We start from the raw sequence: 55376 nt of genomic DNA on the forward strand, positions 1-55376 counted from the left end.
GATGTTGCGCATCGGTTTCTGTTCGGGGTCCACCCATGGCGGTGGGATGAAGTCCGGCCTTCCATCCTCGGCGAAGACGATCTTCCAGTGTTCTTGGTGGATGACGTGATGGTGGTGCGAGCACAGCAAGGTCATGTTGTTGAGGTCGGTTGGCCCTCGGTGCTGTGTCCAGTGCAAGACGTGGTGAGCTTCCGTCCATGCCGGGGGCCGATCACATCCGGGGAACGCGCAACCTTTGTCCCGCACGGCGAGTGCCCTCCGTAGCGGTGGTGGCGCGGTCCGAACTGATCGCCCGTAGTCGAGCGGGATGCTCTCCCCGTTCAACACGACGGGAATGACCTCGGCGTCGCAGGCGACCTGTCGCAGCAGTGAGGCCGTGGCTTCGCCATCCCAGTCGGTGTAGCCGGAGCGGACCTTCTCTTCCAGCCAGTCCAACCGCATCGTGACGACCATCTGCGGGCGCACGCCTCCGCTGATCGGCAGATCGTGGGTGGACATGGCGATCGTGATCAGTTCGCAGAGTCCGTCGGCGTAGCGCTGTTCAGGCGTGCGCGGGTCTTCTTCGCCGCCGACCGGTCGGGGTTTGGAGACGGCGTGCAGGGCTTCTTCGACCATCGCACCTTCGATCGGCGGCAGGCATCCGTTGAAGACCAGCCACCCGTGCTGGTTCATGGTCATCCTGAACGAGCGCGCCTCCACAGCTGCTTGCTCGTCCCTGAACGCACCCGCCTGATCGACATGCGAACGCACCCGCTTGCCCACCTGCATCAACTCACGCGGAGTCAACTCCGGCGCGCACGCCAACAACGCCTCCTCAGCCTCATCGGCGACCTCAGCCGGGACGTTCTTGATGACATCCGCGATGATCGCGGCGTGGTCGCTGCTGATCACGCCTGCGTAGAGGGCGTCTCGCGTGTCAGGCACACCAGGCAGGTCTTCCACGAGTTGCGAGCGTCGCTTCGCTTCCGCCGGAGAAATCCTCAGATGCGACCGCAACAGCGTCGCGATGTTCCGACACCCCAGCGAGGTGTGCAGGCCACGATCCTCAGCACACGCGGCGGCGTCGATCTTCACTGCCGTCAACAAATTCGTGATTGTCTCCAGCTTCGCCAGGAACGCGAGATGCTCATCCTCAGACAACTGACAGACATCGCTTAGTGCGAGATGATCTAGCAAAAGTGACTCGATGGCGTTGGTATCCAACATGATCACACCTCCTTTCTTGTTGGATACCTCAATTTTAGCAAGTCCTCGGGATGCGTCAAATCTGTTGCAGGCTAAGGAGAAACGCGACTTTCAGCTGACAGCGAAACTGGGTCGGCTTTACCTGGGGTGCGCGTGCCATACGCTTGCTCGCGTGGGCCGGGATTCATCCCGTGCCCGCCCGGCTAATGAGGGCACGCGCAAGGGGCCCCAGGTCAAGCCGACCCCCCGCGCTGGAACCAGCCGTTCCCCCGCTGGAAGCCCAGCTCGGCAGACCTGGAAACCCAGCTGGAACGAGCTAAAAACAGCCGTTCCCCCACTGGAAGTCCAGCCGTGCCCGACCTGGAATTCCAGCCGCTCAAGCTGGAAGTCCAGCCGTCCCCCGGCAGGAAGCCCAGCCGTACCCGACCAGGAACTCCAGCCGTCCCCGACCGAAAACCCCACACAACACAAACCCGGTCGTCCCGGTTAACAGCAGATCGACAGCGGGTGACAACTCCGGCCAAGACGCAAGCCCTGTCACTAGCTCGGTGGACATCCCGCCGCGTCGAAGCTGCTTGAAACGGTTTCACGACCCATCATGGTGGGCACGCACCTAGCAGAGCGCCCGAGCGAGGAGGTTCGCATGGCAGGCAAGCACGCCAAGCCGGACCCGACGCTGCTCGACGGCCGCTACCAGCTCGAAGCGCCGATCGGGCACGGCGGTGGCGCTGACGTGTTCCGCGCGACCGACACGATGCTGGACCGCCCGGTCGCGGTGAAGATCTTCCACCAGGACGCGAAGCAACGGTTCCGCGCCGAGTGCGCGGTGTCCGCGCAGTTGAGCCATCCCAACGTGGCCACGGTGTTCGACGCGGGCACGGACCACGGGCGGGACTACCTGGTCCTGCGCCTGGTCGAGGGGCGCACGCTCGCGGAGAAGCTGAGCAGGGGGCCGCTCACGCCGGGATGGGTCTGCCGGATGGGCGGGCTGGTCGCGGAGACGCTGGCGCACGTGCACGCGAACGGCTTCGCGCACGGGGAGATCGAGCCGACGAACATTCTGCTGGGCCCCAAGGAGCAGCCGTACCTCGCGGGGTTCGGCAGTGCGCGCTCAGCCGAGGACACCAGCGCTGACGTTCGCGCGCTCGGGCTCGTGCTGAGGAACGCGGTGGGGCCGAGGGTTCCCGATGCGATCAGGGCGATGATCTCCGATGAGCCGCCGACTGCCGCCGAGTGCGCGCGCCGGCTGAACTCGACCGCGCGCAGGCTCGGGGCCGCCCCGGTGCTGCCGGTGTGCTCGGTCCGGCCGCCCACCAGCGCGCCCCAGGAAATGCCTGATCCGCCGCGCCGGCGCGGACTCGCGATGGTTCTGGCGAGCGCGTTCGCGGTGACTTCATTGCTCGTTTTTCCGGCCGGAGTACTCGACGCGACCACTCCGGCACCAGTGCACCGTGCCCCGACTGTCGTAGCGGATACCGTCGCGGCGCCGTAAAACCCCAGCTCAGAACGTCATATATCAGCGCGGTGAGCAATTCGTACCGAGTGTTTTATCATTGTTCTGATAATGCTTTGCCGGTAATTTGCCGGTAACCTACCGGTGAGTAGATTCCCTGTTCTTCTCGCCGTTGGGAGTTTTCCCGTGAACAGACGAGTGATGGCGTTCGGCGTCGTCGCCGGGTTCGGTGCCGCCCTGTTCGGCATCGGTGGCGGCGTCGCGGTCGCCGGTCCGGTCAGCACGACGCTCACCTACAGCTGCGACTTCCCGCTGATCGGTCCCTACGACGTCAGCACCAAGATCGATGTCACCCTGCCGGACTCCGGAACGGTCGGCCAGCCGGTCCAGGCCACCGACCTCAAGGTCACCGTCACCGTCCCCGAGGACGTGGTGGCCGCGCTGGCGATCTTCGAGGCCGCGACCGTCGCGGGCAGCGCCACGGCGGGAGCGGTGGTCACCGACTCCGCCGGGCAGGCCCAGGACCTCGCGCTCTCGCTGAACGTGCCGAGCGTGGTGATCCCGCCGACCGGCCCGCTTCCCGTGCTCGCGCTCGGCGCCGTGCCACCGGCGACGGTGGCCACCGCGGGCACCGCGAAGGTCTCGGTCGCCCCCACCTACAACGCCACCCTGACCCCGAGGAAGGCCGACGGCTCCGAGACCGACCTCGGCACCTTCGACCTGCCCTGCACCGCCAGCCCCGCCACCCAGGACCGCACGCTGGGCACGATCCCGATCGCCAGCGCCGTGCGATGAGGATCGCGGTCCTCGCGATCGCGCTGGTCGCCGTCCTGGTGACCGCGTCGGCCTCGGCAGGCGGCGCCACCCGCCCAGTGGCGCCCGCCTGCCCTACCGAAGAACCCTGCGAGCCGGGGGTGGACGCGCTCACCCCGATCGATTTCAAGATCGTCGGCAAGTCCACGGTGGCGAAGCTCGGATCGGACCTGGCGATGGGGCCGGGGGAGATGCGCACCCTGCTCGACGCCAAGACCGGTGACGTGACCGGGGACCTGCTCTTGCCGCCGTCCGCCGGCTACTTCGTCATGTTCGGTTTCACCCCTACAACGTCCACTGTGGATTTCACGCAGGACGGCAAGACCGTCGGCAAGATCGTCCGCGGCGTGCTGACCACCACCTCCAAGATCAGCATCCGGCTGCGCGAGGTCAAGGTCGCGGGCGTGCCGCTGGACGTCGGCCCGAACTGCCGCACGGTGACACCCGCGGTGATCGAGCTGACCAGCGGCCCGTCACCACCGCCGTTCGTGCCGCCGCGCCTGCTCAAACCGCTCTACGGCACCTTCACCATGCCCGCTTTCTCCGGGTGCGGCGCGAAGGAACCCCTGGACTCGCTGCTCACCGGCCTGATCTCCGGGCCGGGCAACGCGGTCCGCGTCGAGCTGACCCACATCCCCCGGTGAGGACCCATGCTCCAGCGCGCCCTCGGACTGGTGCTGCTGGTCGTGCTGGCCGCCGTGCCCGCGCTGACCGTGGCGATCTACCGCGACGCCTTCACCACCTCCACCACCGTGACCCTGCGCACTGACCACACCGGCAACCAGCTGTCCGTGGCCTCCGACGTGAAGGTCAACGGGTTGCTGGTCGGTGAGGTTCGCAGGGTGTCCAGCCGGGGCGACGGGGCGGAGCTGGAGCTGGCTCTGCACCGGGACAAGAGCGTTCCCCGCGACTCCACCGCGCGCCTGCTGCCGAAGACGTTGTTCGGCGAGCGCTACGTGGCGCTGCGGCCGGGAACCGGTGCGCCCCTGGTGGACGGGGACGTCATCGGGCAGGACCGCAGCAGCTCCGCGGTTGAGCTGGAGCGCGTGCTGGCGGGGGTGATGCCCACGCTCCAAGCGCTCCAGCCGCAGAAGCTCGCCGTCACGCTGAGCGCGGTTTCCCAGGCGCTGCAAGGACGAGGAGCGCAGCTCGGGCGAACGCTCGTTCAGCTGGAGGACTACCTCCGCCAGCTCAATCCGCACGTCCCGCGGCTCACCGACGGGCTGGGCAAGCTCGCCGCAGTGTCCACTGTGTACTCCGACGCGGCGCCCGATCTGCTCGAAGCTCTGCGGGAGTTGACGGTCACGAGCACCACGCTCGTCGAGCAGCGCGCCAACAACGATGCTTTGTTCCGCAGTGTCACTACGACGTCCAACGACTTCGCGACCTTCCTCGACCGCAACGAGCGCAACCTGATCCGCCTCGCCGCTGCGAGCCGCCCGCCGCTGGAGCTGTTCGGTGAGTACTCGCCGTCGTTCCCGTGCACCTTGGAAACGCTGGTCAGCCTGAAACCGATGCTGGACAAGGCGTTCGGCAAGGGAACGGACAAGCCCGGCCTGCGTGTCTCGGTGCGCCCGGGAGCGTCGAAGGGCGCGTACGTGCCGGGCAAGGACACGCCGCGCTACGACGCCAAGGGCGGGCCGAAGTGCTATCCGTTCGGCCAATCGCCGAGCCGGGGCGGGTTCGTGCCGATCTCCGCGGACGGTGAACTCGGCGTGCCGAATTCACCGCAGGAGCGCGATGTCGTCGCCGCGCTGGTCGCCCCGTCCCTCGGTGTCGCGCCCGCCGACGTGCCGAACTGGGGCAGCGTGCTGCTCGGGCCGATGCTGCGCGGTACGGAGGTGGGCGTCGGATGAGCGAGCTGATCAAGTTCGTCGCCTTCGCCGTCGTGACGATCACCATGACCGTGGTGCTCGCGGTGACGATCAACGGCGCAGGGGTCGGTGACGGTGTCGGCTACCGCGCGAGGTTCGTCGACGTCACCTCGCTGAACGCGGGCGATGACGTGCGGATGTCCGGCGTTCGAGTCGGCCAGGTCGAGTCGATGTCGCTTGTGGACGATCGCGTCGTGGAAGTCAGGTTCTCCGTCAGTGCCCGCCGCAAGCTGCCTGCCGCGAGCCGCGCGGTGATCAAGTACCGGAACCTCGTCGGCCAGCGCTACCTCGCGCTCGAACCAGGTGAAGGTGATCCCGGTGTGCTGTCGCCGGACGCGACGATCCCGGTGGAGCGCACGACTCCGGCACTCGACCTGACCCTGCTGTTCAACGGATTCAAGCCGCTGTTCCAAGCGCTCTCGCCGGAGGACGTGAACACGCTCTCCATGCGGATCATTCAGGTCCTGCAAGGAGAAGGCGGAACGGTGAAGAACCTGCTGGCGCACACCGCCTCCCTGACCTCGACGATCGCGGCCAAGGACAAGGTGATCGGCGAGGTCGTCGACAACCTCAACTCCGTGCTGAAGACCGTGAACGAGCGCGGTGACCGATTGTCCACTTTGGTCACAACTACGCAGCAGCTGGTCAGCGGGCTCGCCAAGGACCGCAAGCCCATTGGTGACGCCGTCAGCGCGCTCGCCGAGCTGACCGACGCGACGTCCGGCCTGCTGGGCCAGGTGCGCGAGCCGTTGCGCAAGGACATCGACGGACTGCGCAAGCTCTCGACGAACCTGACCGAGAACTCCGACGTGCTGGACGGATTCCTCAAGCGCCTACCGGTGAAGTACGAGAACCTGGGCCGGATCGCCTCCTACGGCTCGTGGTTCAACTTCTTCCTGTGCTCGGCGGACGCGCCCGGAGTGCAGCCCGCGCCCGGAGGTCCTCCGGTCGGGATTCCCGTGACCGCGGCGAGGTGTGGCGGATGAAGCGCCGCGATCCCGTCGTCATCGGAGCGGTCGGCATGGTCGCGATCGTCGTGGCCATGCTCGGCACGTTCTTCGCCGAGGACGTCTTCGGCGGGCCTCGGCACACCGCCGAGTTCGCGGAGTCCGCGGGGCTCAGCGAGGACGACGAGGTGCGCGTTTCCGGCCTCAGCGTGGGAAAAGTGCTCGCCGTGGACCTGGTGCGGGATCGCGTGCGCGTGACCTTTCGCGCGGGCGCTGTTCGCCTCGGGGACCGGACCTCGGCGTCGATCCGGATCAAGAACCTGCTCGGGCAGAAGTACCTCGCGATCGAGCCGCGCGGCGAGGCCGACCTGACCGGGCCGATTCCGCGCGACCGGACGTACTCGCCCTACGACGTGACCGAGGCGTTCTCCGGGCTGGCGAAAACTGTCGATCAACTCGACACGAAGCAGCTCGCGAACGGCTTCCGAGCACTGTCCGAGGCGTTCAAGGACACCCCGGAGGAAGTCCGAAAGGCTCTCGCCGGATTGTCCGCGCTGGCCACGACGATCTCTTCACGCGACGCGCAGCTCGCGGCGCTGTTGGGCAACACCGAAAAGATCACGCGCACGCTCGCCGACCGTGACGGCGAGATCGAACGATTGCTCAAGGACGGCAACCTGTTGCTCGGCGAGATCGCCAAGCGCAGAGAAGCGATTCGCGGCCTGCTGACCGGAGTGCGCGCGATGTCGAAGGAGCTGTCCGGGCTCGTCGACGACAACACGAAGCAGGTCGGCCCGGCGTTGCAGGAGCTGGAGAAGCTGGCGGACGTGTTGCAGCGAAACCAGAACAACCTCGACAAGGGGCTGTCTTTGTCGGGGCCGTTCTACCGATTGATCGCCAACGCGACCGGTAACGGGCGATGGATTGACAGCTACGTGTGCGGGCTCGTCCGCGCGCCGAACGGCTGCATCCCACCGAAGCCCTCGGGAGGCACGCGATGAGGCGGGTTCTGGTGCTCTCCATCGTCGTTCTCCTCGTCGCGGCAACGGGCGCGTTGTGGGTGCTCAGGCCGCCGAGCACGCGGATCACCGCGTTCTTCAGCGCGGCGGTGGGCGTGCACGAGGGAACGGACGTGCGCGTGCTCGGGGTCAAGGTCGGCGAAGTGCTGTCCGTGCACCCAGAACCGCAGCAGGTCAAGGTGATCCTCGCGGTGGACCACGACGTCGAGCTGCCCGCCGACGCGAGCGGGGTCGTCGTGACGCCGACCGTGGTCAGCGATCGTTACGTTCAGCTGACACCTGCCTACACCGGCGGAGCGCGCATGGGCGACGGCGCGGTGATCCCCGTGGAGCGCACCGCGACGCCGGTCGAGCTGGACCAGCTCTACGCGAGCCTGGACCGGATGACCGTCGACCTCGGGCCTGGCGGTGCCAACAAGGACGGCGCGCTGTCGGAGCTGCTGAACACCGGAGCGGCCAACCTCAAGGGCAACGGCGTCGCGATGAACGAGATGATCACCAAGCTCGGGCAGGCCGCGAAGACGCTGAACGGCTCGCAGAAGGACCTGTTCGGCACCGTGAGCCACCTCCAGAAGTTCACCTCGATGCTCGCCCGCAACGACGGTCAGGTGCGCGCGGCGGAGCGTCAACTCGCTGAGGTGACCGGGTTCCTGGCAGCGGACAGGGATGACCTGGGCGCCGCGCTCGCGGAGCTGCCCGGCGCGCTGGCGAAGGTCCAGGGCTTCATCAAGGACAACCGCGCCCGAATCAAGTCCTCTGTGGACAAACTCGCCGAGATCACCAAGGTCCTGGTCGCGCAGAAGGCTTCCCTCGGCGAGGCGTTGGACAGTGCGCCGCTCGCGGTGACCAACCTGATGAACGCCTACGACCCCGCGCGCAAGGTCTTGGACGGCCGGGTGAACATCAACGAGCTGTCGCCGCTGTTCCCGTTGCCGCCGGTGGGGGAGACGCGATGAGAAGAGCGCTCGCGCTGTTGTCCGTCCTGTTGCTCACGGCGGGATGTGTTGGCGCGTATGACATCCCGCTTCCAGGTGGAGCCGATGTCGGCACCAAGCCGTATCGCGTCACCGCGCAGTTCCGGGACGTGCTGGACCTCGTGCCGCAGTCGTCGGTGAAGGCGAACGACGTCGCGGTCGGTCGAGTCGAGAGCATCGACCTCGCCGAGGACGGCTGGACCGCTGAGGTGCGCCTGGTGCTGAACGGCGACGTGCGGCTGCCCGCCAACGCGGTGGCCCAGTTGCGTCAGACCAGCCTGCTCGGCGAGAAGTACGTGGAGCTGGCTCACCCGAAGCAGGAGCCGTCGACCGGCGTGCTCGCTGACGGCGCCGTGGTCCCCGTTGCGCGCAGCGGCCGGAATCCGGAGGTCGAGGAGGTCTTCGGCGCGCTCGCGATGGTGCTCAACGGCGGCGGAGTGGCTCAGCTGCGCGACATCACCAGGGAGCTGAACGCCGCTCTCGGCGGGAACGAGAAGGAGATCCGCTCGCTTCTGACCACTGTGGAGGAATTCGCGCGCGGCCTCGACCAGAACCGTGACAAGATCACCGCCGCGTTGGAGGGAGTGCGCAAGCTCTCCGCGACCCTGGACGCGCGGCGTGAACCGATCGGGACGGTGCTGGACAAGCTGGAGCCCGGCGTGAAGGTCTTCGCCGAGCAGCGGGAGTCCTTCACCGCGATGCTCAAGGCGCTCGACCGGCTCTCCGGCGTCGCGTCCCGGACGGTCACCGCGAGCAAGGACGACGTGGTGGCCGGGCTGCGTGCGCTCGAACCGACGCTGCGCAGGCTCGCCGAGGCCGGGCAGAAGCTCCCGCAGGCGCTCGAAGTGCTGCTGACCTACCCGTTCCCGGACTCCGCGCTCGATGCGATCAAGGGCGACTACCTCAACGTCTTCCTGACCCTGGTGGTGCCGCGATGAGAGTCAAGATCACGGCGTTCGTGCTGATCGCGTTGCTGGGCGTCAGTTACGTCGGCGCGCGCTACGCGGGGCTCTTCGGTACCGGAGGCTACGTGGTGCACGCGCGGCTGGCCGACTCCGGCGGGCTGTTCACCAACGCCGAGGTGACCTATCGCGGCGTGGCGGTCGGGCGGGTCGGGCCGATGCGGCTCATCGCCGGAGGCGTCGAAGCCGATCTCGACATCCGCCCGGACACCCCGCCGATCCCCAGCGATCTCGCTGCCGTGGTGGCCAATCGCTCGGCGGTGGGGGAGCAGTACATCGACCTGCGCCCCAAGGCTTCCAGCGGGCCGTACCTCGCGGCGGGATCAGTGATCACCGAAACCAGCACGCCGAAGCCGGTCGAAGCTTTGTTGTCCAATTTGGACAGTTTCGTGCGATCGGTTCCCAGTGATTCGCTGCGCACGGTCATCGACGAGCTGGGCACGGCTTTCCAGGGCTCCGCGACGAACTTGCAGGCGTTGCTGGACGCGGCGGGCAGCTTCACGAGCGCGGCGGCGGAGAACCTGCCGAAGACGACGCGGCTGCTGATCGACGCGCCCACCGTGCTGCAAACGCAGATCGAGGAGGGGGACGCGTTGAAGTCCTTCAGCGCCAACGCGAAGCTCTTCGCTCAGCAGCTGCGCTCCTCCGATGGCGATCTCCGCAAGCTGATCACCGCGGCGCCGCTGGTGTCCGAGCAGGTCAGCGCGGTGATCAAGGAGAGCGGTCCCGGGCTCGGCACGCTCATCGGCAACCTGATGACCACCTCAGAACTGCTGCTGGTGCGGCAGAACGGCTTGGAGCAGCTGCTCGTCAAGGTGCCGCAGGCGGTGGCGGCGGGGTCCACCGTGGTCGGTGACGACGGACTCCATTTAGGACTCGCGGTGACGTTCTTCGCGCCGCTGCCGTGTGTTTCGGGCTATCAGGGCACGGAATACCGCAACGGCCTCGACGTGACGCCGGGCAAGCCGCTCAACACCTCCGCGAGCTGCAAAGCACCGGCGAGCAGCGGCACCAACGTGCGCGGTGCGCAGAACGCGCCGAAGGGGGCACGATGAGAGCCCTGGCCGTGACCCTGTTGCTGCTGTTGGCAAGTTGCGCGACACCCGACGCGCGCGGAGACGCGCTGCGAGCCGGTCAGCGCGCGCTGGCGGTGTTCAACACGCTCGACCACCGCAACCTGGACGAAGGGCTTCAGCGCTGGCTGGACGAGTCCACGGACGGGCTCCACGAGGAGTTCCTGCGGATCGACAAGGAGCGCATCCGGCAGGCCGCAACCGTCACCGAGGGGCGAGCGACCGACGCCGCGCTGCTGCACTCGGATGGTGACACGGCCAAGATCATCGCCGCCGTGGAGGTCACGGTCACCCCGATCACGGGCGAGCCGGTCACCAAACGTGGCCGCTACCAAGCGGATCTGCGCCGCACACCTGTCGGCTGGAAGGCCTCGGCCGTGGCGCCGGTGCCGATCTCGGCGGAGCAGGTGATCACCCACGAAGGCGTCGACCACGTCGTGGAAGCCATGGCGACGTTGTTCTCCTACCGCTTCGACGACACCACCGACCGAACCCGGGATCTGTTGCACGGCAAAGCGATCGAACAGCACCAGCGGATGTTCGACGCGATCCGACGACAGGGAGCCGAGCAGCGGATCGTGCTGGCATCGAAGGTCGTCCGGGCCGGAATCCGCGTGCGCGAAGGAGATCGCGCCGTGCTGCTGGTGTTCCTGGACCAGGCGTTGGAGCGCGGTGGGCAGACGAGCGTCGCCGCCGCGCAGCTCACGGTCACCACCGAACGCATCGACGGAAGGTGGCGCGTCACCGACCTGCAACCCCGATGAGGAGACCGCAATGCGACGAGTGATCACGGTGCTCGCCACCGTGCCCCTGCTGCTCGGACTGCTCGGCACCGCCCCGGCCGCCGCGGCCGTGAAGATCGACTACGAGGTCACCGGGACCGACACCATCAAGAAGACCGGCTCCGTGCTGCACCTCGGCCCCGGTCGGCTCGACACCGAACTGGAGGCGTCGACCGGCGCTATCACCGGCTCGCTCAGCCTGCCGCCGGTGCGCACCACGTTCACCGCGCTCGGATTCCTGCCCGTGGCGGCGAAGGTCGAGTTCATCCCGGTCGGCCAGACCACCGGCAAGATCGTCGCGGGCAAGGTCACCTCGCGCTCCGAGCTGCGGGTGAAGCTCAGCGACGTCACCGTGGGCGGATTCCCCGCGCTGGTCGGCGACTCGTGCCAGAGCCGCACGCCGATGGTGGTCGAGCTGACCTCCGAGCCCGGCTTCAACCCCGTCCGCGGCGGCAAGCTCTCCGGGACGCACGAGCTTCCGCCGTTCGGCGGCTGCTTCCTCGCCGAAGTCCTGGTCAACCTGCTCGTCCCCGGACCGGGCAACGTGCTCTCGTTGGAGCTCAAGCGAATCACCGGTTAGGCGGCTGTGTCGGCGGCCCTGGTGGAAATAACCTTCCCGGGCCGCCGTCGTCGAGACTCCTTCACCGTGGAAGGCAGCCGTGACCAGGTTGATCGACGCGGGCAGCCCGTGGGCCAAGCTGCCGAGCGAACTCGCGCCGCTGATGCGCGCCCAGGTACCCGGGGTCACCGAGCAGATCCTCAGCCGCATCCAGGAGGAGATACCCGAGTACTCCCGGCCGCTGGACGGCTCCTTCGGGCAGGCGATCACCAACGGCGTCGAGCACGCGCTGAGGCAGTTCGTGCGCCGCGTCGCCGATCCGCGGGCCCCGCTGGACGCGTGCGCGGAGATGTACCGGCGGCTCGGGCGCGGTGAGTTCCGCGAGGGGCGCAGCCTCGACACGTTGCAGGCCGCCTACCGGCTCGGCGCGCGCATCGCCTGGCGCAGCATGTCCGAGTTCGGCGAGCAGGTGCAGCTGTCCACCGCGACCATGCGCGCGCTCGGCGAGGCCGTCTTCGAGCACATCGACGACCTCGCCGCGCTCGCCGTGGAGGGCTACCTCGCGGAGCAGGCCAAGGCCAGCGGCTCGCTCGAACGCCGTCGCCGCAGGCTGCTGGAGCTCATCCTGGCCGAGCCCGCTCCGCCGAGGCAGGTCATCGCCGAGCTGGCCGACGCCGTCGACTGGCCGCTGCCCGCCCGGGTGCACGCGGTCGCGCTCGATCCCGGCGCCGTGCCCGAGGCGCTGCTGGACGGCCCGATCCTGGCCGACCTGGAGGGGCCGGCGCCGCACCTGCTCGTGCCCGAGGGCATCGACTTCGACCAGCACCTGCGCGAAGTCCTGCACGGCGGTCGCGCCGCGGTCGGCCCGCTCGCCCTGCTGGAGGAGGCCGCCGAGTCGCTGCGCTGGGCGCGTCGTGCCGTGCAGCTCGTCCGCGACGGTGTGCTGCCCGACACGCCCGTGCTGCGGTGTTCGGAACACCTGGCCAGCCTGTGGTTGGTCAGCTCGTCGTTCCTGCGCGATGCCCTTATCCGCCAACGACTCGCGCCCCTCGACCCGTTGACGCCGCGCCAGTGGGAGCGGCTGGCGGAGACCCTGCTCGCGTGGCTGGAGACCCGCAGCGGCGCACCCGGTGTCGCGTCCCGGCTCGGCATCCACCCGCAGACCGTGCGCTACCGCCTGCACCAGCTCGAAGACCTCTTCGGCGACGCGCTCACCGACCCCGTCACCCGCTTCGAACTCGAAGTGGCGTTGCGCGCGGACCGGCTGGCGCGCGGGGACCGCGACATATAGTTGAGTCAGTGGAGATCCTGAACGAAGACTCGCTTGCGGAGTCGAGCATGCTCACTGATCAGAACCCGCTGCCCTCGACCATCGACGCACGGCTGCGCGCGCAGTTGGAGTTCGTCGTCGAGGTGGACCGGCTCAAGACCGTCCTGCGCCAGTCCCCGCTCGCCGCCGCCGACCGCCGCGAGAACGACGCCGAGCACTCGTGGCACCTCGCGCTGATGGTCGTGCTGCTGGCCGAGCACTCCGATGAGCCCATCGACGTCGGGCACACCGTCAAGCTGGTGCTCGTGCACGACCTCGTGGAGATCTACGCGGGCGACACACCGCTGTACTCCGACGCGACCGATCAGCAGGAGCGCGAGGAGGCCGCCGCCGACCGCCTCTTCGGCATGCTGCCCGCCGACCAGGCTCGCGTTTTCCGGGCTCTGTGGGATGAGTTCGAGGCGCGCGGCACGCCGGAAGCGCGTTTCGCGAAGGCCATGGACCGGTTGCAGCCGCTGCTGCTGAACTGGATGGCTCGCGGTGGCACGTGGAAGTCGCCCGGCGTCACGGCGGACGTCGTGCGGGCCAGGAAAGCCGTGATCGGCGAGGCGTCGTCGTCGCTGTGGGCCGCTGGCCGGGAACTCATCGACGAGGGCGAGCGCAGGGGCTGGGCCGCCCCAGGTCGCTAGTACCGGTTCGGGTGTCTTCGAGACCCCCGGACCTCCGCGTCTCGGTTTGACTGAAAATTCAGTCAGGATTACCGTCGGGGCGTCGGCGAGGAGAAGAGGCGTGATGCGGCGGCGGCAGTTCATGGGGTTCGGCCTGGCGGCGGGTGTGGCGCTGGCGGGGTGCGGTGGTCCGGCCGATGTCGCTCCGGGTGAGAGAACTCCTGCTCAGCGGCGGTGGGTGATGCCGGAGGAGGGGGAGCCGCACGAGCGGACGTGGATGGCGTTCGGGCCGAGCGAGCGGATCTGGGGCGCGGGCCTGCTGCCGAAGGTGCGAGCGGACCTGGCCAGGATCGCCACCGCGATCGCGCGCTTCGAGCCGGTGTCGATGCTGGTCAGGCCCGCTGAGCTGGAGGTGGCGCGGGGCATGGTCGGCGCGAACGTCGAGCTCGTCCCCGCCGAGGTCGACGACCTGTGGATGCGCGACACCGGGCCGGTGTTCGTGAAGGGCGGCGGCGCCAAGGCCGGGGTGGACTTCAACTTCAACGGCTGGGGTGGCAAGCAGGCGCACACCCGCGACGGCGAGGTCGCCGGGTTCGTCACCGGCAAGGCCGGCGTGCAGACCCTCCGCACCGATCTGGTGCTCGAAGGCGGTGGCATCGAGGTCGACGGCGAGGGCACGGCGATCATCACCGAGTCGTGCGTGCTCAACGACAACCGCAACCGGGGCAGGACGAAGGCCGAGGTCGAGGCGAAGCTCAGCGAGCTGCTGAGCGTCACGAAGGTGATCTGGCTGCCCGGGATCGCCGGGCGCGACATCACCGACGGCCACACCGACTTCTACGCGCGCTTCGCCGGTCCCGGTGTGGTCGTCGCGGGCCTGGACCACGACCCGAAGTCCTACGACCACGCGGTCACCCACCGCCACCTCGACATCCTGCGCGCGGCGACCGACGCTCGCGGACGTCCGCTGCGGGTGGAGACCCTGGACGCGCCAGAGGTGTTGCGGGCCGAGGACGCCGAGGGCGACTTCGCGGCGGGCTACATCAACTTCTACGTGTGCAACGGCGCGGTCATCGCCCCGGAGTTCGGCGATCAGCGGACCGACGCGGCGGCCAGGGCCACGTTGGAGCGGTTGTTCCCGAAGCGTGAGGTCGTGCAGATCAACATCGACGCCATCGCGGCGGGTGGCGGCGGAATCCACTGCACCACGCAGCAGGAGCCGGTCGACTGATGGCGAAGCGCAGAACTCAGCTCCTGCAAGCGGCGGTCCGCGTCATCGCCCAGGACGGTGTGCGCGGACTCCGCGTGGAGAAGCTCGCTGCTGAGGCGGGTGTGTCCACCGCGCTCATCTACTACCACTTCAAGGACCGCGCGGGCATCCTGCGCGCCGCGCTCGACCACATCAACCAGCGTGCGGAGCAGTACACCTCGGCTTCCGGCGACCTCGAACAGATGCTGCTCCTCGAACTCCAGGACACCGACGACGTCCGCGAGAACAGCATCGCCTGGGGCGAGTTACGCGCCAGCGCCGTGTTCAACGAGGAGCTGCGCGAGGCACTGCACGCCACCACGCGCGCGTGGAACGCCGACGTCGAAACCCTGCTCCGGCAGGCCGGTGTGACCGAGCCGGAGTTGGCCGCCGAGCACCTGACCGCGCTCGTCGAAGGGCTCAGCGAACGCTGGCACAGCGGCTCGATCACCTTGGAGCGCGCTCGCGAAGTCCTCGCTCACGCCGTGCTTGTCACAACTCGCGGAGCTGTCTCGTCATAGAGGTGTACCCACCAGACGAACGGCAGGGAGTGCACCAGTGGACGCTCGGATGAACCTCTTCGGCAACGCGGTCTCGGCGAAGTTCCTCAAGCACATCATCGCCTCCGGCAACCCGGTGAAGGAGTCGACGCTGCCCGCCGCGACGCAGGAGCTGGTGAAGATCCGGGCCAGCCAGATCAACGGCTGCGGGTTCTGCACCGACATGCACACCAAGGAAGCCACGCACGCGGGCGAGACCTCGGTGCGCCTCAACCTGATCGCGGCCTGGCGCGAGGCCACCGTGTTCACCGAGGCGGAGCGCGCGGCGCTGGAGCTGACGGAGCAGGGCACCCGCATCGCGGACGCGGCGGGCGGCGTGACCGACGAGGCGTGGGCAAACGCCGCCAAGCACTACGACGAGGACGAGCTCGCCGCGCTGGTCTCGCTGATCGCGCTCATCAACGCCTTCAACCGGGTGAACGTCCTCGTGCAGCAGCCCGCCGGGAGCTACCAGATCGGCCAGTTCGCCTAGCCCCGCGTTCCGCCCTGACCGCGTTCCGCCCACGACACCTCGCGCGCACCCTCAACGCCCGCCAGGCACGCCAAAACCCGTTTCGTACTCAACTCGGGAAAAAGAGCGCTCCCAAATCCCGCTATGAGTACGAAACGGGAAGGCCTGGACCACCCCGGCGCACGAGGGGGCGAGCGGGCGGGTGTGGGGTGCACGGCGCGAAGGGTAGGCGGGTGGAACGCGGGTGGGGTGAGTGCGGGGTTCACCCGGGTAGGGTTGAACGCATGCGCTCGCCCAGCTTTCCCACGGTCTCGGAGATCACTCCGGAGCGGGTGTTCCACGCGCTGAGCGACCCGGTGCGGCTGGAGATCGTCAAGGATCTGGCCAGGCTCGGCGCGGCGACCTGCGCGGAGGTCACCTACGACCGGCCGAAGTCGAGCATGTCGCACCACTTCCGCGTGCTGCGCGAAGCTGGCCTGGTGCACAGCAGGGGCGAGGGCGTGCACCTGATCAACTCGCTGCGGCGCGAGGACCTCGACGAGCGCTTCCCGGGGCTGCTCGACGCGGTCCTCGGCGCCATCGCGCGATAGCCGCCTCAGGCGCCGTCGTAGCGCGAGAGCCAGTGCGCGTACTGCACGGGCAGCGTCGTCGTGGCGGGCGCGGGAACGCCCAGCTCGCGGGCGGCGCGGAACGGCCAGTGCGGTTCGGCGAGCAACGCGGTGCCGAGCACGACCAGGTCGACCTTGCCGGTGGCGACCAGCTCCTCGGCCTGCTGCGGGGTCCTGATCCGCCAGCTGGTCGACGTGGGCACTCCGGCCTCCTCGCGCACCCGCCCGGCGTACGGGCCGAGCATGGCGGGGCCCCACGGGATCTGACTGTCCACGGTGGAGAAACCCATGCTGACGTCGAGGAGGTCCATGCCCTCCTGCTTCAGCTCCCGCGCGGTCTCGATGCTCTCCACCAGCGTGCGCTCGTCGTCGCCGTCGAACTCGATCACGCCGAGCCGGACGGTGAGCGGGCGGTCCTCGGGCCACACCTCCCGCACGGCGCGCAGCGTCTCGACGAGGAAGCGCGCGCGGTTCTCGCGGCTGCCGCCGTAGGAGTCGGTGCGGTGGTTGGCGTGCCGCGACAGGAAGCTCTGCGCGAGGTAGCCGTGCGCGAAGTGCAGGTTCAGCCACTGGAAACCGAGGTCGCGGGCGCGCTCGGCGGCGGAGACGAAGTCGGCGCGGACCCGGGCGATGTCCTCCAGCGTCATCTCCGTTGGCACCTTGCCGAGGCCGCCGCCCAGCGGCACCGCGGACGGCGAGATCGTCGGCCAGCCGCGCGGGTCGTCGTCGGGGATGTGGTCATCGCCCTCCCACGGCAGGTTCGCGCTGCCCTTGCGCCCGGCGTGGGCGAGCTGGATGCCCGGGACCGCGCCAGCGGACTTGATCAGGTCGACGGCCGGGGCCAGCGCCTTCGCCTGCTCGTCGTTCCACAGTCCGAGGCATCCGGGGGAGATCCGGCCCTCCGGTGAGACGGCCGTCGCCTCCACGGTGACCAGCCCGGCGCCGCCCCTGGCCAGTCCGGCCAGGTGGGAGAGGTGCCAGTCGTTGACCACGCCGTCGTCGGCGGAGTACTGGCACATCGGCGAGACCGCGATGCGGTTGCGCAGGGTGGCGCCCTTGAGCGAGAACGGGTCGAACAGCGTCGGCAAGGCGAGCTCCTTTGTTCGAAAGTTCTCGTACATTAGAACATGGTGGCGAGCAGCTCCAAGTAGCGCCGTCGGACGCCCTCCAGGCCGGAGACCGCGACGCCGTCGCAGGCCAGCTCGCCGACGTAACCGCCGTCCGCCCCGTCCCTGCCAGCGCAGTCCCACAGCATCAGCCCGCAGTCCATGCCCTCGCCCAGCGGCGCGATCGGCAGCGACGCCAACCGCGCACCCAGCAGATCAGGCACGAGCCGCGAGCCGAAGCCCTGCAAGGCGAACTGGATGCCGAAGACGGGGTGCCGTCCGGCCGGGCGGGGCAGGTCGAGGTCGCTGAGCAGGACTTCGAAGGGCAGCCGCCCGTGCTCCATCGCGTTGACCCGCTCGCGGTGCACGAGAGCCACCGGGTCGCCGGAGCCGAGTTCCAAGCGCAGCAACAACAAGTCCCGCGCGCCGCTCACGGTTCGCTCGTCGTCGGCGTGCCAGCGGTGCGCGACGGGCACGGCGACGGTCATGTCCGAAGCACCCGTCACCTCCGCCAGGGTCTGGCCGAAAGCCGCGAGCAGCACGGTGAACGGCGTCGTCCCGGAGGCAGCCGCACCTGCGCGAACGGTGTGCGCCAACGACGGCGGCACCACGACGGGGATGCTCTCCGGCGAGCCGGGAACAGCCAGCAGTGGCAGTCGAGGCGCGTCGCCGAGGCGTTGGAGCCAATAGCGTTGCGCTGCTTGGGCTTCCGGGCTCGCGAGGTAGGCGCGCTCGCGCCGGACCTGGTGCTGCGCGGACGGCGGCGGGGGGAGCTGGGCGCCCGCGTAGAGCTGGCCCAACTCCTCCATCAGCAGCGCCAACGACATGCCGTCGACGGCGCTGCCGTGCACGGTCAGCGTGAGCACGTGATCATCGCTGAGCGCGGCGGTGAGCAGCGGCGGACAGCTCGCGTGCGGGCGCGGCGGCTGGGAGCCCGGCACGAGCGGGACCGGGCACGGCGGGTGCACCAAGCGCGCGAATCCCCGAAGCCGCACGTAGGCCGTGCGCAGCACTTCGTGCCGGGCGACCAGTTCGCTCAGCGCGGCTTCGAGCGCGGCGCGGTCGGGCGGGCCGCTCAACGCGAAGGACATCGTGCGGACGCCAGCGGGCGCCTCGGCGAAGCGGTCGTCGACCCGACCACGCTCGATCAGCAACGCCGGGGCGAGCCGTTTTCCGCCCTCCAGCAAGGAGATCAGCTCAGCGCGGGCGGCGCGCAAGGCCGCGCGGGCGGAGTCGGTGAAGACGCCGGGCGGGGCGAGGAAGCACAGTTCCCCGTCCTCGGTCCACAGCTCCACTCCCCGGTCGACCAGTTCGCCCACCGCTAGCAGGTCAGACACGGCCCGCCTGCATGCTGTCGTCGTCCATCCGCTCTCCGTCCGAGGTCAGCGCGTGCGCCAGGTCGCTCGCCAGGGTCGCCACGCTCGCACCGTCGAGCACTTGGCGCAACGCCAGGGACACGCCGAACCGCGTGGAGATCGCGTTGCGCAGCTGCGTCGCCATGATCGAATCCACGCCGACCGCGGTCAACGGCTCCTGCTCGCCGAGATCGTTGCTGGTCACGCCCACGACGCGGGCCACGGACGCCCACACCTCCGGCACGAGCCGCACGCGGGCGTCCTCGGAGGACAGGCCCCGGACGCAGTCGAACGTCTCGCCAACTGCGACGGGGGCCGAACGCCCGAGCACGGCCAGCACCTCAGGACGCGTGCGCCGCATCTCGATGTTGTCCGCGCGAGCCACCAGACGACCGTCGGAGGCGAACACCTCGACATGCCCGCGCAGACCGGTGGAGTCCTTGTGCGTGATCTCCGCACGCGCCCACAACTGCCCGGCGCCGGTCACCGCGAGGTCCAGGGAACCCATGCGCATGAACAACATCAGCCCCTCGGAGGAGGGCACCATCGCGTTGAACAGCTGCATGCACGCATCGAGCACGCCGACCTCGAAGCCGGTCGCGGTCGACGCGTCGGGCTCGGAGGAGAGCCGGGCGAGGACCACGCGCTCGGACACGTGCCACAGCCTGTCGATCAACGCGACGCTGGGGCCGAGGTCGAGCCCGCGCTCCTCACGCATCGCCTGGTAGAAGTCCGAACCAGGTCGCGAAGCGCCGTCGAGCTCGGCCAGGTCGAGCTGTCCGTCCAGCAGTACCGCGCCGGTCCCGGCGGATGCGCGCGCGTGCTCGACCCACTCACCCGACTCGGCGTGCACGCTGACCGACGAGCCGTCGACGATCGTGTGGACGGTCTTCTCGGACTCAGCCACGACAAGGGCTTCGCTGATCGAGAGGTCCACCAAGCGAGAACTGCGAGTTGCCGCCGCGGCAAGCTCCGCGTAGACGCCGACGTGCACGAGCCCGGCGCTGTCGGCGATGCCCGCTGGGGTGAGCACGGTCTCGTACTGCGTCTGCCGCAGCGGCGAGGAAACCTTGCGCCCCAACAGTCCCTGGCCCTCATCGCGCCCGCTGGCGGTGCGGTGCAACCCGTCGAGCCACAGCGTGCGGCGCTCGAAGGGATAGGTCGGCAGCGCGCACGGCTTGCCCGTGCTGGGGAAGCTGACGTCCACGCCCATCGCGTACAGCGAACCGAGGCTGTCCAGCAGCTGGCGAGTGTCGTTCTCCTTGCGCTTCAACGAGGACAGCCACGTCGCGGAGCTGGGCGCGCCGCGCTGGCCGAGGTCGGTGAGCGTGCTGTCCGCGCCGATCTCCACGAAGCACGTCACGCCGATGTCTTGCAGCGCCCGCACTCCGTCCCAGTAGCGGACGGGCTCACGCATGTGCCTGCGCCAGCGGTGGGAGTCGGTCAGCTCGCCGGGCGCGGCGATGGCGCCGGTGAGGTTGCTGGCGAACGGCAGCACCGGGTCGGCGATCGCGACGCGCTCGGCGACCGCCTCGAACCGGTCCAGCACGGGGTCGAGCAGCCGCGAGTGGAACGCGTGCGAGACGGGCAGCCGCCGGGAGCTGATTCCCAGGCGCCCCAACGTCGAAGCCAGCTCGTCGATCGCGTGGACCGGCCCGGAGAGCACGATCTCGGCAGGGCCGTTGTGCGCGGCGATCTCCACGCGGCCGGTCAGGTGCTCGATCTCCTCGGCGGTGGCGAACACCGCGAGCATGGCGCCCTCGTCGGCGGGCAGTTCGGCCATCAGCCTGCCGCGCTCCACGCACAGCCGCAGCCCCTCGCGCCAGTCCATCGCGCCGGAGGCGCAGGCAGCCGCGTACTCGCCGAGGCTGTGCCCCGCGACGGCCGCCGGAGCGACGCCGAAGGACATCCACAGGCGCGTCAGCGCGGCCTGCACGGCGAACAGCGCGGGCTGCGCGACGGCGGTGTCGGTGATCGCCGAGCCGTCGTTGTCAGTGCTCGCCGGGTAGAGCACGGGCAGCAGCGAGCCCCCTGTCGCGGCGTCGATCTCCTCGATGGCCTCGCGGTAGACCGGCCGCGTCTCGAACAGCTCGCGCCCCATGCCGACCGACGCCGTGCCCTGGCCGGAGTACAGGAACGCCACGGACGGAGCCGCATCGCGGGGAACGCGTCGCACGGATTCGATCTCGTCCAGCCGCGCAGCCATCTCTGCGGCGTCGGAGGCCACGACGGCGGTCCGCCACGCCAGGCGCGCGCGGCCGGTGTTCGCGGTGTGGCACACCTCGGCCAGCGAAGCGGCACCCGAGCGCAGGTGGTCCGCGTACTGCCCGGCGAGCGTGCGCAGCGCGGACTCCGTGTGCGCCGACACGGTCAGAACATGTGCGGGTGCAACGGAAACAGTCGACGAAGACTCGAAGGACTCCAGCAGCACGTGCACGTTGGTCCCGCTGAAGCCGAAAGCGCTGACCCCGGCGACACGCCGACCCGTCCACTCCACAGTGGACAGTGGGATGCGCACGCCGAGGGCGTCGAGCGCGGGGTTGAGCTGGCGGACCGGCTGACCCGGCACGACGCCGTGCTGGACGCACAGCACCGCCTTGATCAGCCCGGCGACACCGGCCGCCGCCTCCGCGTGCCCGATCACGGCCTTGGCGGAGCCGAGCAGCACGGAGTCACCGAGGACCGAGCTGACCGCGGCGACCTCGATCGGATCGCCGACCGCGGTCCCGGTGCCGTGGCACTCGACGTAGCCGACGTCCTCCGGCGCGAGCCGCGCGTCGGCGAGCGCGGCGGTGACGACCTCCGACTGCGCGCGCCCGCTCGGCACGGTGATGCCGTTGGAGCGCCCGTCCTGGTTGACCGCGCTGCCCTGGATCACCGCGAGCACGGTGTCCCCGGCGGCCTCGGCGTCGGAGAGCCGCTTGAGCACGACCATCCCGCAGCCCTCGGCGCGGCCGTACCCGTCGGCGTCGGCCTCGAACGTCCGGCTGCGGCCGTCGGAGGACAGCGCGCCCATCCGGTCGAGCACGGTGGACAGCTCGGGCAGCAGCACCAGGTTCGCGCCGCCGGCCAGCGCCAGGTCGGACTCGCCGCCGCGCAGCTGCCGCACGGCCTGGTGCACCGCGAGCAGCGACGAGGAGCACGCGGACTCCACGGCCAGCGCCGGGCCGCGCAGGTCGAGCAGGTAGGACAGCCGCCCCGGCGCCATGCTCAGCATGTTGCCGGTGAACGCGTACGGGCTCAGCCGTTCGGGATCGGCCTGGAACTGGCGGTGCAGGTAGTCCGGGCTGATCAGGCCGAGGTAGACGGCGGTGTTGCTGCCCGCGAGCCGGTCGGGGGCCTGGCCCGCGCGCTCCAGCGCCTCCCACGCGACCTCCAGGAACAGCCGGTGCTGCGGGTCCATCGCGGCGGCCTCGGTCGGGGTGAGCCCGAAGAACGCGGCGTCGAAGCCGTCGACCCGCTCCAGCAGCAGGCCGTCGCCCGCCCGGCCGGAGCGCACGGGTTCGCCGTCGAGCAGGGCCGTCCAGTAGGACTCGGGGGTGGAGATGCCGCCGGGGAACCGGCAGGCCATGCCGACGACCGCGATGGGCTCGTGTGCGTGCGCCATGCTCGTGTGTTCCGTTCTGAGCTGTGGAGGAATGGGATCGGGGTGCTCTGCGGCCCGAATCGCAAATCTTCTTCGCGAATTCGGGTGCGGCACTCACGCGGCTTCCGGTCTGGAATGTAGCGTCCGAGTGATGGGCCGGGCAGCGCGAGTTACGAACAATGGCGCAGGTCACAGGCTAACCTCAACGGCGTGTGAAGCCCTTATTACGGTTCGCCGCAGGGGCGACTTTCGCTTGACCGATCAAGCGATCGGGGTGTTAGCTTCATTCGGCTTCCACCGAAAGCGCGGCCAGCTCGATCGAGCCCGCTTTCCCTCTTCTGGTCCGACCTCCCCTCAAAGGCTGAGCAGGTCGGACGGCACAACCCGAAAACCGTTCCCGGAGCGACGCAGCTCACTCCTGCCGTGAGGAAGAGAATGTCCCTGACCGTCCCAGAGCTCACCGAGATGCTGCGCGCCCGTGGGGAGGCGCAGGACCAGCTGTTTTCCGAGGCACGTCGCTGCCGCTCCGCCGCACGCGGCGAGGTCGCGGTGCTGCGCGGAGTCGTCGAGGTCACCAATCTCTGCCGGGTCAACTGCGACTACTGCCCGATGCGGCGCGACAACACCGCGTCGAACTCGATCTATGTGCTCGACGCCGGCCAGATCGTGGAGCGGGCGCGCGAGATCCACGCCGCCGGGATCGACGTGGTGTTCCTCCAAGCGGGTGAGATCCCGAAGACCACGAAGATCGTGGGCGAGGCCATTCCGCGCATTCGAGAGCTGTTTAACGACAAAGTTGAGATCTTGCTCAACCTCGGTAACAAGAAGCGCTCCGAGTACGCCTATCTCAAGGACCAGGGCGCGACCAGCTACATCCTCAAGCACGAGACCAGCGACCCCGAGCTGTACGCGAAACTCCGTCACGAGACCTTCGAGTCGCGGATGCGCTGCATGGAGGACCTGCTCGACCTCGGCTACAAGGTCGGCACCGGCGCGATGAGCGGGCTGCCCGGCCAGAGCCTGGAGAGCGTCGCCGAGGACATCCTGCTGGCCAAGCGGCTCGGCGTGCACATGTCCAGCATCGCGCCGTTCATCCCGGCGCCGGGCACCCCGCTGGAGACGCACGGCTACGGCGACGTGAACGTGGCGCTCAACGCCATCGCCGCCATGCGGATCGTCGAGCCGAACTGGCTGATCCCCTCGGTCAGCGCGCTGGCCAAGACCCGCGACGACGGGCAGCTGCGCGGTTTCCAGGCGGGCGCCAACGTCATGACGGTCAACTTCTCCGACCCGTCGAGCGCCGGGAAGTACCTCATCTACGGCAAGGACCGCTTCGTGGTCCGCCGCGAGCACGCCACCCGCGCGCTCACCGGCGCCGGGATGTCGGTCACGGGCTCGGTGTTCCTGCGCGAGCTGATGGGCACGGGCGCGTGATGAAGGCCGACAAGATCGCGATCGTCATGGACGACCGCACCATGACCCACGGCGAGCTGGACGAGCGGGTCGCGCGCATGGCGCACCTGCTGCGCGGCTCGCTGGAGCCGGGGGAGCGGGTCGCCGTCCTGCTCGACACCTGCCCCGAGTACCTGGTGACGTGCCTGGCCGCCGAGCTGGCCGGGGTGGACTTCATCCCGGTGAACGTGCACCTCACCCCCGAGGAAGCGGCCTACATCGTCAACGACGGTGACGCCCGCCTCGTCGTGACCTCGGTCGGCGCCGCCGGGCTGGCCAGCATGCTGGTCGACCTGACGCCGTCGGTCCGCAGGCGCCTGGTGGTCGGCGGTGCGCTGGCCGGCCACCAGGACTTCGACCACGCCCTGGAGGGCCAGCCCAGCACGCCGGTCGAGGAGACCGAGCCGGGCAAGGTCGTCGTCTACACCTCGGGAACCACCGGCCGCCCCAAGGGCATCATCGCCGAGCGGCCCACGACGGGCGGCCCCGGCGACTGGTTCGTGCCGATGATGACCGAACTGCTCGACGGCGACGAGAACAGCGTCAGCCTCACGCCGGGTCCGCTGCACCACGGCGCCCCGCTGCGGTGGTCGCGCGCCACGCTGAAGCTCGGCGCCACGCTCGTGCTGCTGTCCCGCTTCGACCGCCGCGGGCTGCTGGAGGCCGTGCAGCGGCATCGCGTCACGCACCTGCAGATCGTTCCCGCGATGATGCAGCGCGTCCTCAAGCTCTCGCCGCAGGTGCGCGCCTCCTACGACGTGTCCAGCCTGCGCGCGGTCATGCACACCGCCGCGCCGTGCCCGCCGCAGGTCCGCGCCGAGTGGATCGACTGGGTCGGCGAGAAGGTCTGGGACGTCTACACCAGCTCCGAGGGCTTCGGCAGGGCGATCATCGGCGCGCGGGAGAGCGCGACGCGGCCCGGCTCGGTCGGTCGCCCGATCGGCTGCGAGATCCACGCCTGCGACGGCGCCGGGAACGTGCTGCCGCCCGGCCGGACCGGGGTGCTGTGGTTCTCCGGGCTCGGCGGGGCCCCGACGCCGAACCGGATCGCCTACCGCAACGCGCCGGAGAAGACCGCCGCCCTGTACAACCAGCGCGGCTGGGCCTCGGTCGGCGACATCGGGCACGTGGACGAGGACGGCTACGTCTACCTGACCGACCGCCGGGCCGACACCGTGATCGTCAACGGCGTCAACGTGTTCCCGCGCGAAGCCGAGGACGCCCTCCTTGCGCACCCGGCCGTCGCCGACGTCGCGGTGATCGGGGTCCCGGACGCGATGATGGGCGAGCGGCTGCTCGCGGTCGTCGAGCCGGTCGAGTCCGCCGTGCCGGGCTCCGAGCTGGCCGCCGAGCTGATCGCCTTCTGCCGCACCAGGATCGCCGCGTTCAAGTGCCCGAGGAACGTCGAGTTCGTCGACTGCCTCCCGCGCGGCGCCGAGGGCAAGCTGCGCCGCCGCCAGGTCCGCGACGCCCACCGCGAAGACGCGAAAGGCGCCCTGTCGATGGTGATAAGCCTCGGCGACGCGTGCGGTTGCCCCAAGCACAAGCGGGCGTACGCGAGGTGACCACCGGCATGTTCCTGGGGCAGCTCAAGGACTCCGTCGTCGACCTGCTCGCCGAGGGACGCCACGCCGAGGCCCGCGAGCTGGCCATGCGGGCGCACGGCGGCTACCCCAAGCAGCGCGCGCTGACCGAGGCTTGGGTCGCGGAGACGCTGTGCCGCACCGGGGACGATGACGCCGCGATCGCCGTGCTGCGCGAGGCGCTCGACGAGGGGCTGTGGTGGTGGGAGGAGATCCTGACCATCAACCCGCCGCTGCGCTCGCTGCTCGGACGCGCCGACTTCGCCGAGATCGTGCGCCGGTCGGAGCAGCGCCGCGACCGGACTCCCCAGGACGTGCCGCCCATGGTGTACGAGCCCGAGGGGCGGCCGCGCGGCGTGCTCGTCCCGCTGCACGCCCGCACCGACCGCCACCGCGGCTTCGCCCGCAGGTGGAGCGCGGCCTGCGAGGCGGGACTGCTCGTCGTGGTGCCGCAGAGCCGCGAACTGACCACGTCGGACGGTGACGTCGGCTGGATCGACGAGGACCAGGCCCGCGCGCAGGTCGCGCAGCTGTGCGCCTCCGTCGCGGACGGCCTTCCGGTGGTGCTCGCCGGGTACTCGCAGGGCGCCCGCTTCGCCCTGGAATGGACCATGAGCGACGCCGTGCCCGAGGCGACCGGTTTCCTCGCGCTGTGCCCTCCAGAGGACCGCATGCCGGTCATCGCCGATCCGGCCCGCCGTCCGCGCGGCTACGTGTTCACCGGCGAGCACGACGACGACCGCCCCGCCGCCGAGCGCTTCGCCGCCGAGCTGGCCCGGCACGGCTTCGACACCGGGCTTGAGGTCATGGCCGAGACCGGCCACACCTATCCCAAGGACTTCGCCGAGCGGCTTCTGCGCGCACTCGGCCACGTGCTCCCGCACTGAGCGGAATACGCGAAAATCCTTTCTTCGGCACGTGAGTTCCGCACACGTACGAGTGCCGTGAGAGCGCTCTCGCAATCTGTTCCGCGATGGCGACATAAAAGAAGTTGAACATGTTCGCGCGCATTCACCATTCCGAGTGCGTTTCAGGTCATATCGGGAACCTCGGTGAACACGGTGCCGTCGCAGCTCCACGGCCTCGGAAGAGCGCCGAAGACGTCACACCACAGGGTGAGTCAGTCCTGTTCGTGCACGCACAGCGCACGCCCACACACGCGTGTGTGTGGCGGTGTGCGGGTGCTGTGACCAGGATGCTTTGTTCAAGAACGAAATCTGGGGCAGGTACATATGTTGCGCATCCACTTCGAAGCGGACGATCTCTCGCGCGTGCGCGTGCTCGACGCGCCGGACCCGATGTGGGAGACGCTGCTCAGTGTCCACATGCTGCAGAAGACCGATGGGGAGATCCCGTTCGGGCAGTGGCGTTCCCGGGTTCGCGGGCAGGCGACCCCGTCGGTGCGGCTGCTCACCACGCTGGCACCCGCGCGCGGCTACTCCGCGGACTTCCTGACACCCACGGTCGGCTCCAAGGACCTCTCCAGCGCGCTGGACCGGCTGCTCAACACCTCCGGCCGGTTCCTGCACGAGGACGTCGCCGAGCTGGCGGGAGAGCAGCCGCTGCCCTCGCCGGTCAAGCGCCTGGCGACCGGCGACTCCGAGGTGCTCGGCCTGCTCGACCGCACGGTGCGGCACTACTTCTCCTACGCCTTGCAGCCGTACTGGAACACCATGACCGCCCAGATCAACGCCGACCGGCAGACCCGGTTCCAGACCATGCTGGGCTCCGGCGTCGAGGGTGTGCTCAACCACCTGCACCCCAGCGTGCGCTGGCGTTCGCCGACGCTGGAGGTCGACTACCCGGTCGAGCAGGACCTGTACCTCGGCGGGCGCGGCCTGACCCTGGTGCCGTCGTTCTTCTGCTGGAAGACCCCGGTCACGCTCAAGGACGCCAACCGCGACCCGGTGCTGGTCTACCCGGTCGACCGCACCCCCGGCTGGTCCGACCCCGCGCTGCGGAAGATGTCCGGCACGCGCTCGCTGGTGGCGCTGCTGGGCAAGACCCGCGCCGTGGTGCTGGAGGCCATCGCCGCCCGGCCCGGTGTCAGCACCACCGAGCTGGCCGTGCGGTTGGCCATCTCGCCCGCGGGCGCCAGCCAGCACGCGACCGTGCTCCGCGACGCCGGGCTGATCATCACGCAGCGCCGGGGCGGCTCCGCGCTGCACAGCATCACCGGGTGCGGTCTGTCCCTGCTGGAGGCCGCCTCCCGCTAGGGTCGGCCGGATGAGCGCGCGCTACGAGCGGATCGAGTCCCACGACGGCGAGAGCTTCGACGCGTACCGCGCCGCGCCCACGGCCACCCCGGCGCCGGGAGTGCTGCTGTTCCAAGAGGTCTTCGGCGTCAACGACAACATGCGCGACCTCGCGGACCAGCTCGCCGAGCACGGCTACGTCGCGCTCGTCCCCGACGTGTTCTGGCGGCTGCGGCCCCGGTTCGAGAGCAAGGACGAGTCGGGGCTCGCCGAGGGCATGGGCCTGTCGCAGCGGCTCGACCACGCCCTGGCGGCCAAGGACATCACGTCCACCTTCGCCCACCTGCTGGCCATGCCCGAGTGCGACGGGAAGGTCGGCGGCGTCGGGTTCTGTCTCGGCGGCACGCTCGCGTACCTGTTCGCGCGCGAGTCCCGTGTGGACGGTCGCGGCCCCGACGCCGTGGTGTCCTACTACGGCTCGGCGATCACCGACGTGGCGTCCGGCAGCGCGAAGATCGACTGCCCGCTGCTGTTCCACTACGGCGCCAAGGACCCGTACATCCCCCAGACGCAGGTCGACGAGGTCGAGGCCGCCTTCGCCGGGCGCCCCGACGTGAGCGTGCTGCGCTACGACGCGGGCCACGCCTTCTCCAACTGGGACGCGCCGTCCTTCTACGATCAGCCCTCCGCCGACCTCGCGTGGGGTCGCACCCTGGCGTTCTTCGCCCAGCACCTGACTTGTGCATGATGGGGGAGTGGACACACAACCGGCGTTCCGCTCCTGGGTCAAGCCCGCCGAGGTCTTCGAGCGCGGTCGTGCTTTGCGCGCCGAGGTGCCGTTGGAGCTGCACGACCACGACCCACTGGGCTCCGGGCGGCCGAGCGCGGTGGAGTTCGTCCGCGCCAGTGACCGACCGCGCCTGCCCGAGCTGGTCCCGCTGCGCGTCGGCCGGATGGTGGCCTCGCCGTTCGCCTTCTACCGGGGCTCCGCCGGGCTGATGGCCGCCGACCTCGCGGCGACGCCGACCAGCGGGGTGACGGCGCAGATCTGCGGTGACGCGCACGCGGCGAACTTCGGCCTCTTCGGCACCAACGAGGGCCGGATCATCATGGACATCAACGACTTCGACGAGACCGTGCCCGGTCCGTGGGAGTGGGACCTCAAGCGCCTCGCCGCCAGCCTCGTCCTCGCCGGGCGCGAGGGCGGCGTCTCCGAGGACGGCTGCGCCAAGGCCGCGGAGGACTCCGTGCGCGCCTACCGCAGGACAATGGCGCGGCTGGCCGAGATGCCGTTCCTGGAGGCGTGGAACGCGCTCGCCGACGCCGCCTCGATCGGCAAGCTCAAGGCCGACGAGCTGCTCGACGACTTCGAGAAGGCGTCGAAGAAGGCGCGGAAGAACACCAGCGCCAAGGTCGTGGCCAAGTGGACCGCCGACGGCGGCTTCGTCGAAGACCTCCCCGTGCTGCGCCACGTCACCAGCGAGACGGCGGAGTCGGTGGCCGCCGGTCTCACCGACTACGTCGGCACGCTGCGCGAGTCGCGACGCGGGCTGATCACCCGCTACGCCATCGCCGACGTCGCCTTCCGCGTGGTCGGCACGGGCAGCGTCGGCTTGCGCAACTACCTGGTCCTGTTGCACGGCAACGAGGACGACGCGTTGGTGCTCCAGGTGAAGCAGGCCGCGCCGTCCTGCCTTGAGCAGTACCTCGACGTGTCGCCGCACGAGCACGAGGGCAAGCGGATCGTCGACGGCGCGCGCCTCGTGCAGGCCGAGACCGACCTGTTGCTCGGATGGACCACTGTGGACGGTCGGCACTACATCGTGCGCCAGTTCCGCAACATGAAGGGCGACATCGACCCGACCGCGCTGCGCAAGGACCACCTCGACGACTACGGGCGGCTCGCCGGAGCGCTGCTGGCCCGCGCGCACTGCCGCTCCGCCGACCCCCGGCTGCTCTCCGGCTACCTCGGCGACGACGAGGAGCTGGACGAGGCCGTCGGCCGGTACGCGGTCCGCTACGCCGACACCGCGGAGGCCGACCACGAGGAACTGGTGGCCGCCGTGCGTCGCGGCGAGCTGGACGCGGAGATCGAGGACCGCGACTGACATGCTCTCGGCCGTCGTGGCAGTCTCCGACGCATGCGCCTGAGGTTCCGCTTCACGCTGACCCCGCTGGAGGACGTCGTCCCCTGGGAGGGGCACTGGCCGCACTGGTTCGGCCTGACCGACGCCGTCTACTGGATCGAGGTCCGCGGGCACCGGCTGCTCCAACCCCCGGTCGACTACTTCCTGGCGCGGCTCTGGGAGGACGTCTGCCTGCTCGCCCCGGCAGCGCTGGAGCCGGTTCCGCCGGACCTGGAGGAGTTCCTGGTCGCCGACTTCGACGACGCTGACCACGACGTCCCGGATGACGATGTCACCGCCGCCGTGGGGTGGTGGTGCGATCACAGCGTGGACTTCGGCTACCGCGGCGACTCGCCGCACAACATGTGGTGGCGCACCGGCGAGGAGGTCACCCTGACCTGGTCCGAACTCGACCGGCCGCCGATCCGCGAGACGATCCCGGTGGAGGAGTTCACCGCCGCCGTCACCGAACTCGACCGCGACCTCATCGCCGCGATGGAGGAGCGGATATCGATCCTGGAAGCCAACGGCACCTCCGTCACCGACCTCCGGCGCGACCACGCTCAACGGGCCCACTCGCTCGCCGAGCGCGCCGCGCGCCACCCCGCCACCGACTGGGCCGCCGTCCGCGCCGGAGCGCGGAAACTGCTGCGGTGACCCGCGTTGTGCGGGCGCGATGCGCTACGCCCGCACAACGCGCGGCTCATCAGCCGTTGAAGTCGTAGTACTTCGTGCAGACGAAGCGCGCTCCGCCGACCGGGCTGCCCGCGCACACGCTGAAGTCGCCCGAGCCGCGGAACCCCGTCGTGTTGAGCGACGCGACGGCGCTCTGCGCCACCCACTTGCCCGCGATGCCGTAGTTGCGATCCATCCGCACCATCTCGCCCTTGCGGAGGTTCCGGGCCTCGCCGTGCAGCACCCGGGTCCTGGTGTTGAGCCACAGCTTGGCCGTGACCCCGCCCTTGCTGGCCGAGGCGAGCAGCTTCATCTCCCCGGCCGCTGAGGCGCTGGACGCACTGCCGAGCAGCATCGCCGCGGCGGCGGAGGCCGCGAGCGCTCCGGCGACAGTTCTTCTACGCATGAAACTCCTAGCTCGTACGAACAGGGTGGTTCGTGTTGACGACTCCCCTTCGCCCAGTTCGGTTCGCAGGTTCGTCGCGATGTAACGGGAAACAGGGACAATTAGCTGGCGCGGGCTGCGAGACTGAGCGCATGCACGAGGACCTTGTCACCGCTTTGGCACGCGTCGACGACGCCTTCGCGTCGTACCCGAGGCGCGCGGTGCTCGACGGTTGCCCGCACTGCGCGGGCGAGACACAGGTGCACGAGCACGACCTCTTCTCGCTGACGATCAAGCTGGGCAACACCGTCGGCGACCGTCACGACGTGAAGAGCCTGCTTCCCCTGCTGCTGCGCCGTTTGACGGACTCGGACGCGCTCGACGCGGACATCGTCCTCGGCAAGCTCGCGCAGGAGGAGTGGCGCACCTGGCCCGCCGCCGAGCAGGAGGCGGTCGAGCAGTACCTCGACGCGCTGTGGCACGCGCTGCTCGCCGACTTCCCGTCGAAGGTGGGGGCTTTCGTTGGCGCCGAGGACTTTCTCGCTGCTGTCGAGCGCGCTGGTGTCGGTGCCGAACAGTTCCTCGCCGCCTGGGACGGCGTGTCGGGTGCGGCGGCGGATCGGCATCTCGCCTTGCTGCTGAACGACTTCGACCTCCGCGCTCGGCGGGCGAACCCCGTTGTGGTCGCATGGCTGCGCCGCGAGGACACCCGTTCCCGCCTGCTCGCCGCGTTCGAACGCGACCTCGCCACGTCGTGGGCCGACGAGTTCGCCGACGCACACGACCGCGCATGACCCGTGGTGCGAGAAGCCGTCCCGCCGGGAATCGAACCCGGGGCCTTCCTCGTGTTGAGAAGATGCTCTGCCTGCTGAGCTACGGGACGTGCGTAGCGCGTACGGGATTCGAACCCGTGTCTCCGGGATGAGACCCCGGTGTCCGTTCCGCTGGACCAACGCGCCTTCGTGCAATCGAGTCGGATGCCCGCGAGTCGAACGCGGTGACTCCTGATCCCAAATCAGGTGGGGTCGCCATGCCCCTCGCACCCGGCAGCGCTCACGGCGGGATTCGAACCCGCGATCTCCGCATTGACAATGCGGTGCCCTCACCGCTAGGCCACGTGAGCTGGATGTGCGCACACAAAGAGAAAGCCGCCCTGGTCGGTCTTCCCGACGGGCGGCTCCCTTGTCACGACAGGCAAGTCATGGAGGGGAGCACGCGCGCTCAGGCTCGGGGAAGACCGCAGTATCGATGACGTTCGGCATTTCCCCTCCTCCGGTTCCGCTTGTGTGAAAACATGATCGCCCGATGTCGCGCGAACGGTCAATCCCTTTTCGCGCAGACCTCCACCAGCACCTCGGCGACCGCGGCGGCGCCGGTCTCCGACATCATCAGCGTGCCGTGGTCCACAGTGGACACTCGAACCGGCGGGGCGAGGCAGTCGAGCTCGGCCTGGAATCCCGTGACAGCCTCGGGTGTGTAGGCGGGTGGGCTGTCCTTGCCGACGCTCCATTCGGCGTACAGCAGCCGCGTCGGCACGGTCAGCGCACGCCACTGCGGCTCGCCGAAGAACACGTCCTCGGCGTCGCTGAGCACCGCCCCCCGGTTGAGCCGAACACGCCCGTCCGCGAGCGAGTGCGCGAAGTAGTCGCGCAGCAGCGGATCATCGGCCGACAGCAACGAGTTCGCCGCGGTGTGCACGGCGACGTACTCGTCGAGGTCGGGCCACTCGCGCTCCATCAGCGCGAACTCGGGCGCGAAGGCGAGCGGGACCATCTCCGGCGTGAGCTTGTCGTGCCCTGCCATGGGAAAGCCGCCGTCCAGCAGCACGAGTTCACGTACGCGGTCGGGGTGGCGGACCGCGAGGTCCACGCCGAGGAAGCCGCCCATCGACATGCCGCACACGATGATCTCGTTGATCTGCAAGGCATCGAGCACGCGAAGCAGGTCTTCGGTGTGCTGCCGGAGGGAGAACGGGCCGCTGACGTCGCTGCTGTCGCCGCGCCCGCGAAGATCGGGCGCGATCAGGGAGAGCCCGGGTTCCCGTGCGGTGACCCAGTTCCACAGGCCTCGATGGCTGGTCACGCCGTGCAGCGCGAGCACGGGTGCGGTCTCCGCGGTGCGCACGTCGACGGCGAGGGAACCGCCGTCGACGGGGAAGTGCTGGAGCATGGTGCCGCCCTTCAGAGTTCGCCGACGACCTTCGTCGGGTTGAACAGGTTCAGCGGGTCGAGCGTGCGCTTGAGGGCCCGTTGCACGGCGGTCACTTCCGGGCCGAGTTCTTGTTCCATGCCAGCACGTTTGAGCAGCCCAACACCGTGCTCACCGGTGACGGTGCCACCGAGGTCGAGCGCTGCGGCGAGGATGTCGTCGAAGGCGGCCTGCGCGGCGAGCCTGGCGCCGTCATCGCCCGGCGGCGTGAGCAGCAGCGGATGCAGGTTCCCGTCACCGGCGTGTGCGATCGTCGCGATGCGAACCTGGTGTCGCGCAGCCGTTTCCTCGACCCGCGCGAGCATGAGGTGCACGGCCGACCTCGGGACGCAGACGTCCTCGGTGAGCACGGGGCCCAGTCGCTCCAGCGCCGGATATGCCAGGCGTCGCGCGGCGAAGAGAGCTTCGGCCTCAACCGCGTCCGTGGACCGCTCGGCCCACGCGGCGCCGGCTTCGGTGAACGCCTCCGCGAGAGCCGTTGCCTCCAGCTCACCCGCGTCGCCCGGGGTGTCCACGCGCGCCAGCAACATCGCGGCGGTGTCGGGCTCGACGCCGAGGTGCTTCCACTCCTCGACGGCCTCCATGCACGTGCGGTCGAGGAGTTCGAGCGCGGCGGGCTGGAAGCCGCGACGGGTGCACAGCGCGACCGCGCGACCGGCTTCGACCAGCGAGTGGAACGCGCCGACGATCGTGTGCGCGGCCGTGCGCGGAGCCGGTCGCAGGCGCAGGGTGATCTCGGTGATCACGCCGAAGGTTCCTTCTGAGCCGACGAGAAGCCCGGTGAGGTCGTATCCGGCGACGCCCTTGGTGGTGCGGCGGCCGAGGCTCACCTCGGTGCCGTAGTCGCCGGCGGGGCCACCCATCACCACCCGCATGCCCAGGACGTAGTCGCGCGTGACGCCGTACTTGAGGCAGCACAGGCCGCCCGCGTTGGTCGCCACGTTGCCGCCGATCGTCGACCACGCAGCGCTGGCCGGATCGGGCGGGTACCAGAGGCCGTGCTCGGCGACGGCTTTCTTGAGATCGTCGTTGACGACTCCGGGCTGCACCACGGCGAGCAGGTTCTCCGTGTCGATCTCCACGATCTCGCGCATCCGCGAGAGGTCGAGCACCAGACAGCCGTCCGTCGCGTTGGCTCCGCCGGACAGCCCGGTGCCCGCTCCCCTTGGCACGATGGGAACGCGCTGCTCGGCGCACGCGCGAACGGCTCGCTGAACGTCCACTGTGGACTGAGCGCGGAGCGCGGCGGCCGGACGTCCCACGGGAGCCCATTCGGCTTCGTCGTGGCTGATCCCGGCGAGCACTTCGGGATCGGTGATGAGACCGGGCAGCTCGATCACGGCCGCTCCATCGGGCCGTCAGCCGCCAAGCGCGCGACGCGGGCCAGCTCTGTGCCCCACTCCTCGGTGGTGGTCTCGGCGTGGACCGGCACGATCCCGAAGCCCGCGACGGCGAACCGGGCGAACAGCGCCGTGCGGAAGGCCAGCTCGGGCGAGGCGTCCACCGGTGTCAGCAGCTCGCCGATCCGCGTGGCGGCCAGGTTCAGCTCCTGCGTGCCCGTCGCGATCAGGTCGGGTTCTCGCAGGATCACCTTGCGGCGGCCCAGTTCCAGCCGCCACTCCTCGTCGGTGATCGCGCGGGCCGTCGCCAGCACCGCGGAGCTGAGCGCGGAGACCGGGTCCTCGGCGGCGGTCCGCGCGTCGAGCCTCCTGATCACCCGGCTGAGGAACGGGTCGAACCAGAAGATCGCGGCCTTGGTCGGGAAGGCGCGGAAGAGCGTGCGCTCGGCGACCCCGGCCAGCTCGGCGATCGCCTTGGTGGAGGTCGCCGGGTACCCGTGCTCCAGGCACAGCTCGATCGCGGCCCGCCGCACCGCGAGCCGAGTGCGCGCGGCTTTGCCTTCCCGGCCGGCCTCAGGTGCTCCCATGAGGAGCACCTTACGTGGAAGTGTCAGTAGCTGCCAGATTAGATGTCAGTTGCTGTCGTTCATCGGGGCTCGTAGTAGAGGAACCACGGACCGTCGTAGTGGCACTCGTACCGGGAGGCCCACGTCCGGCGGACGAGTTCGCGGCCCTCGTTCTGGCACGCTTGCAGGCTCGGGAAGTGTCCCGGGTACTTGACGAGGGCGTCCTCCGCCGAGGCGCTCGGCGCGCTGAGGGAGGCGATGCCCAGGGCCATGGCGGCGACCGCCAGGAGTTTTGTTCTCATTGGCCCAGGCTGCACCCGGGCTTCGCGGTGCGGCGCGCATTTCGAGGAACGTGCGACTGTCACACGGACACGACGACCTTGCCCGTCGTGTGTCCTCCGTGGACGTGGTCGATCGCTTCGGCGGCTCGCTCCAGGGGAAAGGTCCGGTCGAGCACCGGTGTCACCGCGCCGTCCTCGATCAGCTCCCGGAGCACGTCGAAGTCCTCCGCGCGCTCCTTGCTGATCAGTCCGCGCAGCTGGTGTCCGACGAACGGCGACCACAGCGCGGCGCGCAGCGTCCGGTCGACACCGCCGAGCCAGTTGCCGCCGTTCTCCCCGCCGACGATCACCAGGGTCCCCTTCGGCCTCAGCGCGCGGCGGAGGTGGCGCAGCGTCCGGCATCCCGCCGCGTCGAGCACGAGGTCGTGGTGCCCGGCGGCCGTGATGTCCTCGGTGGTGTAGTCGATGACGCGCTCAGCGCCCAAGTCCCGCACCATGTCCAGCTTCGCCGGGCCGCACACTCCGGTGACGTGCGCCCCGCGCGATGCGGCGATCTGCACAGCGAACGTGCCGACTCCGCCTCCGGCGCCGATGACCAGCACCCTCTGTCCCTTGTGGACGCCATGAAGTCCTTGCAGCGCAGTGCCTCCGGAGATCGGCACGGCTGCCGCCTGGTCGAAGCTGAGGTTCGCGGGCTTGCGGGTCAGCACTCCCTCGTCGGCCACCGCGTACTCGGCGAGCGAGCCTTCGCAGGTGCCGAAGACCTCCTCGCCCGGGGCTAATCGGCTCACCCCGGGCCCGACCGCCTCCACGACGCCCGCGACGTCGCGCCCGCGCACGGCGACCTTGGGTCTGCGAAGGCCGAAACCCATGAGTCGCACCAGGTACGGCTTCCCGGTCATCAGGTGCGTGACGTCCGGGCCGATCCCGGCCGCGCGCACCCGGACGAGCACCTGGCCGGGCCCGGGGACCGGCCAGTCGATCTCCTTGAGCGCCAACGTCTCCGTCGATCCGTAGCGGTGCTGCACGATGGCCTTCACGGTGCCTCCTCCGGGTACTGGAACACGTCGTCGAGCCCCACCCGGAACACCCGGGCGATCTGGAAGGCCATCTCCAGCGAGGGGGAGTAGCGCCCCTGCTCGATGGCGATGACCGTCTGGCGGGTGACCCCGATCAGCTCGGCCAGGCGCGCCTGCGTCATCTCGTCCTCGGCGAAGCGCAGCGCCCTGATCCGGTTGGTCACCCTGGTCGGCTTCGGCTTCACCACGGCTGGAAACCCGTTCGGTAGGCGCCGATCCTGGCCAGCGAGCCGAGCACGGCGGAGAGCACGAAGCCCAGGTGGATGGCGTTGGCGATCCAGAAGTGCGCCAGCCCGCCCAGCGCCATCAGCAGCGCGGCGATCGCTCCGATCACCACGAAGGCGTTGCCGACGTGGTCGCCGAAGCGCTCGATCTCGCGGTCCCGCTGGTCGCGCAGCGTCGAGCCGCGCTCACCGGTGACCGCGACCAGGACGTTCAGCGCGATCCCCGCCACGATCGCCGCGCCGACCGTCCACAGCAGGGCGTCGGCGTAGCGCACCTCCGCCAGCGGCCCGCCGTCCCACCTGCCGAGGACCAGCAGCAGGTAGCTCGCGTACCCCGCGACCGCGACCACCGCCATGATCCACGCGCGTTTTTCCTCGACCGCCACGACGCCCCCTCGTGTCAAGAATGTTTGACACCGTCGAAGGTAAAGACACTTCGACACCATGTCAAACATTCTTGACGTCGGGGCGCTACACGACGACGGCCAGCTCGTCCTCCATCGCGGTCGCCCTGCGCAGCAGTCCGCGCATCACCAGCAGGACGAGCAGCAGCGCGAACCCGCCGAAGGCCAGCCCGCCGACGCCGAGGATCTGCGCGGGCGGCCCCGGGATCTCGCTGGACAGCATGTGCACGCCGAAGCCCGTGGTCAGTGCCGTCGCGGCGGCGGTCGCGCCGATCACCACGTTCACCCACGGGAAGGCTCGCTGGGTGAACAGCCGGTCGGTCTCGGCCATGGACAGCAGCACGAGCGCCGCGACCAGGGCCACCTGCACGCACAGCACTCCGACGATGCCGACCGCGCTGTAGGCGGTGACGTGGTCCGTCAGCTCCGGGTGCAGGCGCGCCTCGTCGGCGACGGCGTTGGGGATCGCCACCACCTGGCCGAAGACCGAGACGAGCAGGGTGAAGGTGATCAGTCCCCGCAGGACGAGAAGGGCAACGCGGTTCATGTCATCGAGTATCAATCACTATCTATCGTTTTTCAATAGCATCCGCCGGGCTCGGCGCAGCGTGGTCGGATCGTCGGAGCGCTCCGCCTGGCGCAGCAGGCGCTCCTTGAGCGGTTCGGGCAGCGAGTCGACGTCGCGCTTGTGCTTGGACCGGCTCTTCCACCCGACGAGGTGCCGGACCGCGCCCGCGTCGTGCTCCGGCCGCGCCCGCGGATCGCGCAGCGCGACGGTGATCTCCGCGATCGGCACGGCTTTGAGCAGGAGCCCGGGAACCACCTCGTGCGCGGGGAACCCCGAGTACCGGCCGCTGCCGGAACCGCACCACGCCAACAGGTCGAGGACGCGGACCACGGGATCGGGAACGGCTCGGCGCAACAGGTCCTGTGCCTCGCCGAGCCACTCGGCGGACGGGACGGCGCCGATCTTGGACAGCGCGAGCACGCGGTCGGTGAGCGGGGTCAGCGCGGCCGGGATCGCCGCCACCCACGCGGCCTCCTCCTCCGAAGCCTGATCACGCCGGGACTCGGCCTCCGCGACCTGCCGCGAGGGGTTGGAGATGCCCTGCTCCTCCAGCCACCGCAACACCAATCGGCCGTCGGCGAGGACCGCGTGGCCCTCCCAGCGGTCCCAGCGCAGCGTCGAGGCGTGGTGCAGCACGACGACCGCGAGCACGCCGTCGTCCGGGCCGACGATCTCGAAGCGGACGTCGCCCCGGCACATGCACACGAAGCCCGGCAACGACTCCACCACCATGGCCGCGCGCAGCCGATCCCGTGCGCCCGGTGGCTCCAGGTCCACGACGGCCGTGCCGGAGCCGGAGATCTCCGCCACCCGCACGCGGGAAGCCTGTCGCAGCATGACGTCCAGCAAGGACCTCATGACGTGGGCCCGAGTCTCTTGTACCGGCCATTAATCCAGTCGTGCATGTCGGAGTAGTACCACCGCGAGAAGCGCCGGTCGGAGGGGCCGCCCGCGAGGCAGCTCTCCCAGCCGGGCGCGGCGAAGTCGGCGACCACGCGCAAGGACGGCGCGAACGTGGTGAGCCTTCCGGCGGAGCGGTAGATCTGCGTCTGGTGCGGCGTCGCCCGCCCGCCGACCAGGGTGACCGGGCCGCGGTCGAACCCGGCGAAGCGCGGTAGCTTCCCGCCGAAGAGCATGTGGCTCATGACGACGCCGCGCCGCTTGCCCCACGGCTCGGGATTCCCGGTCAGCGCGGCGGAAGCGGCTGCCTCGAACAGCTCTTCGCGGGTCTTGCCGCCGAACCACGGTGAACGCTCGGAGAGCAGGACGCGGTCGAAGTTCGCGTAGAAGTCCGTGAGGATTCCGGTCTGCGCGATGATGTGCGCGACCGTCGCCGTGCCGAGGACCGGACCGAAGACCAGCTCGATGAGCTTGGCGTAGAACCGTTCGAACGCCTCCGCGCCCTCGGACCGCGCGTCGTAGGAGAAGTCCCATGCGCCGACAGCTCGCCCGGAAGCGGTGTCCGGCAGCAACGGTCGCAAGATCGAAACGAAACGCTCGGCCTGCTTCGAGTGCAGGTCGTGCTGGATGCGCTTCATGTGCTCCGCGCCGAGTTTCTCTGAAGCACCAAGCAGCTCGGCGATCCGGTCCGCGCGGTAGGAAGCCATCGGCGCGTTGATGGGGGAGACCACGCCGAAATGGTTGAGGTCGTTGTTCGCGGTGACGATGAAGCCGCACTCCGGATTCTGCGCCCGAGGCAGCTCCGAAGCCGGGTGGAAGCCCTGCCAGTCGTTGTCGGAATCCCAACCGGGCAAGGGGATCAAGCCGCTCCGCCCGGGACCGCGCACAGGAATCCGGCCGGACATCTGGTAGCCGATGTCGCCCGACGAATCCGCGAGGACGAAGTTGAACGACACCTCCAGCTCGCCGAGGTGCCGCATGCCCTCGGTGACGGTCTTCGCGTTCCACAGAGCCAACATCGCCTCGATGGACCTGGCGCCGCCGTGCGCGCCCGCCCACCGCGTGGCCAGCTGGTACTCGCCGTCTTCCGGAGACCCGTCGAGCACGCCGTGGTTCTCGGTGTCCCAGAACGTGACCTCGACGGGCTCTTTCCCCTTGCGCCGCACCACTTCCACGCGCTGACGCAGCGGAGACCACTCCTCGCCGCGAAGCACGCGGCCGTCCTGCACGCGTTCTACCCACGAGTCCGTGGCATCGGCGAAGCTGTACGTCGCGCCCCACGCCAGGTCATCGGTGCGAGCCAGCAAAAGCCCGCACAGTCCGGGAATCGTCGCGCTGACGGCGTAGCGGTCGGGGCACTCGACGACCACCTCGTACCAGACGGCGGGCAGCCGGTTGATCTCCAGATGCGGGTCGTTGGCCAGCAACGGCCGCCCGGACCGCGTGCGGTGACCGGCCACCACCCAGTTGTTCGAAGCCATCAGCCGCGAGTGCGACGCCAGCTCCCGCACCGCGTCCGGCACGAGCTGGTCGGTGAGCCGCACCTTCTTCACCAGTGACGGATCGAGCCCGGACAGCTGCCCGGGGAACAGCGCCTCCAAGTGCTCGACACCGACTCCGGCGCGGACGCACTCCACGATCCAGCGCTCCAGCTCGCCCTGCGACTGCGCCAGCGACACGTAGCCGACCATCCGCGAAACGAGCACGATGTCCTCGATCGTCCACGGCTCCGGTCGATGCCCGAGCACGCGCAGCTCCCACGGGACCGACCGCGACAGCACGTGGTTCACGCCGACCACGTAGGCGTCGAGCCGGTCTCGCGCGTCCGTGCTGAGCGCGGCGGTCTCCTGCGCGAGATCGCTCTGCCAGTTCATCTTGCGGAAGAACAGGTCCACGTCGACCAGGTCGGGGTCCAGCACCTCCGCGCCGCGCCCCCTCGCGATGATGCGTGTCATGAGCATCTGGAGCGCGCGGTCGGTCGCGTGCGCGATACCGAGCCCCCGGTAGACGCCCAGTTCCGAGTCCGCGCGCACGCGCATGACACCGCGCTCGCCCCGGTGCAACGAGACCAGGTTGTCCACGTGGATCTTTCGGCGCATCGAGCCAGTAGACGGACTCCCGTCGCGACCCGTCAACCCCGTCCTTCGAGAGGCTCCAGTGCGCCCCACAGTGCGCCGAGGCACACCGCGCGCAGCTCTTCGCGCGAGTACGCCTGGTTGGCGAGCCAGTCCACGCACATCGTGCGCACGAACACCAGCCAGCTCGTCAACGCCGCTGACACGAGATCCCGCGCGCGCTCGTCGAAACACGCGTTGTCGAGGAGCCGGTGCCGCAACGTGGCCAGTTCGCCCTCGATGATCGCCTGGATGACCTGGTCTCCCGCGAGCTCACGGTTGGCCGCGAGCACTGTGTGGCTGTTGGCCTCGAAGTACGCCAAGTGCGCGTCGAGCGCCGCGGCGACCTGGCCGGCCACGGGCGCATCGGGGTCGAACTCCGACTTGGCGAGCAACTGCTCGGACGCCTGCTCGTAGATCGCCGCGAACAGGTCGCGCTTGTTCGGGAAGTACCGGTACAGCAGCGCGCGTGAAATGCCCGCGCGGTCGGCGACGTCCTCCATCCGCACGTCCTCGTACGGCTTCGCCGCGAACAGCGTCGCCGCGACGTCGAGGAGTTCGGCGCGGCGCTCGGCCGGGTCGAGCCTGCGGCGTGGGGTCACCGCACCATCTTACTTGACACGCGTCTACTAGCTAAGTAGACACGCATCTACTAACGGGAGAGGTGGGGCGAATGGTCAAGCTCTTGAGAGTGCTGCTGCTGGTCACCGGCGTCGCGTGCGTGGCGATCGGCGTGTACCACATCGTGCTCGGAATCGACTCCGTGCCTGGTGAGGAGGGCACGGGCGCCACCGTGGACAGCCGGGAGCGCTTCTACAACGCGATCTTCCTCGGCTACGGGCTCGCGTGGGTCTGGGCCGCGCGGCAGGTGCCGATCTCCGCGTCAGCCGTGCGCTGGCTCGCCGGGATCATGCTGCTCGGCGGCGTCGGCCGGGTCCTGTCGATGCTCGTCCACGGCCAGCCGCACTGGTTCCAGGTCCCGCTGACCGTGATCGAGTTCGTGCTCCCGGCGGTGTTCTTCTGGCTGGCCACCGCCGACGAGCGCCGTGTCGCGCTCAGCGGACCTGGCTGAGCGCGGCGGTCCACGGCAGCCACCGGGGGTCCGCGCCCGACATCGGGTCCCACGCCATGTTCGAGCACGTGTAGCCCACGGCGTGCCCGCTGGCCGGATCGGCGAACGCCAGCCGCCCGCCCGCGCCCGCGTGACCGAAGGACGTGGGGCCCAACATCGGTTCGCCGGGTCGCGACAGCTCGTAGCCCAATCCGAACCGCTGCGGGAACGGGATGCGCATCAGGTTCAGCGGTGAGGGCGCGGACAACGAGTCCGTCTGCGGGGTCCGCGCCTGGCGCGCCGACTCCTCGCTGAGCAGGCGCACACCGTCGACCTCGCCGATCGTGGCCGCGTACATCCGCGCGAGCGAGTGCGCGTCGCCGACCGCGTTCATCGCGGGGATCTCGGCTGCGCGGCCCTCGCGGGTGTTCAGCAGTGGCAAGCACTCCGCGGCGAACATGTAGCCCCTCATAAGCGCGCGCAGCGTCTTCATGCCGAACTTCAGCGCGGCGGGCAGTTTCAGTTCCGGCGCCGTGGAGAACTGCGGCACCACGCGGTGCTCCTGCTCCTCGGGCAGGCCGATCCACAGGTCCAGTTCGAGCGGGTCGGCGATCTCAGTGCGGAAGAACTCGCCGACAGAGCGTCCTGCGATGCGGCGCACGACCTCGCCGACGAGATAGCCGTAGGTCAACGCGTGGTAGGCGTAGGCGGTGCCGGGCTCCCACATCGGAGTCGCCGCGCCCAATGCCTTGGCGCACGTGTCCCAGTCCAACGCGTCGATCGGGATGAGCCCGGCCTCCTTGGGGAACGACGGTATGCCCGCGCTGTGCGTGAGCAGGTGCCGCACCGTGGCCGACGTGGCCGTGAACTCCGGCCAGTACCGCGTCACGGGCTCGTCCACGTCGAGGAGTCCGCGCTCCACGAGCATCTGCGCGCACGTCGCCACGATGCCCTTGGTGCACGACATGACGATGCCGATCCTGTTCTCCTCGCCCGTCCACAGGTCCACGACGAGCTCACCGTGCCGGTAGACCGACAGCTGCGCCTGGCCCTCGTCGTGGGCCTGCGCGGCCGCGAACGCCTCACGCACGTTCTCGTAGCCACGGGCCACTGATCCGCTGACTCGCATCGTCATGCCTCCACCGCCGTCCGGGAACACCGCGAGACGTTATCGGACCACTGGTCTGTTATCAAGAGACCGCTGGTCTGATAAGCTGGTCCGGTGACCGACTTCCAGCGCGCGCGGCGCCCTGAGCAGGTGAGACAGCGCCGGGAAGCGATCCTCGACACGGCAGGGGAGATGCTCGCCGAGCGCCCGCTCGCCGAGATCAGCCTGCGTGAGCTGAGCGATCGGGTGGGCCTGGCGAAGTCCAACGTGCTGCGCTACTTCGACAGCCGGGAAGCCGTCTTCCTGGAGTTGCTCGACCGGCAGTGGACTGCGTGGCTGGACGAACTGGAGCCGGTGCTGACGCGGCAGGTACCCAGCGAGGCGGAGGCGGTGGCCACGGCGGTCGCGCTCTCGCTTTCCGGGCACGCGCAGCTGTGCGAGCTGATCAGCTCGATGGCGGGCGTGCTCGAACGCAACATCACCGTGGAGTACGCGCGGGTGTTCAAGGGCAACTCCTCGCGCAACGCCGACCGGCTCGCGGCCATGGTGCGCGGGCACTTCCCGGGCATCGGTGAGCACGGGGCCGGCCACTTCGCGGGCTCGGTGTTCGTCATCGTCGCCGGGCTGTGGCCCTACGCGCGGCCCACCGAGGCTGTCGCGCAGGTGATGGCCGAAATGGGCTCGCCGACCTCACCGGAGCTGTTCGTGATCGGCCTGCGCGAAGGGCTGTGCAACCAGCTCGTCGGCCTTATCGCGCGATCTGGCGGGCGTTGACCAGCGACTGGAGCGCGGGCGCGTAGAGGTCCGCGATCTGCTCGACGTCGGCGGTCGCCGCAGGGCCTTCGCGGTCGACCGCGAGCGCCGCGCCGAGCCCGATCAGCTGTGCCACGAACAGTTCCGCGCGCAGTGGCACGTCCTCGCCGGTGAGCCGTGCCGCGACCTGCTGCACGACTTGGCGGCGGAAACGCTCGCGCAGCATGGCCCGCTCCGCGCCCACGCCGAGTGCGAACACCACGCGCAGCAACAGGTCCGCGTTGTTGTCGCGGCGGAACTGGACGATCGCGCGCACCGCACAGCGCCCTAGCTCTTCGTTCGGCGCGTCCAGCAACGCGGTCGCCGCGTCCTCGAAGTCGGCGACCTTGTCGAACAGGGACTCCTTGCCGCCGAAGTGCTTCACGATCAACGAAGCGCTCACGCCCGCATCGGCTGCGATTCCACGCAACGTGACGTCCGCGTAGGGATTGCGCGCGAACGCACGACGCGCGGCGAGCAGGATCGCGTGGCGACTGTTGTCGGTCATGCCGCCGTACCCGCGAGCACGCGCGCCTCGACCTGTGCCGGACGCGGAGCGGGGATAAGCAGGGTGAGCCCGAGCGCCGCCAACGCGCACGCGCCCGCGATGACGAACACCACGAGGTAGGCGCCGAGCGTCGGCCCGTGCACCGTGACCAGCGACGAGAGCACGGTGGCCACGACCGCGCTGCACACGGCTTGGCCGATGGAGCGCATCAGTGTGTTGAGCCCGTTAGCGGCGGCGGTTTCCGTCACCGGCACAGCATGCATGATCAGCGCGGGCAGGGCGGAGTACGCCACGGCCGTTCCCGCGGCGACCACCGTCGCACCGATGACGATCGCGACCAGGCTCTCACTGGTGAACAGTCGCACCGCGTAGCCCACGGCCATCACACCTGTTGCCACAGCGAGGGTGAAACGCGGACCGCGCGCAGCTGACAACCGTGCGGACACCGGCGACAACAGCACCATCGCGATGCCGCCGGGCAACAGACACAGTCCGCTCACCACGATGGACGCGCCGAGGCCGTAGCCGGTCGCGACGGGCTCTTGCACGAGCTGCGCCGTGGCCAACGAGTTGGCGTAGAAGGAAAATCCGACTAGTAGTGCCGCGAGGTTGGTGAACAGCACGGCGGGGCGCGCGGAGACTCTGAGGTCAACCATGGGCGCGTGCACGCGCAGCTGGTGGAAGCCCCACAGCGGCACGATGAGCACGGCCGCCGCGAAGAAGCCGAGCGTCGCTGGCGAACTCCATCCCCACGCGCTGCCCTTGGACACCGGTACCAACAAGCACACCAGGAACGCGCTCAGCCCCAGCGCTCCCACGACGTCGAAACGGCCGCGTGTGCGCAACGGCGACTCGGGCACGATGAGCACGACAGCGGTCAGCGCGAGCACACCGAGCACCGCGCACAGCCAGAACAGCGTGTGCCAGTCCGCGTGCTCTACGACCAACGTGGCCAACGGAATCCCCAGCGCGGCCCCCACGCCCAGCGTGGCGCTCATCATGGCGATCGCCGGAACCACGCGCTCCCGCGGCAGCTCATCGCGCAGGATGCTGATGCCCAGCGGCACGACCGCGAGCGCGGCGCCTTGCAAGCCCCGGCCGACCATCAGCACGCCGAGACTGGAACTGACCGCGCACAGCACCGAGCCGGCGATCATCGACGAGAGCGCGAGCAGCAGCACGCGGCGCTTGCCGTACATGTCCCCGGCGCGGCCGAGCAGCGGCGTGAAGACCGCGCCCGTCAGCAGCGTGATCGTGAGCAGCCAGCTCACGTCGGTCGCCGTGCCGCCGGTGAGCGCGGGCAGCCGGGGGAGCAGCGGGACCACGATCGTCTGCATCACCGCCATGAGCACCCCGCAGGAGGCGAGCGCGGCGAGGATCAGGCGCGGACGACGTGCGCTGGGCATGGAACTCCTCCGAAAGGGGTGAACGTGTGTTCACCTAGTAAACGCCTGTTCACCTCAGAACTCAAGTCCGGCCCTGACCTGGCCGAACCTGGATTGTCAGGGGTCCGTGCTTCAGTCGGGGCATGGCAGAGAGGAACGAGAAACCAACCGTTGTGCTCGGCGCGACCGGCTCCACCGGGCGGAGGGTGGCGGCCCTGCTGCGCGAGGCCGGGCGACCGGTGCGGGCGGCCTCCCGCTCCGGCGGCGTCCGGTTCGACTGGGCCGACCGCGCCACCTGGGAGCCGACCGTGGCGGGCGCGGGCGCGATGTACCTGATGGCCCCGCACGAACTGCCCGTCGATCCCGAGTTCGTCCGCTGCGCTGTGGAGAACGGAGTGCGGCGGCTGGTGTTGTTGTCCAGCATGGCGATCGAGCTGATGGGCGACGAGCGGCTGATGGCGGCCGAGCGCACCGTGCGCGAGTCCGGCGCGGAGTGGACGATCGTGCGGCCCAACTGGTTCAACCAGAACTTCGACGAGGGCGTGTTCGCCGCCGCGATCACCGCGGGCGAGCTGGCCGTCCCGGTCGGCGAGCTCCGGCAGGCGTTCGTCGACGCCGACGACATCGCGGCCGTCGCCGCCACGGCGCTGGTCGAGGACGGCCACGCCGGGCGCAGCTACGAGGTGACCGGGCCGGAGGCGCTGTCCTTCCCCGACGCGCTGGCCCTGATCGGCGCGAAGGTCGGCCGAGAGATCCGCTTCCACGGCGAGAGCGCCGACTACGTCGCCGCGATGACCGGCTTCGGCGTGCCGCGCGAGCAGGTGTTGTCGGAGCTGCCCGGCTTCGAGGCTCTGCGTGCCGGCGGAGACGGCGCTCCAACCGACGTCGTCCGCGCCGTCACCGGTCGAGCCCCCAAGCCGTTCACCGCTTACGTGTCGCAGGCGCACTTCCCAACCACGAGCTGACCAGTGCGGTCTACGAGAGCAGGGCCTCGCTGAGGGCGCGCCACTGCGGGAGGGCGGTCTGGCCGGGCTCGACGCCGATCACCTGGACGGCGACGTGGTCGGCTCCGGCGTCGAGGTGGTTGTGCAGCTTCCTGGTGATGGAGCCCAGATCGCCCCAGTGCACGAAGTCGTCGATGAGCCGATCGCTGCCGCCGTCGCCGATCTCCTCCTTGGAGTAACCGAGGCGGCGGAACTTCGCGATGTTGTACGGGCTCGTGAGGTAGGTGTGCATGTGCGCGCGGGCGATCTCGTGAGCCTTGACGGGGTCTGTCTCCAGCAGCACCGCGTGCTCGACGCCGAGAAACGCTTGCGGCCCAAGGATGTCACGGGACTGCGCGGTGTGCTCGACGTTGACGTGGTAGCTCTGCGAACCGGCGGCGCGGTCGTGGGCCAGCTCCAGCATCTTGGGCCTGTAGGCGGCGAGGACACGCCGGACCGGGTGCTGTGGAGCGGGGTTGGGCGAGTCCGTGTCGTCCAGCTCGTCGAGGTGGGCGGCCATCACGTCGAGCGGCTTGACGCCCGCAGGGGGAGACGCGGGCGATGCCGTTGACGACGTTCAGCCGCTCGGAGGAGGAGAGCAGCACGGCCGCGTGCGTGAGGGCGTCCCGCCCCAGCAGTTCGGGCACCCACACCGTGCGCCAGCCCAACTCCTCGATCTCGCGGACGGACTCGTGCACCAGCGCCACCGGCTGGAACTCGAAGTCGAAGGTGGAGAGCCCGAACCGCTTCAGCTCCAGTCCGTCCACGCTGCCCATCGCGCCACCCCGTCATCCGCGCCCACCCCGTCAAATCGAAGTATCGCGTCTTTTCGATTTGAAAGGCAGGTTCGATCAGCCGGAGACCGGCCAGAGCTGAGTGCCCGAAGCCAGCAACGACGCTTGGTGCGGCGGCAGTTCCTCGCCTTCGACCACCACGTCGACGAGTGCTCCGCGCTGGGAGATCCCTGGGGCGAACTCGACCGCGTACACGACGTGCTCAGGGCAGGGCGCGTTCTTCGTGACGGGCACGCACACAGCCTTGACGACCCGTCGCGCCCCGGAAGTCAGCTCAATGAACTGTCCTCTGTGGACGCTTCGGCGGTCTCGAAGCGGTAGACGGGGAGGTGGACGTTCGTGGGCGTTCGCCTGGCGAGGACGGCGAACTCGGCTTCGCGCAGCAGCCACACGTCGGCCGTGCCGATCTGGACGCCGCGGTGAAATGGCTCCACAGCGCGGCTATGTCGTCGTCGGTCACCCGACCCGTGAAGTGGCGGATGAGGTCGACAACGGGATCGCACGGCTCGCGCCGACGGTACAACCGCTGGGGGTGGGGCATTCCCCACCTCCAGCGGGCGGCCAGCACCAGAGATCATCGGCGACCGGGTTCCTACCGTTGCCGACAACGACTTCTGGTGGGAGAGAACGATGTTCCGACGGCCCTGGATGGCTCCGCTCGCGTTGGTGGTGCTGGCGTTCCTCGCGCTCTCGCTGCCCGGCTACCTCAGCCTCGACCCGTCGCGGTCCCGACTGCCGTCGCCGCCCGGTTTCCCCGCGTACTACTGGATTCTCGTCTCGCACATCATCTTCGGCTCCATCGCCATGATCACGTGCTGCCTGCAGATCTGGCCGTGGCTGCGCCAGCGCAACCTCGCCCTGCACCGAAGGCTGGGCCGCGTCTACGTCTTCGCCGGAGTCCTGCCCGCCGGGCTGCTCGGCTTCGTCGTGGGCGTGAACACGCCCTTCGGGCCGGTCGCCATGGCCAGCCACGTGATTCTCTCCGCGCTCTGGCTCGGCACCACCGCGATGGGCGTCATCACCGCGCGCGGGCGCCGCATGGTCGAGCACCGCCGCTGGATGGTCCGCAGCTTCGCGCTGACCATGTCGATCATCACCAACCGCCTGTGGTCGGCGCTGGCCGTCACCGTGCTGGAGCCGCGGATCGCCACCACCTTCGGCGGCAGCGAGATCGCGTTCATGCACGCCATCGGATCGCTGTCCTCCTGGCTGGGCTGGACCGTCCCGCTGCTGATCGCGCAGTGGTGGCTCGACCGCGACCGCCGACCCGCCCGCCGCCGCGCCCCGAAGATCGCCCAACCTGCCTGAGGGGCCGAGCTAGAGGGTCTCGACGAGCTGCGCGATGCGGGTCTCGTCGCGCTTGTAGTGGGTCCACTTGCCCACGCGCGTGGACTTCACCAGTCCGGCCCGCTCCAGTTCGGCCATGTAGGCGGACACGGTGGACTGCGCCAGGTTCGCCTTCTCGCGGATGTGCGTGACGCAGATCCCCACCTCGACGGGATCGGCGATGGCGCGCTCGGCGGAGAAGTGGAGCGTGGGCTCGCGCAGCCACAGCAGCAGTTGCAACCGCATCGGGTTCGACAGCGCCCGTAGCGCGAGGAGCACGTCGGGATCGGGTGAGCTCGCGTTCTCCGCCACACCGCGAGTCTAGGTCCGCCGTCACGGGCAGGCGACCACCTGACCGGCCCACGAAAGCCCGCCGCCGAAGGAGAACAGCAGGACCGGGGCGCCGGGCTCGACCTCGCCGAGTTCCACGAGCTTCGACAGGGCCAGCGGGACCGAGGCGGCCGAGGTGTTGCCGGAGTCCACGACATCGCGCGCGATCACCGCCTTGGTGGCGCCGAGCTTGTCCACGAGCGCGTCGATGATGCGCAGGTTCGCCTGGTGGGTGACCACGGCGCCCAGGTCGGCGGGCGTGACCCCGGCGCGCTCGCAGGTCAGCTTCGCGAAGTCGACGAGCTCGGTCGTCGCCCAGCGGTACACCTCGCGGCCCTCCTGGCGGAAGAGCGGGTGCCAGTCGTCGAGGAGCCGCACAGCGTGCCCGCGCGTCGGGTCCGAGCCCCAGACGACCGGGCCGATTCCGTCGGCGCCGCCGGAGCCGGTGACCACGGCCGCGCCCGCGCCGTCGCCGAGCAGCACGCAGGTCGACCTGTCGGTCCAGTCGGCGAGGTCGGACATCTTCTCCGCGCCGATCACCAGCGCCGCGCCGGTGGCTCCGGCTCGCACCGCGTGGTCGGCGGTGGCCAACGCCGTGGTGAATCCGGCGCAGCCGTTGTTGAGGTCGAAGGCGACAGCGGCCGGGATGGTCAGCCGCCCGGCCACCTGCGCCGCGATCGACGGGCAGCGGTCGATCGCAGAGCACGTCGCCACGACGACCATGCCGACGTCCTCGGGGGCGAGCCCGGAGGAGGCCAGCGCCTTCGCCGCGGCCTGCGCCGCGAGGTCGGTGACGGACTCGGCGTGCGCGATGTGCCGGGTGGCGATCCCGGTCCGCTGGCGAATCCACTCGTCGGTCGTGTCGACCAGAACGCTCAGGTCATCGTTGGTCATGACGTGTTTCGGCTGGTGGTGACCCAGCGCGGCGATCCTCGGCAACGGCATGCCCGGCATTTTAGCGTCCGATCGGTCGGACGCTAAATGTGGAGCGTCCCGGTAGGCTGGCTCCGTGAGTCCGCGCAGATCGGCGACCGAGGCCCGCAACACCCGCTCGGTGATCCTCGACAGGGGCGTGCGCGTCGCCTCCGTGGAAGGACTGGAGGGCCTGACCATCGGCAGGCTCGCCACCGACCTGGGTATGAGCAAGTCCGGCCTGCTCGGCCACTTCGGTTCCAAGGAGGTCCTGCAGCTCGCGGTCGTCGACACCGCCGCCGGGGTCTTCGTCCACGAGGTGTCGGACCGGGCCACCGGGGTCGAGCCCGGCCTGCCCCGGCTGCGCGCGCTCTGCGAGGCGTGGATCTCCTACCTGGAGCGCGGTGTCTTCCCCGGCGGCTGCTTCTTCACGGCCGCCGTCGCCGAGTTCGACGACCGCGAAGGCCCCGTGCGCGAGGCCGTCGCCGGGATGATCGGCGTGTGGCGTCGCGACCTCACGTTCCAGATCAGGCTCGCCGCGAACGCGGGGCAGCTGCCCGAGGACACCGACGCCGACCAGCTGATGTTCGAGCTGTACGGCGTGATGCTCAGCCTCAACCACTCGCTGCGCCTCGACCGCGACCGCGTGGCCGCCGACCGCGCCCGCCGGGCCGTCACCCGTCTTCTCGGTGTGTGATCACCCCTCCGGGAGCGGGAGCAGCGCGGGCTGCTCCGGGTCGTGCTCGCGCGGATCGTCCGGCAACGCGAGCTGTTCCGGCGCCGGTGCCGTGCGGCGCAGTTCCTCCAGCGGCGGCAGCTCGACGGCCTCCCCGCGCCTGGTGATCTCCGCGGCCGCGCGGGCGACCTGCGTCGCGGTGAGCCCTTCGCCGAGCCCACCCCGCTCCGCGCTGCGCAGCACCAGCCGCATCAGATCGATCGCGGAGATCCGCCGCAGCCCCGAGCGCTCGTAGAACACATGCGCCCCAACGACATCCGGTCGCTCCGCGCGCCACGCCGCGAGGTAGTCGAGCACCGGCGCCGGTAAGGGCAGCCACATCTCGCCGTCGTGCACTCCGCGCCGTGAGAGATCGGCGAGCGTGCGCGTGGTGACGCGTTCCGGCCGCCACTGGGTGACCACGAGCAGGCCGACCATGGCGGCGCCGAGGCTGCCGCCGAGCCACGGGTCGCGGTGCGCCTCGGTGACCAGCGCGCGCAACGCCTCCGCGTCCGCGCTGCGCGCCGGGCTCCTCGGATGGGGTGGGTAGGCCGACGCCGGATCGAGCGCGCGGGCCTGCTGCACGGGGTTCGCCTCGATCAGCCCCGCGCGCACGCAGTAGGTGAAGAAGGAGCTCCACGCCGTCGCCTTGGTGGCGATGGTGTTGTGCCGCCGCAACGGGTGCGCGTGGAGGTCGAGGTCGTGTCGGTTGCCGGTCAATGTGTGCGAGTACGCGATCACGTCCTCGGCGCGGGTGGAGAGCAGGCCCCGGCCGCGGTGGCCCAGCAGCCAGCCCGCGAGGCGGCCGAGGTCGCGGCGGTAGCGGGCCCGCGTGTGCTCCGAGGGAATGGTCGCCAGCCAGGCGGTCACCAGCCGCGACACAGCCGCGCTGGTCATGATCGGTGTCGTCCTTGCCTTGTCCATGTCGCGATGGTGACACCACCCCCTGACCGTCAGTCACACCTCGAAGTGGACGCCCAGTCCCACCAGGGCGCCGACGACCGCCAGCCACGCCAGCGCGCGCCCGCTCGGCCGAGGCCCTGACAGCAGCTCTCGCACTCCGAGCGGGATCAGTGCGACGCAGAGACCGCCCACCGCGATCAGCGACTGCGGCAGCTCGGTGCCCTTCAGGATTCCGATGGCCTGCGAGCAGGCCAGACCGAGCGCCACTGACGCGACGAGGCCCAGCGTTCGTGAGCGGTACGCGCCGACCGCGAGCACGATCCAGCCGAAGACGATGGCAGGGGCGAGGACGCGGACGGGGTGCCAGGACAGCTCGCCCCACGCGGGGTAGAAGCGCGCGACGGCGTTCACCGCGCTGTTCTGGTCGAGCGAGTCGACGAGCAGCAGTGCGTACAGATCGGCGCCGGCGTGGAAGGTCCGCGCGAACAATCCGAAGATCACCAGGCAGCCGCCCCACGCCGCCAGCAGCGGGTGCTTGAGGCCGATCGAGCGCGCCAGCGCCAGGATTCCGGGCCACAGAAGAAGATTCCCGGCGGCGAAGCAGGTGTAGGCCGCGACCACCAGCCCGGGGTGCTCGGCGTAGGCGGCCAGCTGCTGGGGGAAGAAGAAGTGGAAGCCACTGCGCAGCAGGGTTCCCGCGAGCAGCAGGAGCGGCCCCAGCACGAGCGAGGTCCCGGTGACCCAGCGCCCTGGGAAGTCGTTGTCTCTCATGCCTCTCAGCCTGCTCGGGCGGGACGAGGAGCACATCTGACCGGAGTCAGATTGGCGATCGGGGAATATCTGACCGTGGTTAGACGCGCAGTGTCGGACCGCCGGTCTACGTTGATCCCGTGAAGAAAGTCGTCGACGCCGCAGCGGCCGTGTTCCTGGCACTGCTGGGCAGCTACGCGGCGGTGGAGCCACCCGGCCCGCCGTCCACGCTGCCCGGCTGGCTGACGAGCCTGGCCGCCTGCGTCGTCGCCCTGCCCGTCGCCGTGCGCCGCCGATGGCCGCTGGCGGTCCTCGCGGTGGTGCTCGGTGCCGGACTGCTGAGCACGGCCATCGGTGCGGTCGGTGTCGGCGTGGTCTGGGTTGTTTATGCGCCAACGGTTCTGGCCCTCTACACCGTGGCATCCACTGTGGACGCGCGCTGGGCGGCGGGTGCGTTCGCGGTGAGCCTGGCAGGGGCCGGGGCGACGATCTACGCCTGCTACCCGCGAGGGACGGCCTTCGAGTGGTCGACCGAGGCGGTCGTCGTGGGCGCGGGCATGGGCGTGGCCTGGGCAGCGGGGACCGTGGTGCGCTGGCGCAGGGAGACCGCGGCGACGTTCGCTCATCAGTTCGCGAGGGAGGCCGTCGTCGAAGAGCGGTTGCGGATCGCCAGGGAACTGCACGACGTGGTGGGGCACAGCATGAGCCTCATCGCGGTGAAGGCGACCGTGGCCAACCACCTCGCGGACCCGGCGGAGTCCCGCTCGGCGCTCGCGATCATCGAGACCACGAGCCGCGATGCTCTGGTGGAGATCCGCCGCGTGCTGGGCGTCCTGCGCGAGGACGCGGAGCTGCGCCCGCTGTCCGGTCCCGCCGACATCGCGGAGCTGGCCGAGGCAGCGCGGGCGGCCGGGGTGCGGGTGGACACGTTCGTCAGCGGAACCGAGGAACTGCCGGACGCGGTGGGTCTGTCGGTGTACCGCATCGTCCAGGAGTCGCTGACGAACGTGGTCAAGCACGCCGCGCCGGCCTCGTGCCGGGTGATCGTCACGGAGAGCTTCGGCACGGTGAGCATTGAGGTGACCGACGACGGGCTCGGTCACGCCACAGCAGGGGAGGGACACGGGTTGATCGGAATGCGGGAGCGGGTGTCGCTCTACGGCGGCACCTTCACGGCCGGACCACGGGAGGGAGGTGGTTTCGCGGTGGTGGCACACCTGCCGTGGAAGGCACGGTGAGCGGCATGGACGTGAGGGTCCTGCTCGCCGACGACCACTCGTTGCTGCGGCAGAGCTTCCGCGCGTTGCTCGACGGCACGCCCGGGTTCACCGCCGTCGGCGAGGCGGGCACCGGGGCGGACGCGGTGCGGCTGGCCGCGAAGTACCGGCCCGACATCGTGCTGATGGACGTGCGGATGCCGGTGTTCGACGGGATCGAGGCGACCCGGCGGATCTGCGCCGACCCCTCGACCGCCGGGTCGAAGGTGATCATCCTGACCACCTTCGACCTCGACGAGTACGTCTACGCGGCGCTGCGCGCGGGCGCGAGCGGGTTCCTGGTCAAGGACACCACCGCCGCCGACCTGCTCGCCGCGATCCGGGTGGTCGCGCAGGGAGAGGCGCTGCTCGCCCCGGCCGTGACCCGGCGGCTGATCGCCGAGTTCGCCAGGAGACCCGAGCCCGGTCCCGCGTCCCGGCCCAGCCCCGAGCCCCAACACGGTCACCGGTCCCCGCCCGGCCAAGAGTCGCGGCACGACCGAGAGTCTCCGCCTGGCCAAGAGGCCCCGACCGGCCAGGAGGCCCTGCCTGGTCAAGAGCCTCAGCCCGGCCAAGAGCCCGAGCCCGGCCATGAAGGCGTGGGTGGCCAGGAGCCCGAGTCCCGTCGGCTGAGCGCGGAGCTGGACGGCGTGACTCCGAGAGAACGGGAGGTGTTGACCCTGATCGCCCACGGGCTGTCCAACGGCGAGATCGCGCAGAAGTTGTTCGTGGGCATGGGCACGGTGAAGACGCACGTCGGGCGGCTGCTGGACAAGTTGCGCGCGCGGGACCGGGCGCAACTGGTCATCGCGGCGTACCGGACGGGACTGGTGAGCGTGCCGGACGGCTGAGACGGCGGCGTGTTCGGTGCGCGGAGGCGCCTGGCTGGCTAGCGTGTGCGGCAACGGACACGAGGAGGACCAGTGGCGGCGAGCAAGCAGCTGAAGCGCGTGCTGATCATGTTGCTGGGCGGGGCGCTGGTGCTGGTCGGCGTGGTCCTGCTGGTGCTGCCGGGACCCGGATTGCTGCTGGTGCTGGCCGGTCTGGTCACCCTCGCCGCCGAGTTCCCCTCCCTGGAGAAGTACGTGGACCCGGTGCGGGACCGCGCGATGAAGGGGATGGAGGCGGCGGTGTCCTCGCCGCTGAACGTGGCGGGGTCGGTGCTGGCCGGGCTCGGGCTGATCGGCCTGGGCGTGGTCTGGGGCCTGCGGCTGTTCCCCTGGCTGCCGCTTCCCGGCTGGGCCACCGGGTCGAGCCTGATCATCTCCGGGGCCATCCTGTTCGGCCTGTTGGGTTACAGCTACCACCGGGTGAGCCAGCGCCGACGCTCCGCGGCGGCCCAGGAGTCGTAGGCTGGACCATCGCGCTCCGCGTTCGCAGGGAGGCCCAGTGTCACAGTTGCCACTGAGAGTCAGCACGCAGACCGCTGCTGTCCTGCACGAGGCCCACAACACGATCACAGCGCGCTTCGCCTACGACCGGTACGGCCTCTACGAGTACGTGCGCGTCGTCGCGGGGCGGATCGCGCGGGTGGACGCCTTCCACGTCGGCCTGCTGCACGGTTCCAACCGCGTCCGCTTCGTCTACGGCCACGACGACCCGGTCTCCCGCGCGTACTCGCCGAACGGCCAGGTGGCGTGGGTCGTCCGGCACAAGCAGACCTACCGCGTGTCCTACGACAACGGTGCCGCATTGCGCGCGGACAGCGCCGCCGCCGACGTGGTCACCGTGCCGTTGTTCCGCCGCGACCGCACCGGTGGGCGCCGGATCTTCGGGATGCTGTCGATGTACTGCTCGGTGCCCGAGATCTACGACGACAACTCCGTGCACGCCTTCGAGTGGCTGGCCGGGCTCGTCGCCCGAGTGCTCGCGCGGCACCAGGAGGATCTTGACGCGCTGCGATTACTCCCGGCCGACCTGCCGGGCCTCGCCACGTCCTCGACCCGTGATCCCGTCGTGGAGTACCTGG

59 protein-coding genes, 3 tRNA genes and 1 pseudogene (1 of these 63 only partly in view) are annotated in these 55376 nt (G+C 69.8%); 34 read left to right on the top strand and 29 right to left on the bottom strand.

Translation table 11 applies throughout. The annotated features are described in order from the left end of the window. On the bottom strand, positions 1-1206 hold a 1206-nt coding region (locus CCN37_RS07475), incomplete at its 3' end, for an HNH endonuclease signature motif containing protein (RefSeq protein WP_143261481.1). A gap of 622 nt (positions 1207-1828) precedes the next feature. Between CCN37_RS07475 and CCN37_RS07480 the strand changes: the two genes are divergently transcribed. From CCN37_RS07480 to CCN37_RS07560, 17 genes are all read left to right on the top strand, one after another. Continuing rightward, a complete protein-coding gene (locus tag CCN37_RS07480) occupies positions 1829-2677 on the top strand; it encodes a serine/threonine-protein kinase (RefSeq protein ID WP_168200560.1) in 849 nt (282 codons plus the stop codon). A 147-nt stretch (positions 2678-2824) separates the two neighbouring features. Beyond that, a complete protein-coding gene (locus tag CCN37_RS07485) occupies positions 2825-3433 on the top strand; it encodes a DUF6801 domain-containing protein (protein ID WP_143261472.1) in 609 nt (202 codons plus the stop codon). Next, positions 3430-4095: a hypothetical protein gene (locus CCN37_RS07490; RefSeq protein WP_086819946.1), complete on the top strand. Its 666-nt coding sequence runs from the start codon at positions 3430-3432 to the stop codon at positions 4093-4095. The genes CCN37_RS07485 and CCN37_RS07490 overlap by 4 nt, the downstream gene beginning before the upstream one ends. A 6-nt stretch (positions 4096-4101) precedes the next feature. Next, entirely contained in the window at positions 4102-5307 is a 1206-nt protein-coding gene (locus CCN37_RS07495; RefSeq protein WP_086819947.1) for an MCE family protein, read from the top strand. Then, complete coding sequence (locus tag CCN37_RS07500) at positions 5304-6311, top strand: MCE family protein (protein WP_086819948.1); 1008 nt, start codon at positions 5304-5306, stop codon at positions 6309-6311. The genes CCN37_RS07495 and CCN37_RS07500 overlap by 4 nt, the downstream gene beginning before the upstream one ends. After that, positions 6308-7273, top strand: coding sequence for an MCE family protein (locus CCN37_RS07505; protein ID WP_371503753.1), 966 nt, complete (start codon positions 6308-6310; stop codon positions 7271-7273). The genes CCN37_RS07500 and CCN37_RS07505 overlap by 4 nt, the downstream gene beginning before the upstream one ends. Continuing rightward, on the top strand, positions 7270-8247 hold the full coding sequence (locus CCN37_RS07510; RefSeq protein ID WP_086819950.1) for an MCE family protein: 978 nt from the start codon (positions 7270-7272) through the stop codon (positions 8245-8247). The genes CCN37_RS07505 and CCN37_RS07510 overlap by 4 nt, the downstream gene beginning before the upstream one ends. Further along, complete coding sequence (locus CCN37_RS07515) at positions 8244-9203, top strand: MCE family protein (protein ID WP_086819951.1); 960 nt, start codon at positions 8244-8246, stop codon at positions 9201-9203. Before CCN37_RS07510 ends, CCN37_RS07515 begins: the two co-directional genes overlap by 4 nt. After that, complete coding sequence (locus tag CCN37_RS07520) at positions 9200-10282, top strand: MCE family protein (RefSeq protein WP_086819952.1); 1083 nt, start codon at positions 9200-9202, stop codon at positions 10280-10282. Before CCN37_RS07515 ends, CCN37_RS07520 begins: the two co-directional genes overlap by 4 nt. Further along, positions 10279-11064 (top strand): hypothetical protein, encoded by a 786-nt coding sequence (locus tag CCN37_RS07525; RefSeq protein ID WP_143261473.1) that lies wholly within the window; start codon positions 10279-10281, stop codon positions 11062-11064. Before CCN37_RS07520 ends, CCN37_RS07525 begins: the two co-directional genes overlap by 4 nt. A gap of 10 nt (positions 11065-11074) precedes the next feature. Further along, positions 11075-11662, top strand: a complete 588-nt coding sequence (locus tag CCN37_RS07530) for a hypothetical protein (protein WP_143261474.1) — start codon at positions 11075-11077, stop codon at positions 11660-11662. Between the two features lie 79 nt (positions 11663-11741). Beyond that, the gene (locus CCN37_RS07535) at positions 11742-12932 is read left to right on the top strand and encodes a helix-turn-helix domain-containing protein (RefSeq protein ID WP_086819955.1); all 1191 of its coding nucleotides are present in this window, start codon (positions 11742-11744) and stop codon (positions 12930-12932) included. Between the two features lie 47 nt (positions 12933-12979). Then, on the top strand, positions 12980-13600 hold the full coding sequence (locus tag CCN37_RS07540; RefSeq protein ID WP_086820011.1) for an HD family hydrolase: 621 nt from the start codon (positions 12980-12982) through the stop codon (positions 13598-13600). 103 nt (positions 13601-13703) lie between these two features. Next, on the top strand, positions 13704-14810 hold the full coding sequence (locus CCN37_RS07545; RefSeq protein WP_086820012.1) for an agmatine/peptidylarginine deiminase: 1107 nt from the start codon (positions 13704-13706) through the stop codon (positions 14808-14810). Next, positions 14810-15349, top strand: a complete 540-nt coding sequence (locus tag CCN37_RS07550) for a TetR/AcrR family transcriptional regulator (protein ID WP_086819956.1) — start codon at positions 14810-14812, stop codon at positions 15347-15349. The genes CCN37_RS07545 and CCN37_RS07550 overlap by 1 nt, the downstream gene beginning before the upstream one ends. Positions 15350-15386: 37 nt before the next feature. Next, on the top strand, positions 15387-15860 hold the full coding sequence (locus CCN37_RS07555; RefSeq protein WP_086819957.1) for a carboxymuconolactone decarboxylase family protein: 474 nt from the start codon (positions 15387-15389) through the stop codon (positions 15858-15860). Positions 15861-16123: 263 nt separating this feature from the next. Next, positions 16124-16429: a helix-turn-helix transcriptional regulator gene (locus tag CCN37_RS07560; RefSeq protein WP_086819958.1), complete on the top strand. Its 306-nt coding sequence runs from the start codon at positions 16124-16126 to the stop codon at positions 16427-16429. Positions 16430-16434: 5 nt separating this feature from the next. Here CCN37_RS07560 and CCN37_RS07565 read toward each other — a convergent pair whose 3' ends face one another. From CCN37_RS07565 to CCN37_RS07575, 3 genes are read right to left on the bottom strand one after another with little or no spacing between them, the layout of a single operon-like run. Then, complete coding sequence (locus CCN37_RS07565) at positions 16435-17535, bottom strand: NADH:flavin oxidoreductase/NADH oxidase (RefSeq protein WP_086820013.1); 1101 nt, start codon at positions 17533-17535, stop codon at positions 16435-16437. Positions 17536-17567: 32 nt separating this feature from the next. Beyond that, positions 17568-18890: a condensation domain-containing protein gene (locus CCN37_RS07570; protein WP_086819959.1), complete on the bottom strand. Its 1323-nt coding sequence runs from the start codon at positions 18888-18890 to the stop codon at positions 17568-17570. Further along, positions 18883-22515, bottom strand: coding sequence for a type I polyketide synthase (locus tag CCN37_RS07575; protein WP_086819960.1), 3633 nt, complete (start codon positions 22513-22515; stop codon positions 18883-18885). Before CCN37_RS07575 ends, CCN37_RS07570 begins: the two co-directional genes overlap by 8 nt. A gap of 414 nt (positions 22516-22929) precedes the next feature. Here CCN37_RS07575 and CCN37_RS07580 point away from each other — a divergent pair, with 414 nt between their 5' ends. The 7 genes from CCN37_RS07580 to CCN37_RS07610 all read left to right on the top strand — a co-directional run bounded on the left by CCN37_RS07580 (position 22930) and on the right by CCN37_RS07610 (position 30507). After that, positions 22930-23928 carry a radical SAM protein gene (locus CCN37_RS07580; protein WP_086819961.1) on the top strand — a complete coding sequence of 333 codons (999 nt, stop codon included), beginning with the start codon at positions 22930-22932 and terminating at the stop codon, positions 23926-23928. Next, positions 23928-25511, top strand: a complete 1584-nt coding sequence (locus CCN37_RS07585; protein ID WP_086819962.1) for an AMP-binding protein — start codon at positions 23928-23930, stop codon at positions 25509-25511. The genes CCN37_RS07580 and CCN37_RS07585 overlap by 1 nt, the downstream gene beginning before the upstream one ends. An 8-nt stretch (positions 25512-25519) precedes the next feature. After that, positions 25520-26416 carry an alpha/beta hydrolase gene (locus CCN37_RS07590; protein WP_143261475.1) on the top strand — a complete coding sequence of 299 codons (897 nt, stop codon included), beginning with the start codon at positions 25520-25522 and terminating at the stop codon, positions 26414-26416. A gap of 345 nt (positions 26417-26761) precedes the next feature. Beyond that, entirely contained in the window at positions 26762-27745 is a 984-nt protein-coding gene (locus CCN37_RS07595; protein ID WP_086819964.1) for a helix-turn-helix transcriptional regulator, read from the top strand. Positions 27746-27755: 10 nt separating this feature from the next. Beyond that, positions 27756-28472, top strand: a complete 717-nt coding sequence (locus CCN37_RS07600) for a dienelactone hydrolase family protein (protein ID WP_086819965.1) — start codon at positions 27756-27758, stop codon at positions 28470-28472. A 7-nt stretch (positions 28473-28479) separates the two neighbouring features. After that, positions 28480-29832, top strand: a complete 1353-nt coding sequence (locus CCN37_RS07605; RefSeq protein ID WP_086819966.1) for a DUF2252 domain-containing protein — start codon at positions 28480-28482, stop codon at positions 29830-29832. Between the two features lie 33 nt (positions 29833-29865). Further along, positions 29866-30507 (top strand): DUF5984 family protein, encoded by a 642-nt coding sequence (locus tag CCN37_RS07610; RefSeq protein WP_086819967.1) that lies wholly within the window; start codon positions 29866-29868, stop codon positions 30505-30507. A 49-nt stretch (positions 30508-30556) separates the two neighbouring features. Here the strand turns inward: CCN37_RS07610 and CCN37_RS07615 are convergent, their stop codons facing one another. Beyond that, a complete protein-coding gene (locus CCN37_RS07615) occupies positions 30557-30931 on the bottom strand; it encodes a hypothetical protein (RefSeq protein ID WP_143261476.1) in 375 nt (124 codons plus the stop codon). A gap of 131 nt (positions 30932-31062) precedes the next feature. Between CCN37_RS07615 and CCN37_RS07620 the strand changes: the two genes are divergently transcribed. After that, positions 31063-31704, top strand: coding sequence for a hypothetical protein (locus CCN37_RS07620; protein WP_086819969.1), 642 nt, complete (start codon positions 31063-31065; stop codon positions 31702-31704). Positions 31705-31720: 16 nt separating this feature from the next. Here CCN37_RS07620 and CCN37_RS07625 read toward each other — a convergent pair. The 14 genes from CCN37_RS07625 to CCN37_RS07690 all read right to left on the bottom strand — a co-directional run bounded on the left by CCN37_RS07625 (position 31721) and on the right by CCN37_RS07690 (position 41196). Beyond that, positions 31721-31793: transfer RNA gene (locus CCN37_RS07625), tRNA-OTHER, on the bottom strand. A 4-nt stretch (positions 31794-31797) separates the two neighbouring features. Next, positions 31798-31869 (bottom strand) — tRNA-Glu (locus tag CCN37_RS07630). Positions 31870-31960: 91 nt separating this feature from the next. Next, a tRNA-Asp gene (locus CCN37_RS07635) sits at positions 31961-32033 on the bottom strand. Positions 32034-32230: 197 nt separating this feature from the next. Then, complete coding sequence (locus CCN37_RS07640) at positions 32231-33079, bottom strand: alpha/beta fold hydrolase (RefSeq protein WP_086819970.1); 849 nt, start codon at positions 33077-33079, stop codon at positions 32231-32233. Between the two features lie 11 nt (positions 33080-33090). Further along, entirely contained in the window at positions 33091-34458 is a 1368-nt protein-coding gene (locus CCN37_RS07645; protein ID WP_086819971.1) for an FAD-binding oxidoreductase, read from the bottom strand. Next, positions 34455-35045: a TetR/AcrR family transcriptional regulator gene (locus CCN37_RS07650; protein WP_086819972.1), complete on the bottom strand. Its 591-nt coding sequence runs from the start codon at positions 35043-35045 to the stop codon at positions 34455-34457. The genes CCN37_RS07645 and CCN37_RS07650 overlap by 4 nt, the downstream gene beginning before the upstream one ends. 59 nt (positions 35046-35104) lie before the next feature. Beyond that, complete coding sequence (locus CCN37_RS07655; RefSeq protein ID WP_143261477.1) at positions 35105-35326, bottom strand: hypothetical protein; 222 nt, start codon at positions 35324-35326, stop codon at positions 35105-35107. 59 nt (positions 35327-35385) lie between these two features. Beyond that, positions 35386-36345: an NAD(P)-dependent alcohol dehydrogenase gene (locus CCN37_RS07660; protein ID WP_086819974.1), complete on the bottom strand. Its 960-nt coding sequence runs from the start codon at positions 36343-36345 to the stop codon at positions 35386-35388. Further along, positions 36342-36506 (bottom strand): helix-turn-helix transcriptional regulator, encoded by a 165-nt coding sequence (locus CCN37_RS07665; protein ID WP_086820014.1) that lies wholly within the window; start codon positions 36504-36506, stop codon positions 36342-36344. The genes CCN37_RS07660 and CCN37_RS07665 overlap by 4 nt, the downstream gene beginning before the upstream one ends. 59 nt (positions 36507-36565) lie before the next feature. Then, the gene (locus CCN37_RS07670) at positions 36566-36994 is read right to left on the bottom strand and encodes a hypothetical protein (protein ID WP_246842873.1); all 429 of its coding nucleotides are present in this window, start codon (positions 36992-36994) and stop codon (positions 36566-36568) included. Positions 36995-37079: 85 nt separating this feature from the next. Then, positions 37080-37559 carry a DUF2975 domain-containing protein gene (locus CCN37_RS07675; RefSeq protein ID WP_086819975.1) on the bottom strand — a complete coding sequence of 160 codons (480 nt, stop codon included), beginning with the start codon at positions 37557-37559 and terminating at the stop codon, positions 37080-37082. An 18-nt stretch (positions 37560-37577) separates the two neighbouring features. After that, positions 37578-38438, bottom strand: coding sequence for a hypothetical protein (locus tag CCN37_RS07680; RefSeq protein WP_086819976.1), 861 nt, complete (start codon positions 38436-38438; stop codon positions 37578-37580). Then, positions 38435-40579 carry a penicillin acylase family protein gene (locus CCN37_RS07685; RefSeq protein ID WP_086819977.1) on the bottom strand — a complete coding sequence of 715 codons (2145 nt, stop codon included), beginning with the start codon at positions 40577-40579 and terminating at the stop codon, positions 38435-38437. The genes CCN37_RS07680 and CCN37_RS07685 overlap by 4 nt, the downstream gene beginning before the upstream one ends. A 32-nt stretch (positions 40580-40611) precedes the next feature. Further along, positions 40612-41196 (bottom strand): TetR/AcrR family transcriptional regulator, encoded by a 585-nt coding sequence (locus CCN37_RS07690; RefSeq protein WP_086819978.1) that lies wholly within the window; start codon positions 41194-41196, stop codon positions 40612-40614. Between the two features lie 71 nt (positions 41197-41267). Here CCN37_RS07690 and CCN37_RS07695 point away from each other — a divergent pair, with 71 nt between their 5' ends. Then, complete coding sequence (locus tag CCN37_RS07695; RefSeq protein WP_086819979.1) at positions 41268-41666, top strand: DUF4345 domain-containing protein; 399 nt, start codon at positions 41268-41270, stop codon at positions 41664-41666. On the opposite strand, the gene CCN37_RS07700 is transcribed toward CCN37_RS07695, so the two are convergent. Then, the gene (locus CCN37_RS07700) at positions 41650-42780 is read right to left on the bottom strand and encodes a serine hydrolase (RefSeq protein ID WP_210407912.1); all 1131 of its coding nucleotides are present in this window, start codon (positions 42778-42780) and stop codon (positions 41650-41652) included. The genes CCN37_RS07695 and CCN37_RS07700 overlap by 17 nt on opposite strands. 87 nt (positions 42781-42867) lie before the next feature. Here CCN37_RS07700 and CCN37_RS07705 point away from each other — a divergent pair, with 87 nt between their 5' ends. After that, the gene (locus tag CCN37_RS07705; protein ID WP_086819980.1) at positions 42868-43527 is read left to right on the top strand and encodes a TetR/AcrR family transcriptional regulator; all 660 of its coding nucleotides are present in this window, start codon (positions 42868-42870) and stop codon (positions 43525-43527) included. Here the strand turns inward: CCN37_RS07705 and CCN37_RS07710 are convergent. Together CCN37_RS07710 and CCN37_RS07715 are read right to left on the bottom strand one after the other, a co-directional pair. After that, positions 43502-44053: a TetR/AcrR family transcriptional regulator gene (locus tag CCN37_RS07710; protein ID WP_086819981.1), complete on the bottom strand. Its 552-nt coding sequence runs from the start codon at positions 44051-44053 to the stop codon at positions 43502-43504. The genes CCN37_RS07705 and CCN37_RS07710 overlap by 26 nt on opposite strands. Continuing rightward, positions 44050-45459, bottom strand: a complete 1410-nt coding sequence (locus CCN37_RS07715) for an MFS transporter (protein WP_086819982.1) — start codon at positions 45457-45459, stop codon at positions 44050-44052. The genes CCN37_RS07710 and CCN37_RS07715 overlap by 4 nt, the downstream gene beginning before the upstream one ends. A 122-nt stretch (positions 45460-45581) precedes the next feature. On the opposite strand from CCN37_RS07715, the gene CCN37_RS07720 reads away from it, so the two are divergent. Beyond that, positions 45582-46403 (top strand): SDR family oxidoreductase, encoded by an 822-nt coding sequence (locus CCN37_RS07720; RefSeq protein WP_086819983.1) that lies wholly within the window; start codon positions 45582-45584, stop codon positions 46401-46403. Between the two features lie 10 nt (positions 46404-46413). Here the strand turns inward: CCN37_RS07720 and CCN37_RS07725 are convergent. From CCN37_RS07725 to CCN37_RS39660, 3 genes and pseudogenes are all read right to left on the bottom strand, one after another. After that, positions 46414-47179, bottom strand: a pseudogene (locus tag CCN37_RS07725) (LLM class F420-dependent oxidoreductase). Positions 47180-47272: 93 nt separating this feature from the next. Next, on the bottom strand, positions 47273-47449 hold the full coding sequence (locus CCN37_RS39655) for a hypothetical protein (protein ID WP_168200561.1): 177 nt from the start codon (positions 47447-47449) through the stop codon (positions 47273-47275). Positions 47450-47484: 35 nt separating this feature from the next. After that, positions 47485-47649, bottom strand: coding sequence for a hypothetical protein (locus CCN37_RS39660; protein WP_168200562.1), 165 nt, complete (start codon positions 47647-47649; stop codon positions 47485-47487). Positions 47650-47845: 196 nt separating this feature from the next. On the opposite strand from CCN37_RS39660, the gene CCN37_RS07735 reads away from it, so the two are divergent. Then, the gene (locus tag CCN37_RS07735) at positions 47846-48523 is read left to right on the top strand and encodes a DUF2306 domain-containing protein (RefSeq protein ID WP_246842875.1); all 678 of its coding nucleotides are present in this window, start codon (positions 47846-47848) and stop codon (positions 48521-48523) included. A 9-nt stretch (positions 48524-48532) separates the two neighbouring features. On the opposite strand, the gene CCN37_RS07740 is transcribed toward CCN37_RS07735, so the two are convergent. Both CCN37_RS07740 and CCN37_RS07745 read right to left on the bottom strand, forming a co-directional pair. Beyond that, a complete protein-coding gene (locus CCN37_RS07740; RefSeq protein WP_086819986.1) occupies positions 48533-48853 on the bottom strand; it encodes a helix-turn-helix transcriptional regulator in 321 nt (106 codons plus the stop codon). A 21-nt stretch (positions 48854-48874) separates the two neighbouring features. Further along, entirely contained in the window at positions 48875-49816 is a 942-nt protein-coding gene (locus CCN37_RS07745; protein ID WP_086820017.1) for a beta-ketoacyl-ACP synthase III, read from the bottom strand. A 64-nt stretch (positions 49817-49880) separates the two neighbouring features. On the opposite strand from CCN37_RS07745, the gene CCN37_RS07750 reads away from it, so the two are divergent. Then, positions 49881-50480, top strand: a complete 600-nt coding sequence (locus CCN37_RS07750; protein ID WP_086819987.1) for a TetR/AcrR family transcriptional regulator — start codon at positions 49881-49883, stop codon at positions 50478-50480. On the opposite strand, the gene CCN37_RS07755 is transcribed toward CCN37_RS07750, so the two are convergent. Continuing rightward, a complete protein-coding gene (locus tag CCN37_RS07755) occupies positions 50481-51422 on the bottom strand; it encodes a site-specific integrase (protein ID WP_143261478.1) in 942 nt (313 codons plus the stop codon). A gap of 33 nt (positions 51423-51455) precedes the next feature. Beyond that, positions 51456-52172, bottom strand: a complete 717-nt coding sequence (locus tag CCN37_RS07760; RefSeq protein WP_210407913.1) for a hypothetical protein — start codon at positions 52170-52172, stop codon at positions 51456-51458. Between the two features lie 119 nt (positions 52173-52291). Here CCN37_RS07760 and CCN37_RS41360 point away from each other — a divergent pair, with 119 nt between their 5' ends. From CCN37_RS41360 to CCN37_RS41375, 4 genes are all read left to right on the top strand, one after another. Continuing rightward, positions 52292-53389: a sensor histidine kinase gene (locus CCN37_RS41360; protein WP_246842876.1), complete on the top strand. Its 1098-nt coding sequence runs from the start codon at positions 52292-52294 to the stop codon at positions 53387-53389. A 5-nt stretch (positions 53390-53394) separates the two neighbouring features. Next, positions 53395-54258 (top strand): response regulator, encoded by an 864-nt coding sequence (locus CCN37_RS42135; protein ID WP_305764705.1) that lies wholly within the window; start codon positions 53395-53397, stop codon positions 54256-54258. A gap of 72 nt (positions 54259-54330) precedes the next feature. Beyond that, positions 54331-54759 carry a PGPGW domain-containing protein gene (locus CCN37_RS07775; RefSeq protein ID WP_086819990.1) on the top strand — a complete coding sequence of 143 codons (429 nt, stop codon included), beginning with the start codon at positions 54331-54333 and terminating at the stop codon, positions 54757-54759. Between the two features lie 37 nt (positions 54760-54796). Further along, positions 54797-55376: the 5' portion of a response regulator transcription factor gene (locus CCN37_RS41375; protein WP_246842877.1), read on the top strand. Its footprint extends 356 nt past the window's final position; 580 of the gene's 936 nt are visible here — the first part of the coding sequence; its start codon is at positions 54797-54799; its stop codon lies beyond the right edge, outside the window.

The organism is Allokutzneria sp. NRRL B-24872 (genome assembly GCF_002155965.1).
GTDB lineage: Bacteria > Actinomycetota > Actinomycetes > Mycobacteriales > Pseudonocardiaceae > Allokutzneria.

Bases quoted from the DNA above. Each gene is read 5' to 3' on its own strand.
- CCN37_RS07480 (WP_168200560.1), top strand. From the start codon at position 1,829: ATGGCAGGCAAGCACGCCAAGCCGGACCCGACGCTGCTCGACGGCCGC.
- CCN37_RS07490 (WP_086819946.1), top strand. From the start codon at position 3,430: ATGAGGATCGCGGTCCTCGCGATCGCGCTGGTCGCCGTCCTGGTGACC.
- CCN37_RS07495 (WP_086819947.1), top strand. From the start codon at position 4,102: ATGCTCCAGCGCGCCCTCGGACTGGTGCTGCTGGTCGTGCTGGCCGCC.
- CCN37_RS07500 (WP_086819948.1), top strand. From the start codon at position 5,304: ATGAGCGAGCTGATCAAGTTCGTCGCCTTCGCCGTCGTGACGATCACC.
- CCN37_RS07505 (WP_371503753.1), top strand. From the start codon at position 6,308: ATGAAGCGCCGCGATCCCGTCGTCATCGGAGCGGTCGGCATGGTCGCG.
- CCN37_RS07510 (WP_086819950.1), top strand. From the start codon at position 7,270: ATGAGGCGGGTTCTGGTGCTCTCCATCGTCGTTCTCCTCGTCGCGGCA.
- CCN37_RS07515 (WP_086819951.1), top strand. From the start codon at position 8,244: ATGAGAAGAGCGCTCGCGCTGTTGTCCGTCCTGTTGCTCACGGCGGGA.
- CCN37_RS07520 (WP_086819952.1), top strand. From the start codon at position 9,200: ATGAGAGTCAAGATCACGGCGTTCGTGCTGATCGCGTTGCTGGGCGTC.
- CCN37_RS07525 (WP_143261473.1), top strand. From the start codon at position 10,279: ATGAGAGCCCTGGCCGTGACCCTGTTGCTGCTGTTGGCAAGTTGCGCG.
- CCN37_RS07530 (WP_143261474.1), top strand. From the start codon at position 11,075: ATGCGACGAGTGATCACGGTGCTCGCCACCGTGCCCCTGCTGCTCGGA.
- CCN37_RS07540 (WP_086820011.1), top strand. From the start codon at position 12,980: ATGCTCACTGATCAGAACCCGCTGCCCTCGACCATCGACGCACGGCTG.
- CCN37_RS07545 (WP_086820012.1), top strand. From the start codon at position 13,704: ATGCGGCGGCGGCAGTTCATGGGGTTCGGCCTGGCGGCGGGTGTGGCG.
- CCN37_RS07550 (WP_086819956.1), top strand. From the start codon at position 14,810: ATGGCGAAGCGCAGAACTCAGCTCCTGCAAGCGGCGGTCCGCGTCATC.
- CCN37_RS07560 (WP_086819958.1), top strand. From the start codon at position 16,124: ATGCGCTCGCCCAGCTTTCCCACGGTCTCGGAGATCACTCCGGAGCGG.
- CCN37_RS07575 (WP_086819960.1), bottom strand. From the start codon at position 22,515: ATGGCGCACGCACACGAGCCCATCGCGGTCGTCGGCATGGCCTGCCGG.
- CCN37_RS07580 (WP_086819961.1), top strand. From the start codon at position 22,930: ATGTCCCTGACCGTCCCAGAGCTCACCGAGATGCTGCGCGCCCGTGGG.
- CCN37_RS07585 (WP_086819962.1), top strand. From the start codon at position 23,928: ATGAAGGCCGACAAGATCGCGATCGTCATGGACGACCGCACCATGACC.
- CCN37_RS07590 (WP_143261475.1), top strand. From the start codon at position 25,520: ATGTTCCTGGGGCAGCTCAAGGACTCCGTCGTCGACCTGCTCGCCGAG.
- CCN37_RS07595 (WP_086819964.1), top strand. From the start codon at position 26,762: ATGTTGCGCATCCACTTCGAAGCGGACGATCTCTCGCGCGTGCGCGTG.
- CCN37_RS07600 (WP_086819965.1), top strand. From the start codon at position 27,756: ATGAGCGCGCGCTACGAGCGGATCGAGTCCCACGACGGCGAGAGCTTC.
- CCN37_RS07610 (WP_086819967.1), top strand. From the start codon at position 29,866: ATGCGCCTGAGGTTCCGCTTCACGCTGACCCCGCTGGAGGACGTCGTC.
- CCN37_RS07615 (WP_143261476.1), bottom strand. From the start codon at position 30,931: ATGCGTAGAAGAACTGTCGCCGGAGCGCTCGCGGCCTCCGCCGCCGCG.
- CCN37_RS07620 (WP_086819969.1), top strand. From the start codon at position 31,063: ATGCACGAGGACCTTGTCACCGCTTTGGCACGCGTCGACGACGCCTTC.
- CCN37_RS07640 (WP_086819970.1), bottom strand. From the start codon at position 33,079: ATGCTCCAGCACTTCCCCGTCGACGGCGGTTCCCTCGCCGTCGACGTG.
- CCN37_RS07650 (WP_086819972.1), bottom strand. From the start codon at position 35,045: ATGGGAGCACCTGAGGCCGGCCGGGAAGGCAAAGCCGCGCGCACTCGG.
- CCN37_RS07655 (WP_143261477.1), bottom strand. From the start codon at position 35,326: ATGAGAACAAAACTCCTGGCGGTCGCCGCCATGGCCCTGGGCATCGCC.
- CCN37_RS07665 (WP_086820014.1), bottom strand. From the start codon at position 36,506: ATGACGCAGGCGCGCCTGGCCGAGCTGATCGGGGTCACCCGCCAGACG.
- CCN37_RS07675 (WP_086819975.1), bottom strand. From the start codon at position 37,559: ATGAACCGCGTTGCCCTTCTCGTCCTGCGGGGACTGATCACCTTCACC.
- CCN37_RS07680 (WP_086819976.1), bottom strand. From the start codon at position 38,438: ATGAGGTCCTTGCTGGACGTCATGCTGCGACAGGCTTCCCGCGTGCGG.
- CCN37_RS07685 (WP_086819977.1), bottom strand. From the start codon at position 40,579: ATGCGCCGAAAGATCCACGTGGACAACCTGGTCTCGTTGCACCGGGGC.
- CCN37_RS07695 (WP_086819979.1), top strand. From the start codon at position 41,268: ATGGTCAAGCTCTTGAGAGTGCTGCTGCTGGTCACCGGCGTCGCGTGC.
- CCN37_RS07700 (WP_210407912.1), bottom strand. From the start codon at position 42,780: ATGACGATGCGAGTCAGCGGATCAGTGGCCCGTGGCTACGAGAACGTG.
- CCN37_RS07710 (WP_086819981.1), bottom strand. From the start codon at position 44,053: ATGACCGACAACAGTCGCCACGCGATCCTGCTCGCCGCGCGTCGTGCG.
- CCN37_RS07715 (WP_086819982.1), bottom strand. From the start codon at position 45,459: ATGCCCAGCGCACGTCGTCCGCGCCTGATCCTCGCCGCGCTCGCCTCC.
- CCN37_RS07720 (WP_086819983.1), top strand. From the start codon at position 45,582: ATGGCAGAGAGGAACGAGAAACCAACCGTTGTGCTCGGCGCGACCGGC.
- CCN37_RS07735 (WP_246842875.1), top strand. From the start codon at position 47,846: ATGTTCCGACGGCCCTGGATGGCTCCGCTCGCGTTGGTGGTGCTGGCG.
- CCN37_RS07745 (WP_086820017.1), bottom strand. From the start codon at position 49,816: ATGCCGTTGCCGAGGATCGCCGCGCTGGGTCACCACCAGCCGAAACAC.
- CCN37_RS07755 (WP_143261478.1), bottom strand. From the start codon at position 51,422: ATGGACAAGGCAAGGACGACACCGATCATGACCAGCGCGGCTGTGTCG.
- CCN37_RS07760 (WP_210407913.1), bottom strand. From the start codon at position 52,172: ATGAGAGACAACGACTTCCCAGGGCGCTGGGTCACCGGGACCTCGCTC.
- CCN37_RS42135 (WP_305764705.1), top strand. From the start codon at position 53,395: ATGGACGTGAGGGTCCTGCTCGCCGACGACCACTCGTTGCTGCGGCAG.